Source organism: Streptomyces sp. NPDC005799 (genome assembly GCF_040630525.1).
Lineage (GTDB): Bacteria > Actinomycetota > Actinomycetes > Streptomycetales > Streptomycetaceae > Streptomyces > Streptomyces griseorubiginosus_B.
Map to the genome: position 1 here is coordinate 1 of NZ_JBEXXQ010000050.1, position 55,140 is coordinate 55,140.

Genomic DNA, 55,140 nt, shown 5'->3' on the forward strand with positions numbered 1-55,140 from the left:
TGTCGCCCGCCGCCCCGAGCTTCCTCGACGAGCGCAACGCCATCCTGCAGGCCGATTCCGGAAGGACCGGGCCCCACTGCGTGCGTCGCGCTCAGCGCGTGCGCAACGCCGTGAGAGCGGCGTCGAGGTCGCTCGCCCGCGGGCGGTTGTGGGGCAGCTTGGCGAGCAGGGCCGCCAAGCCGCACGTGTTCGTCAGGGCGGAGACGACCAGACCGGCCGCGACAGCGGCGGCGAGCAACCGCAGGGCCGGGTGCACCAGCAGGCCGAGGAGGAGGCCGAGCAGGACCACGGTGCCCGCGGTGAAGCGGACCTGACGCTCCATGGTCCAGCCCGCCCGTGCGGCGGGACGGTGCAGTTCATGGCCGTCGGCGGCCCAGGCGGCCGTGCCGCCGGCGAGGGTGGCGGTGGCGACACCGTGCTCGGCCAGGAACCGGCGGGCGGTGTCCGAGCGGGTGCCGGACGCGCAGACCACGAGGACGCCGCCCCGGTCGGCGGCCCCGCGTATCTCCGGCAGCGCGCGACGGACGTGGTCCAGCGGGATGTTGAGCGCGCCCGGGAGATGACCGGAGGCGTATTCGCCGGGGGTGCGGACGTCGATGACGGCGAGGTCGGGCAGCCGGGTGCGGGCCTGGCCGGGGTCGAGGGCGAGGGGCGTGCTCATGGCAGGTGTGATCCTTGTGATCCGGTGATGGTCGACGCCGTCCCGAACCGGGACGTACAGTACCCCTAGGGGTATTGGTCGAGGAGTGATGGTGGAACTGGAACTCGAGGGCGCGGACCTGAAGTCCGTGCTGAACCGGCTGCGGCGCGCACAGGGTCAGATCTCCGGGGTGATCCGGATGATCGAGGAGGGACGCGACTGCGAGGACGTCGTCACGCAGCTCGCCGCCGCCTCGCGCGCCCTCGACCGGGCCGGTTTCGCGATCATCGCCACCGGTCTGCAGCAGTGCCTGACCGATGTCGAGTCCGGCCGCAGGAACGGTGAGGACACCGAGCAGATGCGGGCCCGGCTGGAGAAGCTGTTCCTGTCGCTGGCGTGAGACGGGCGGCCGTTGCGGTCACAGCAGCGCGTCCAGCAGCATGAAGGCCGCCACGACGAGCAGGACGACGGCGAAGATCCGCTGGAGCGCGGTGCCGGACACCTTGGCCGCCAGCCGCTTGCCGTCCCAGGCGCCCAGGATCGCGGCTCCGACGAAGGGACCGACGACGGCCCAGTCCAGGCTCTGCGCCGTACCGCCCCGCATCGCCAGTGCCGCCAGCGAGTTGACGGTGATGACGAGCAGGCTGGTGCCCACGGCCGCCCGCATCCGCAGGCCGAGCACGCCCACCAGGGCGGGCACGGCGAGGAAGCCGCCGCCGACACCGAGGACACCGGTGACCGCGCCGAGACCGGCACCGGCCGCCGCCGCGCGGCCCGGACGCCCCGCCACGGCGCCCTGTACGGCGGGCCGCGAGCCCAGCATCCGTACCGCCGCCGCTCCCGCCACCACCGCGAAGGCCGCCGTCAGCACTGTCTGGGGCACGCTCCCGGCGAGCGCGCCGCCCAGCATCGCCGGGCCGGTTCCGGCGGCCGCGAACAGCAGTCCCGTACGCCAGCGCACCTGGCCGTCGCGGGCGTGCGCGGACAGGGCGGTGGCCGAGGTGAGGGTGACGATGACCAGGCTCGCGGTGGTGGCCGCGACCGGGGTGAAGCCGAGCAGGTAGATCAGAGCGGGCACGGCCAGGACGCTGCCGCCGCCCCCGAGCGCGCCGAGCGCCAGCCCTATGGCGCCGCCGGCGACCAGGGCGAGGACGACCGCGGTCACGCGACGGTGCCGTTGCGGCCTCGGGCGTCCACCACCGGCAGTCCGGCGGCCGACCAGTCCCGCATTCCGCCGATGACGTCCACGGCGTCCGCTCCCCGCGCGGCGAGCAGTTCGGCGGCCTGCCGGGACCGGTTGCCGGAGCGGCAGATCACGACCAGCGGCCGCGCCTGCGCCCGGGCGGGAAGCCCGGCTCCGGCGGCCAGCGCCGCAAGGGACAGATGCACGGCCCCGGGCACGTGCCCGGCCTGCCATTCGTGGGGTTCACGGACGTCCAGCAGCACGGCGTCGCCGCCGTCGCCGGTCCGGGCGGCGGCCTCCTGGACGCTCACCCGGCCCGGACCGCCCCGGCCCCGCCGGAAGAGACTCATCATGCTGTTCACTTCGTTCCCTGCTCCCTGCTCCCTGCTCCCTGCTCCCTGCTCCCTGCTCCCTGCTTGGTGGCTCAGCCGTTGCGGACGACGAGCCCGGCCTGCTCGGCCGCGTCGAAGCCGTCGTCCACGGCGACGACGTCACGGCCCGCGGCGTCCAGCAGGGAGGCGGCGACGGCGGCACGCATGCCGCCCGCGCAGTGCACCCAGACCTGGCCGGCCGGGACCTCGTCGAGGCGGCGCTGCAGGGTGTGGACGGGAAGGTGCACCGAGCCCTCGACATGTCCGCCCGCGCGTTCGGAGTCACGGCGGACGTCGAGGGCGACGACGCCGTCGCGGGGATGCGCGGCGAGGTCGGCGAACGTGGCGCGCCGGAAGGAGGCGGGCCGTTCGCCGGGGCGGAGCCAGTCGGCCGGAGCGCCGGTCGCCGCGGCGGCCGGACGGTCGATGCCGACCCGGGCCAACTCGCGCTGCGCGGCGGCCAGTTGCTCGGCCGACTCCGCGAGCAGGGTGACCGGCTTGCCCCAGGGGATCAGCCAGGCCAGGTAGGTGGCGAGCTGCCCCTGTGCCTCGAAGTTGAACGAGCCCGCGACATGCCCCTCGGCGAAGGCGACCCGGTGGCGCAGATCGACCACCCACTCCCCCGCCTCCAGCCGGCCCGCGATGGCTTCGGGGTCGGCCTGGGCGGGCGGGGTCAGGTCGACGGGCGCGGGGCCGGCGGCATTGGCCGGTCCCATGTGCGTGTAGTAGGCGGGGATGTCGTCCAGGCCGGCCAGCAGGCCGGCGACGAAGGCGTCCACGTCCCGGGTGAGGGCGTCGTTGGACGCCTTCTCCTTGCCGATGGTCGTGTCACCGCCTGCCATCTGGGCGGACGAGCAGAAACTGCCGAACCCGTGGGTGGGCAACACGGCCGTGTCGTCGGGCAGTTCGGCGGCCAGGCGCCGCGCGGAGGCGTGCTGGGCCCGGGCGAGGCGTTCGGTCAGCCGCGGCTCGACCAGGTCCGGCCGGCCGACGGTGCCGATCAGCAGCGAGCCGCCGGTGAAGACCGCCACGGCCGTGCCGTCGTCCTCCAGGACGTAGGAGATGTGGTGCGGGGTGTGGCCGGGGGTGGCCAGCGCGCGCAGGGCGAGCCCGGCGTCGACGGCCACGCTGTCGCCGTCGTGCACCGGGGTGCGCTCGAAGGAGACGTGGGCCGCGGCGGGGACCAGGTAGGCGGCGCCGGTGACGCGGGCCAGTTCCAGGCCGCCGCTGACGTAGTCGTTGTGCACGTGCGTCTCCACGACGTGGGATATCCGCACCCCGCGCCGCGCGGCGACGGTGATCACCCGGTCGATGTCGCGCGGCGGATCGACCACCACGCCGGTCCGCTCACCGCCCGCCAGGTAGCCACGGTTGCCGAGGCCCGGCACCTCGATGACGTCGATGAAGAACACGACCTGCTCCCTTCCATTCGATCATCCGAGAAATCGAGAATTCAAGGATTACCCCCCGGGGTATATGGACGACGGTAGCACAAATACCCATGGGGGTATTTTCTCGAGAGTCCGGTGTCCGCTCAGGCGGTGCGGTTCAGGCGTTCGACCCGCGCCGCGGCCGTTTTCGCGCGTCGGCCGGCCTCCCGTACGCGGCGCTCGGCGGCCCGAGCCTCTTCGCGCGCCTCGCGGACGGCGGTACCGGCCTGTCGCTGCTCCTCCTCGATCCGGCGCAGCTCCTCGCTCAGCTCGCCGACGCGCCGCCGCAGGGCATCCGCCCGCTCCTCGGCCTCCCGGGTCCGCCGGTCGGCCTCGGCCGCCTCGTCCTGTCCGGCCCTGAGCTCCGCCTCGGCCTGCTCGGCCTCCCGCAGGGCCTTCTCCAGACGGCGGCGGCGCTCGTCGGCGGCCTTGTCCGCGCGCCGGGGCGCGGAAGGAGGCGGCGCCGGCCGACGGCCGGGCGGGGTGCGGCGGGCAGTGGCGCCGGCGGAGGCGGCGGGGAAGCCGACGGTCGGGCCGAAGGGCTTGACCAGTCGTCCGGTGGCCCATTCCCGTCCGGCTTCGGGGTCGGCGAGGACGGTCTGCAGCATCGCCTCGATCTCGCGCTGGACGTCGTCGCCGATCGGGTGCCCGGCCTGGTCGGCCAGATGGCGTGCCTGCCGGGACAGGGCGTTGATCAGGACGTGCTGCCGACGGCTGAGATCGCGCAGCTGCGCCCCGTCCAGGTCGTGGTGGGCCTGGCGCAGCGCCTCACCGAGCCGCAGCAACGGTTCGACGTCCTCGGGCTGCCGCCGTACCAGGAGGTTGCTGGCCCAGGCCGCCAGGCTCGGGCGGCGCAGCCTGCCGATCCGCTCGGCGAGGGCCCGGTCACCGCCCTTGCGGGCGGCGGCCGCACGGGCCTGACGGGCGGCGGTGAAATCTTCCGGCCGCAGCCCGTACAGCTCGTCGGCGACAGTGTCCAGGTCCACCAGCGTCCTCTCCGGTCACCTCCCGGGTTTCACACCTGCCGCCGCTCATGCGGTGCCGCCGAGGCATCCGTCAACCGTCACTGGTCCGGACACGGCCAGGGAGGACCACGGGCGCGAACGGCCGTCCCGCCGCCCGAAGCTGGAGCGGCCGACGGCTGAGGAGGACGGGACATGGAATGCCTGGTCACGATGACGCCCCGGGTACCGGCAGGAACATCGGAGCGGGACGTGGAGGACGGACGGACCCGGACCCGGGAGGCGGTGCACACGCGTGAGCCGCCCGCGCGGGGGCGGATGCCGCGGTTGTGGCGGCCGCCGCCCAAGCCCGGCGAGTGGCGTACGTCCGGGCTCTTCACCGCCGACGGGTCCCAGGACCCGGGACGTCTCATCCGGCTCTGGAGGCTCGAAGAGGGCCGCGATGTCGGGCTGTGGCGGGCCACCGGCGCCGTGCGGACGCGGGAGTTCCCGCGCTCCCTCCCCATGACCGACTGGCTGCGCATCGAGACCGTGCCACTGACCCGGCACCCCGGCGACCCGGGCTCGCGGGACTCGACGCCCGTGACGACCCCGGCGGCAGGACGGAGGAGGAGTCGACAGTGAGTGATCTCTCAGGGAGCACCGTCGTCGTCATCGGCGGCACCTCCGGCATCGGTCTGGAGACGGCCCGCCAGGCGCACGCGGCCGACGCCCGGCTCGTGGTCACCGGCCGGGACCAGGGGCGGCTGGACGCCGTACACGAGGAGCTCAAGGCGTCGACCGCGACCCTCGATCTGGGCGACCCCGCCGGGCTGCGCGCGTTCTTCGCCGGTGTGCCCGCGCCGATCGACCATGTCCTGGTCAGCGGTGGTGGGCCGATCTACGCGACGATCGCCGAGATGGACTTCGACCAGGCGCGTGCCGTCCTCGACGAGCATCTGCTGGGGTCGCTGCGCATCGCCCGCGAGTGCGCCGCACGCGTGCGGCCCGGCGGTTCGCTGACGTACGTCACCGGCACCGGCGCGCGCCGGCCTGGTGTGGGGCTGAGCATCGCGGCGATCGCCACCGCGGCGACCCCCGCCGTGACGGCCGTCGCCGCCCTGGAGCTCGCCCCGGTCCGGGTCAACGCGGTCGCCGCCGGTTTCGTCGACACCCCGCTGTCGGCGCGCCTGCTCGGTGACGACATCGAGCGGCGGCGGGAACAGCTGCGGGCCACGCTGCCGATCCGCCGCGTGGTCGGTCCGGCCGACGTGGCCGCACTGGTCCTGCACCTGATGACCAACACGGCCCTGACCGGGGCGACGTACGACGTCGACGGCGGCCAGCAGCTCATCTCCTGAGCCGCTCCTGGCGCCCGAAGCCGGACTCGCCGCGGGCCAGGACGTCCCGGAGCTGCCGACGGGAGGTGATCGACAGCTTGGTGAAGATCTTCCGCAGATGCCACTCGACCGTGCGGGGGCTGAGGAAGAGCCGGGCGGCGACCTCCGGATTGGACAGGCCGTCGCGGACGAAGAGGGCGATCTGGTGCTCCTGGGGCGTGAGCTCCTCATTGGACGCCGTGGACTCGACCTTGCGCTTGCGGACGGTTTCGCCGGTGGCGAGCAGTTCCCGTCGCGCTCGCTCGGTGAAGGCCTCCATCCCCATCGACACGAACAACTCGTGCGCGGACCGCAGTTGGTCCCGCGCCTCCGTGCGCCTGCGCTCCCGGCGCAGCCACTCGCCGTACAGCAGATGGGCGCGGGCGAGTTCGGGCCGCAGCCGGGTCCGGCCGAGCCGCTCGATCGCCTCCCGGTACGGACCGTCCGCCGCGGCTGCCTCGCCGAGCAGCGCCCGGCAGCGGGCCAGGACGCCCTGGGCCCAGTCGGTGTCGCAGGGTCCGGCAGCCTCCGCCAGGGCGTCGAGCGCGTCCCGGGCGACCGGGTCGTCCCCGGCGCGCACCGCCGCCTCGACGAGTTCGGGCAGCACCCACACGGAGACCCACGGCTCGGCGATCCCGGTACTGGCCTGGGCCGCCGTCATCGCCTCCTCGTAGCGGCCGAGACCGTTGCACAGGACCGCGGCCGCCCAGTGCGCGACCGTGACGTCCATCAGCCGACCGCCCGCGCCGGCCTCCTCGATCGTCGCGGCGATGAGCGCCTCCGCCTCCTCCTTGCGGCCCCGCAGCGCGCTGAGCCGGAGCCTGACCTTCGGTGCGAGGGGAACACCGGTCGCCTCGGCCAGGAGGTCCGCCTGGGCGACGACGGCCGCCGAGGCGGCGAAGTCCCCGGTCCAGGTGGTCGCCATCCCGAGGGAGGCGAGGCAGAAGGGCAGCTCGGCCAGGGCGCCCGCGGTGCGGGTCACCTCGACGGCCCGGCTGTGGAGCGTGTGCATGGCCCGGTCGTCCCAGACGGCCGAACCGACGCCGTTGGCCACCCAGCCCCACTTCAGGACGTCGCGCGCGGGAAGCTCGGCCAGCATGGCCAGGGCCCGCCGCAGCACGGGTACGGCGGCGGCCCGGCCGTCGGTGACGAGCAGGGCGTACCCCTCGATCACCAGGTCCAGGGCGCGAGGCGTCCCCGTGGGTGCCGGCAGGGCCCTCATCGCCTCGGAGATCGCCAGCAGGCTGTCGGCGTCCGCGGCGATCAGGGCCGAGGTGCCCCAGGCGACCAGGTACGTCTCACGCGCGAGGTCGCTGTCGAAGGGCTGGAGGCGCCGGGCGTCCGCGAGCAGCAGCGGCGGTGCCCGGCCGTCGAGGCCCGCCGCGAAGGCGATCCGGCTGTGGGCGAGCCGGGCGCGTGCGTGCTGGAACTCGGTGCGGGCGTCCCGGCCCGCGATGTCGGCGAGCCGGCGGGCGGCCTCGGGGTCGCCGGCCTGGAGGGTGGCGTCCGCGGCCGCGAGAGCGCGGTCGGCGCGCCGCGAGATGTCGACGGTCAGGGCCACGGAGCGCTGCAGGAACGCGGCCGCGGCGGCCAGGCCGCCGCGTGACTGTGCTCGGCCGGCGGACCGTTCGAGCTCGACGGCCACGGACTCGTCGGGTCCGGCCGCGGCCGACGCCAGGTGCCAGGCGCGGCGGTCGGGGTCGAGGCGGGCGTCGGTGACCTCCGCCAGGGCCAGGTGCGCCGACCGGCGCTCCTCCTTCGTCGCCGACCGGTACACGGCGGACCGCGCGAGCGGGTGCCGGAAGGTGACGCGGGCGTCGAAGGACAGCAGGCCGTCCGCGCCGCCCGCGAGCGCCGTTCGCGGCCTGGCACCGAGCCGGTCGGCGGCCCGCCACACCAGGGCGGGGTCGCCGACCGGTTCGGCGGCGGCGACCAGGAGGAACCGCCGGGTCCGTTCGGGGAGGGCCTCGATCCGGCTCACGAAGCCCTGCTCGATCCGGCCGGGCAGTGCGTCGGTGTGCAACAGGCCGAAGCCGCCCGCCATCTGACTGATCGTCAGGCAGCGAGGCAGTTCGAGCAGGGCCAGCGGGTTGCCCCGGGTCTCCGCGACGATCCGGTCGCGCACCTGCGCGTCGAGCGCGGAGTAGGTGACGGAGTCCAGCAGGGCCCGGGCATCGGCGTCGTGCAGCCCCGTGACCTCCAACTCCGGTAGTCCCAGCAGGTCCTGGGCCCGCTCGCGGGCGCCGAAGACGAGCGCCACGGACTCCGCCAGCAGCCGGCGGGCGACGAAGCCCAGCACCTGCGCCGAGACCCGGTCCATCCAGTGCGCGTCGTCGACCACGCAGAGCAGTGGTTGCCCCTCGGAGGCGTCCGAGAGCAGTCCGAGGACCGCGAGGCCGACCAGGAAGCGTTCCGGCGGGGTTCCGGTGCGCAACCCGAACACCGTCTCCAGCGCGGCGCGTTGGGGTTCGGGCAGGTTCGGCAGCCGGTCCAGCAGCGGCACGCACAACTGGTGCAGGGTGGCGAACGCGAGCTCCCGCTCGGACTCGATGCCGATGGCGTGCAGCACCCGCAGTCCGGCGGCCGAGTTCGTCGCGTACTCCAGCAGCGCCGACTTTCCGACGCCGGGAGCCCCGTGGACCACGAGCGCGCGGCTCTCTCCGGTGCGGACCGCACCGATCATCCGGTCGAGTACGGCGCACTCGAGCCGTCGCCCCAGCAGGCCCGTTTTCGCCCCGTGCCCTGGTTCGTGCCCCGGATGTACCACCGTTGGCCGCCTTTGCCGCGGTTGTCCCGCAGGTCACTCAGCACGCTACAACGGCGTCGGCGCGACCCGCATCCGCACCGGGCAAAGCTTTCCTCACAACGGTCCCGGAGCATCGACCCCGCGTTCGGGGTCGGTGTACCCGACGATCAGGCGGGCAGTTCCGTGCCGGCCTGTTCGGCGACCATGTACCGGGCGTACCAGTCCGGCCAGTCGGGGTCTTCCGCGCCGGTGCGCGCCTCGTGCTCGCCGTGCGCCGCCGCGGCCCGGCGCAGGGCGCTCGCCAGGTGATCGGCCGAGGCGAAGTCCGTGCTCGCGGAGTCCAGCCGGCCCGGGAGCCGGGTGGTGATCTCCTGCAGGAGGTAGCCGTTTCCGTCCGGGTCGCTGAACGACAGGAACGAGCCGTAGCTGCTGCGCCGCGGGTCCGGCCCGGGCACCCGGGCGTCGCTCCCGGCGTGGTGGAAGACCCCGCCGGCGTCGTGGAAGACCTCGCTGGGCTCGGCGCCGCGCCGCTTCAGCTCGTCGTGGGCGGCGTAGATGTCGTCCACGATCAGGTGCAGCCCCCGTGCCGAACCGGGCGCCTGGTCCGTGACGCACGTACCGAAGATGACCGACGCGGGGGAGCCGGGCGGGGTGACCTGGACGACCCGGAAGTCCTCGCCGGTGGCCACGTCCGCGTCGAGCCGCCAGCCGAGCCCCGTGTAGAACCCCTTGGCCCGGTCGACGTCGGACACCGGCACCACCACGACCTCGAGTTTCATGTCCATGACTTCCACCTTCCGTGCGGGGGACGACATGCGCGGGTACGAGACTCGGGCGGCCGGCCACCCGTTCGCGCCAGGGGGTCCCACTGGTGATGGAAGCCGGAGAAGCTTGTTCCAGTTGACGCTGAGGCTCTGGACGTCCAGCATCAAAACGTTACCCTCGCGGTCAAAAACGCCCATCCTTTGACAGGTGGAAGGCGGTGGCCCCATGGCAGACGGGACCTCGAGAAAGGTACTCCTCGGCGAACTGGCCGCTGAGTTCCTCGGCACCATGGTTCTGATCCTCTTCGGTGTCGGTGTGGTCGCCCAGGTGGTGGCCGGCGGCCTCGGAGATCACGACAGCATCACGTGGGCGTGGGGCTTCGGCGTCACCTTCGGCGTGTACATCGCCGCCCGGCTCAGCGGCGCCCATCTCAATCCCGCGGTGACCGTGGCCCTGGCCTGCTTCAAGGGCTTCCACTGGGCCAAGGTCCCGTTCTACATCGTGGCGCAGACGCTGGGCGCGTTCGTCGCCGCGCTGCTGGTGCGCTGGAACTACACGGAGGTCCTGGCGAAGTTCGACCCAGGTCACACGATCAAGAGCCAGTTCGTGTTCTCCACGCTGCCCGGCAACGGCGCCCTCCCGATCAGTGAGCTGGGCGCACTGCGCGACCAGATCATCGGCACCGCGATCCTGCTGCTGCTGATCTTCGCCGTGACCGACCTGCTGAACACCCCGCCCGGCGCCAACCTGGCCCCCGTGGTCATCGGTTTCCTCGTGGTGGCGATCGGCATGGCCTGGGGGACCGACGCCGGGTACGCGATCAACCCGGCCCGTGACTTCGGACCCCGACTGGCCAGCTACCTCACCGGATACGGCACGGCGTGGCGAGATCAGTACGGCAATCTGTACTGGTGGGTGCCGATCGTCGGGCCGTTCATCGGCGGCGTGGTCGGCGCCGCGGTGTACCGGTTCGTCATCAGTCCGTTCCTGCCCACGGCGGAACAGGAACCGGGTCGCGTGCCCGCGCCCGAAGGCGAGTGACACGGCGGCACTCCTACGACACCGGGGCGGCGGCGACCGTGCGACGGTCACCGCCGCCGCGGCCACTTCTTGTGGGAAGCGAGCAACAAACACAGGGCAGTTGAGTGGAAACCCACCCGCCCGCCACCCGGAGTTCCCCACCTAGTCTGAACAGTCAGTTTTCAACTGTTCACTGAAGGGGACCTCATGCCGCAGCCCGCACCAAGGTCCAAAAAAGCCCGCCGTGCCGCGAAGAAGGCGGGCAAGGTGGCTCTGGCGGCAGCCCTCGGCGCCTTCGTCCGCTGGGCCGTCACCTGGCTCCTCGGCCGCGTCGGCTGACGCCGGGGTCTCCGCATCACCCCTCCCCCACCACTCCCGTGGACCCCCGCACCTCCAGAAACGGCGCCGCCAGCTCCACCTCACCCGGTCGCCCCGGGTTCTCGATCCGGTCCAGAAGGCGTTGCGCGGCCCGGCGGCCCACGTCATGACTGGCGTTGTCGACGGTGGTCAGCCACAGGTGCCGCAGCCGCGACAGGTAGGTGTTGTCGTAACCGACGAGGGAGAGGTCGCGGGGCACCCTGAGGCCGCTCTCCTCGGCGGCCGAGAGTGCGCCGACGCACGACATGTCGTTGACCGCGAAGACGGCGGTGGGCCGCCGCGGCCGGCTCAGCAGCCGTACCGTGGCCCGGTAGCCGCCCTCCTCGGTCAGGTCGCCCTGTTCCACGACGGCCGCGGCCGCCAGACCGTGCTCGCGCATCGTGGCCTCGAAGCTGCGCCGGCGCAGCTCACCGACCGCGCCGTGGCCGGCGATGTGCGCGATGTGCCGGTGGCCGAGGCCGATGAGGTGCTCGGTGGCCAGTCGGGCGCCGTGCTCGTCATCGTTGGCGACGATGTCCACCCCGGGCAGCACGGGCTCGCGGGTGCCGACGACGACCGTGGGGATCTGTCCTGCGGCGGTGCGCAGCGCCTGCGGGTCCTGCAGGGTGCCGACGGCCACCAGGCCGTCGACGCGCAGTTCGGTGAAGGTGCGGGTGAGGTCCTCGCCCAGGCGCCGGTTGAGGTGACCGTCGGCCAGCAGGGTGTGCAGTCCGCTGTCGTACAGGCGGGAGTTCAGGCCGTCGAGGAGTTCCACGAACCAGGGGTTGCGCAGGTCGTTGAGGAGGACGCCGACGGTGCGGGTGCGGCGTTCGCTGAGGCTGCGGGCGGCGGCGTTGGGCCGGTAGCCGAGTTCCTGGATCGCGGTCATGACGGCCGCGCGTTTCTCGGGACGCACGCCCTCGGCGCCGCGCAGCACCAGCGACACCAGGGACTTGGACACGCCGGCCCTGGCGGCGACGTCACGGATGGTCGGGGTCCTCATGAGTTGGACCGTTCCATATGCTCATCGTGCTGTAAAGGCCCTTCCTGGACCCCTCTTGACACCTACCGGAGGGACGACTCATGGTGGGCCGGATGTTTGGATCGGTCCAAAGAAGGGCTGTCATGGTGAAGACGCTGGGTATCGCCGTCGTGGGCTTCGGCTGGATGGGGCGGGTGCACACACAGGCGTACGCCCGTCTGCCGCACCACTTCCCGCAGCTGCCCCTGCGGCCCGAGCTGGTCGCCGTCGCGGACGAGGTACCCGGCCGGGCCGAGGAGGCGGCGGGGCAGTACGGTTTCGCGACATCCGTCCGCGACTGGCGGGAGCTGGCGGCCGATCCCCGCGTGCGGGCGGTGAGCGTCACCGCCCCGAACTTCCTGCACCGTGAGATCGGCGTCGCGCTGGCCGAGGCGGGCAAGCACATCTGGATCGAGAAGCCCGTGGGCCTCACGGCCGGGGACGCCCGGGCGGTCGCCGACGCCGTCGGCAAGGCGGGTGTGCAGGGCACCGTCGGCTTCAACTACCGCAACGCGCCCGCCGTCGAGGCCGCCCGGGAGCTGGTGGCCTCCGGTGAGATCGGCACGGTCACCCATGTCCGCATCCGTCTGTTCAGCGACTACGCAGCCCACCCCGAAGGCGCCCTGACCTGGCGCTACGAGCGCGCTCGCGGCGGCAGCGGAGTGCTCGGCGACCTCGCCTCGCACGGTGTGGACCTGGCCCGTTTCCTGCTCGGCGACATCGAGTCCCTCAGCGCCGACACCGCGGTCTTCGTCCCGGAGCGGGCCCGCCCGACCGGCGCCACCGCCGGCCACACCCGCGCCACGGGCGGCGAGCTCGGCCGGGTCGAGAACGAGGACTACGTCAACTGTCTGCTGCGTTTCGCCTCCGGTGCCCGGGGTGTCCTGGAGGCCTGCCGGGTCTCGGTCGGCGAGCAGAACAACTACGGCTTCGAGATCCACGGCACCAGGGGCGCCGTCTACTGGGACTACCGCCGCATGGGCGAGCTGGGCGTCAGCCGGGGCGGCTCCTACCAGGACCAGCCGGTGAGCACGGTCTTCGTCGGCCCGGGCGCCGGTGAGTACGCGGCCTTCCAGCCGGGCTCGGCCAACGCCATGGGCTACGACGACCTGAAGGTCATCGAGGCGTCCCACTTCGTGCGCTCCGTCGCCGAGGGCGCGCCGCACGGCGCGACACTGCAGGACGCCGTGGCGAGCGCGGCGGCACTGGACGCCATGGTGCGCTCGGCCGAGCGGCGGGCGTGGGTGAGCCTGGGATGAGCGCCGTACGCATCGGGGTGATCGGCGCGGGCAACATGGGCGCCGATCACGTGAGCACGCTGCACCGGTTCGTCTCCGGTGCCGAGGTGGCGATGGTCGCCGACGTCGACGAGGAGCGGGCCGCCTCGGTCGCGGCCGCCGTACCCGGGGCCCGGTCCACCGGCGACGCCCTGGCGCTGATCGCCGACCCGGACGTCGAGGCCGTGGTCATCGCCGCGCACGACAGCACGCACGCCGACCTGGCGATCGCCGCCGTACGGGCCGCCAAGCCCGTGCTCTGCGAGAAGCCGCTCGCCCCCACCACGGCGGCGTGCGTGCGCGTGGTGCGCGCGGAGCGGCAGGCGGGCGGCGGACTGATCTCGCTCGGCTTCATGCGCCGCTTCGACCCCGCCCACGTCGAGCTGAAGGCGGCCGTGGCCTCCGGCGCCTGCGGAACGCCGTTGCTGCTGCACTGCGTCAGCCGGGGCGTGTCCTCCGCCCCGGGCTGCACCGACGAGTTCAGCGTGACCGGCTCCGCGATCCACGAGTTCGACACCGTGCCCTGGCTGCTCAACTCGCCTGTCACCGAGGTCAGTTGGCACGCAGCCCGCCCTACGTCGACGGTGCGCGGGCTGCGTGATCCGCAACTGATGCTGCTGCGCACCGCCGACGGCGCCCTGACCACCGTCGAGACGTTCCTCAACGCCCGTTACGGCTACGACATCCGCTGCGAGGTCGCCGGCGAGCGCGGCACGCTGGCCCTCGCCGGTCCCGCCCGGCTCGTGGAGAACGCCGACCGGGCCCGGTCCACCGCCCACCCCGCCGACTGGCGCCCGCGCTTCGCCGACGCCTACCGCCTCGAACTGCAGGCGTGGACCGACGCCGTCGCCCGGAAGCTGCCCGCACCGCTGGCCACCGCGCTGGACGGGCTGACGGCCACTGCGGTGGCGGAGGCGGTCATCGCGTCCATGAAGGACGGCGGGCGTACCGTCGCCGTCCAGGTCCCGGAGGTCTGAGCGACATGCCCGCCTTCCCCGCCACCCTGCCCACCGCCCGCACGCCGGACCCGATGGCCGCCCCGGCCCTGCGCTGGGGCGTGCTCGGCACCGGCTGGATCGCGGAGCGCTTCGTCGACTCCGTCCGGCGTCACACCCGGCAGCGCTTCACCGCGGTCGCCTCCCGTGACCCTGCCCGCGCCCAGACCTTCGCCGACCGCCACACGATCACCGCCTCCCACGGCTCGTACGAGGATCTGGTCGCCGCCGACGACGTCGACGTGGTGTACGTCGCCACCGAGCACACCGCGCATCTCGCCTGCGCCCGCCTGGCGCTGGAGGCCGGCAAGCACGTGCTGGTCGAGAAGCCGCTCGCGCTCGACGCGGCGCAGGCCACCGAGATCGCCGAACTCGCCGCCCGGCGCGGCCTGTTCTGCGCGGAGGCCCTGTGGACCTTCTACCTGCCCAAGTTCGACGTCGTACGGCAGATCCTCGACTCGGGTGTACTCGGCGAGGTCCGCACGGTGCTGGCGGACCACGGTGAGCACTTCACCGCCGGCCACCGCATCCTGCGCGCCGACCTGGCGGGCGGCCCGCTCCTCGACCTGGGCACCTATCCGCTGTCCCTCGCCACCTGGGTCCTCGGCGCTCCGGCCGGGATCACGGCGCAGGGGCAGCCCCACCCAGCCGGGGTCAACGGCCAGGTGTCGGCCGTCCTGCGGGACTCCGACGGCAACCAGGCCGTCATCCACACCACGCTCTTCAGCGACACACCCACCAGCGCCACGATCGCCGGCACGCACGCCACCCTGACCCTGCCCGGCCCCTTCTACCAGCCCGGCGACCTGCTGCTGACCCCCTCGGGCGGGGGCGCCCCGCTCACCTTCACAGAGCCGCGCACGGCCCACGGCGCCCTGTACTTCGAGGCCGCGGAGACGGCCTGGCGCATCAGCTCAGGCGACCGCGAGACGCCTCTGCGCCCACCGGCCGACTCCGTCACCACGCTCCGTGCGATGGACGAGATCCGCGCCCTATGCGGGATCACGTTCCCAGGGGAGGACGGCGCCGGAGCGTAGGTGTTAGGAGCCGACCGCCGTCCCCGCCTCGGCCCAGTTGGCGTGCAGCCGGTCGAGGTACGCCCGGGCGTCGGTGCCGGGGGTCGCGCCGCGGGCGAAGGCCAGCATGGTGCCGGGACCGGCGTCGTAGCCGAGCGCCATCAGTTCGTCCTTGGTGTAGGGCGCGGACCACTGTGCGGGCAACCGGGCCGCCAGGTCGTGCAGGTACCAGGCCTCGGCCTCGATGGCGAGGTCCCGGTCGTCCGGCAGCTGGGTCCAGTCGCGGTCGGCGAAGTCGCGGCCCTTCTTGACCTCGTCGAAGGTGGCGCGATGCATGTCGGCGATGCCGAACGCGGCACCCGGCTTGATCTTCTGCCAGGCCCGCTCCAGCGCCGGATCGTGCGGTTTGTACGCCTCGTTGTAGAGGATCGCCATCACCAGCCGGGCCCTGACACCGGCCTCCCGGGCCCGGGTGCGGACCTGGGGGGCGTAGTCGGCGGGATCGTACGAGGACGGGGCCGACGAGCGGGAGGCGCTGGGCGAGCCGGCCGACGGGGTCGGGGCGGGGACGGTCTTCCCGGCCGGTGGCGGGGTGTGGCCCTGTGGGGTGTTCGCGGCCCGCACGAGGACGTAGACGGCCAGGGCGAACACCACCATGAGCGCCAGCCGCCGGTACCGCACCGCCCGGAAATCGGACATGTCTCGCCCTTCTCCCGCCCCCTCGGCCGGCAATCTTCTACCGCAAGGCGATTAAGGCCCGCGTGAGCCGACGCTGTATGTGATCACAGGGTCCGGTCGGGTTCCTGTCACGCCACGTCCGAACTGTCACCCCGAATACGGCTCCCGTTCACCGCGGGCCTCCCGGACGGCACCGGCACCGCTGCCTATCGTGACCGGCACGGACGTGATCGGGGTGGTGAAGAGCTGTGGGCGGGCATGACCTGGACGGCGCTCTGCGGGTGGCCGTGGAGCTGGCCGAGTGGGCGTCGGAGAAGATCCGGGGCACGGACGCGGGCGCCGGAGGGCCGGCACGGCAGAAGGCGAGCCCCGCGGACATCGTCACGGACACGGACGAGGCCGTGGAGCGGCACGTACGGGCGGTGCTGCGGCGGGAGTTCCCCGGCTGGGGCATCGACGGCGAGGAGTACGGCGTCGAGGAGGGCTCCTCGCATGCTCCGCACTGGGTGATCGACCCGGTGGACGGAACCACCAACTACGCCCATGGCCTGGGCTGGTGCTCGTTCTCGCTGGGCCTCGCGGAACCGGACGGCAGCCCACTGCTGGGCGTGGTGGCGGACCCCTGGCGGCGCGAGATCTTCACGGCCGCCTCGGGCAGGGGCGCGCACCTCGACGGAACTCCGATCCGGGCGGCGGATCACACCACCCTCACCGGGCACGTGTTCATGACCGAGTGGGCCGCCCACGCCCACTGGCCCGGTCTGGACGCCCTGTTGGGCGAGCTGGCGGCCCGCCACTGCACGGTCCGGGTGATGGGCTCCACCGCGCTGTCCCTGGTCCAGGTCGCGGCCGGCCGCGCCACCGCGGCGGCGATCGGCGAGTTCCACCCGGTGGACGGCCTGCCCGCACTTCTCATCGCGACGGAGGCCGGCGCGCTGGCGATGCCACAACTCCCCGCCTACGACGAGCCGTTGCTGCTGGCCGCACCGGGCGCGGCAGCCGAGGCACGGGAGTTGTGGCGTACCACGGTCAGCTCCCGCACGTGAGCCGGGCGTCGGCCCAGTCCGCGTGGTCGTGGGCGTTGCCGTCCCCGCCGTCCTGGACCACGAGGTGCAGCTCCTGCACGCCGCTGACGTCGACGTCCAGGGGCGTGGCCGCCGAAGCGCCGGTCAGGACGGGCGTGGTGGTCAGGGTGCGGCCGTCGGCGACGACACCGAAGGTGACCGAGCCGTACGGGGCCACCTCGTCGTCGATGCCGACGGTGGCGGTGAGACGGGTGCAGTTGCCGCCGAGGTAGAAGGCCACATCGCCGGCGGCGTGCACGCCGAGTCCCTTGGCGTGTGCGCTGCCCCTGATGGTGATCGGCTGCCCGTCGCCCGCCGCCTGCTCCCCGTTGGAGCTGTCGCGTTCCACCGGCCCCCAGCCGTTGCTGCTGGAGACGAACGACAGGTCGCTCAGGTACGGGCTTGCGGTGGGCGGCGGGATCGGCACCCGGGTGCTCGCCGCGCCGTACGTCCAGTGCCGTACGCCGTCCCGTGTGTACGTGGCCAGCGGAGAGAAGGTGTTGGTGACGGGGGTGTCGGCGGCCGTGGGGGCGGTGACCGTCCAGTGTGCCGTGACCGAGTGTCCGGGGGCGACCTTGGAGAAGGTGACGGGGGTGGTCGCGGCGGCCTTCCAGCCCGCCGGGGTGCCGGGGGTGAGGGTCAGGTCGGTGGCCGCTCCGCCCTTGGCCGGGAGCGTGAAGGTGGTCGTGAAGGTCGCCGACTCGCCCCGCTGGACGGTCTCGGGCAGGGCGGCCTTCAGCGCGGCCGGCGGTGCGGCCGCGTGGCGTACGGGGGTGATGCCGAGGTTGTCGAACTCGTCGGTCTGGTAGCCGACCACACCGAGGCCGACCTGTCCGGCCCGGTACGCGGAGTCGTCCACCGCGCCGATCCGCCGGCCGTCGACGCTCGCGGTGATGGTGGTGCCGCTGAAGCCGAGGGCCAGGGTGTGCCAACGACGGGTGCCCAGGGCGCGGGTGGTGCCGTCGGCCAGGGTGGTCAGCCGTCCGCCGGTGTCGCTCTTGACCACGGACCACGTGCCGGTGTCGGAGACCCGCAGGAAGTAGCCGGCCTGGTGGGACTGGGGCCGCTGCTGTTCGCCCGCCCGGCCGATGAGCTCGACGGTGCCGGGCTGTTCGAGGTAGACGTCCGAACTGACCGTGTAGTCCTTCCAGTCGGTGTCGCCGAGGAGGGCGAAGGCGTCGCTGTCGTCCTGCCATTCGATGGGCTTCTCGGCGGCCATCTGCCGCACGCACCGCCCCTTGCGTCCCCGGCAGGGCACGGTCTCGAAGGCGCCCTGCATGTCGGAGAGGTACTTCGCCTCCCGCCCGGGCGTGTGCTGCTCGAAGGAGTCGCGGTACGGCAGCGCCAGGTGGCCCTGGGGCGGACTGACGGCCGTGCCGTGGCCCTGGCCGGTGGTGGTGGTCAGGGAGTAGACGTGGCCGGGCCGGAGCGTGACCGAGAAGTGCCCGTCCTTCGGGGTGACGTCACCGGTGTGCACGAAGCCGCGTCCGCCGGGGGCGAGGTCGGTGGCCCAGATGTGGACCGTGCCGGTGGGCAGTCCGCCGCCGACGGTGAAGTCGGCCGTCTGGGCGCTGCCGGCGGTGGAGGTCTCCACGATGGTGCTGTAGGCGGAGTTGTCGGCCGGTTTCAGCGTGACGTAACTGCCGTTGGTGCGGTCGCCGCCGAGGTAGCCACTGGCCTGGTCGACGAACGTCCAGCCGGGGCGGGTGACTTGGGTGACCTGGGCGGTGGTCCACAGACTGGTGCCGAGGTCGTAGGCCCCGGACCAGGGCTGGTTGGCGACGGCGAGGCCGACGGTGTCGTAGGGCAGGTTGGGGTAGACGGCCGCCAGCAGGGGCCAGTTGAGGTAGGCGGTGAACCTGCCGTCGAGGTAGCCGCGGGTGATGGAGCGGATCAGCGCGCCGGCGCCGGAGTTCTCGTCCAGGGAGCCGTTCTCGCTGGCCCACAGGGGTTTGCCGGTGGCCCGGGCGTTGTCGGAGCTGTAACAGGTGTTCGCGGTGCCGCCGTCGCCGCCCTCGCAGGGGTAGTGGACGCCGACGACGTCGACGGAGTCGGCGAACTGCTGGTCCTTGACGATGTCGTCGGCGACGTCCAGGCCCGAGTCGGCGGCCACGATCCGCACGGGCAGATGGCGGGCGGCGAGGGCGGTGTGCAGTTTCTCGTACCAGGCCGTGTCGTAGCCGCGTTCGTTCCAGCCGCCCAGATAGTCGATGTCCAGGCCGTGTTGGCGGGCGCAGCCGAGCCAGGCGGTCAGGTAGTCGATCGTGTCCTGGGACCAGAAGCTCCCCCCGCCAGGGGTGTTGCCGGTGTTGCCGATCCAGCCGGGGGCGCCCCAGGCGAGTCCGTAGAGCTTGATGTGCGGGTTGCGTTTCCTGGCCTGTTCCATCAGCCACCACTCGTAGCCGCTGTCGCAGTGCACGGTGCCCCGGGTGTGCTCGATGCTGGGTTCGGAGCCGTCGGTGGAGTTGGTGTCGCCGCCGATCTCCACCTTGAGCAGGTGCAGGGAGGCGCCGTAGCCGGGCTTGAAGAGGTAGTCGAGGATCTGGCCGCGTTGTGGTTCGGGGTAGTTGATGAGGAGGCGTGAGTTGCCTCCGCCACCGCTGATGGCGCCGATGCCCTCGAAGGTGCGGCCGGTGCCGGAGCCGTTCACGGTGATGTCGGTGGTGCCCGGCGTGGGTGCCTCGCCGACGAAGTCGATCCGGTCGACCGTGACGGCCGTGCCGCTGGAGGCCGCGTTCCTGCGGCCGGTCCAGGCCAGGGTGAAGGTGTGGGGTCCGTCCGTGAGGGTGGGGCTGGTCCACACGGTGGCGTCACCGGTGCGGGTGGCGCTGTAGAAGTCGACGTCGGCCGGGGTGCCGCCGTCGACCGAGACGGTGCCGATGCCGTGCCCGGGGTCGGTCACCGCGTGCAGGGTGAGCCGGGTGCCGGTGAAGGCGAAGTCGACGGAGTCGCCGGTGTGGTCGGTCCAACTGTTGGTGCCCTGGTAGGGGTTGGCGGGCGCGCCCTCCCCGCCGGCGTGTCCCCACCCGGAGCCGTGGTAGGCGAACTGGTCTCGGCCGCTTCCCTGGACGGAGTCGTCCACCGTGACGGTCGTGGCAACGTTGTCGGCGGCTGCCGGCACCGGCGTCAGGCCGGACAGACACAGCACCAGGGCACTCACTGTCGCGCCGCCCCAGGACAGGGCGCGGCGCCGGACGGACTGGAGCATGTGCTCTCCCGGCCTCGGATCCGACGGAGGCGAACACCTCCGCGCACATGGCTACAGGAACGCACGCTTCCAAGGAAGAGTCCGGTCAGAATCCAACACAGGAATTTGGTATGCGGGTTGAGGGAGCTGGCCCTCCCGCCCGGAGCGGGGACACCCTCCCCGTGTCACCGCAGGGCGCTGCCCGACTGCCAGGTCGCCCAGTCGACGTTCCAGTCGCCGTAACCGTTGTTGGCGGCGACCGTGTCCTTGGAGTTGACCACCGTGACCGGGTCGCCGGTGTGGACGTGGCCGTAGAACCACTTGGCGTCGTCGGTGCTCATGCCGATGCAGCCGTGGCTGCCGTTGATCCGGCCGAACTTGCCCTCGTTCCAGGGGGCGGCGTGCACGAAGGTGCCCGAGGGGGTGAGCCGGACGTCCCACTTGACCGAGCCGAGGTTGTAGGCCTCGGGCCCGAAGATGCTCACCGTGCGGGAGTTCATGCGGATGGTGGGCGTCTTCTCCAGGACGACCATGGTGCCGTTCCAGGTCTCGAAGCCCTTCTTGCCCGCGGAGACCGGCAGGGTGCGCAGCTTCCTGCCGTTCTCGGAGACCGTCATCGTCTTGGCCGCGGTGTCGACGGTCGTGGTCACCGCGTCACCGATACGGAAGTTCACCACCCGGTTCTGGACGCCGTACAGTCCGCCGGCCCGCACGCCGTCGAGGGACATCCGCAGGGTGACGTCAGTGCCGGGCTTCCAGTACTTCTCGGGCCGGAAGTCGACGCGGTCCCTGCCGTCGCGGTCGGTCATCCAGTGCCAGGCGCCCTGCACGGAGGGGCTGGAGGTGACCTGGAGGTGGCGTTCGACGGCCGCCCGGTCGTGGATCGGCTTGTCGAAGACGATGGAGACGGGCATGGCCACGCCGACGGTGGTGCCCTTGTCCGGGTGGTACTCGCCCACGAACGTCTTCGACCTGGGCGTTTCGGCGGTGGTGAAGGTGGCGTTCCTGGTGAGCTGCTTTCCGTCGGATGCGGTGGCACGGGCGCGCACCGTGTAGGTGACGCCGGGTGCGAGCTGCGCGTTGGACGTCCAGGTGCCCTTGTCGCCGGAGAAGGTCCCCCTCAGATCGCCGGGGCCCTGCGCGGTTACCTCGACGGAGGTGATCCTGCCGTCACCGGCGCGTACGGTCACCTTCCGGTTCACGGCGACGGACGTGCTGTCGGACGCGGGCGAGACGGTGAGCCGGTCGTGCTTCGCGCCGTCCCCCGTGGAGCCCCCCGAACCGCTGCAGGCCGTCACGACCAGGAGCGCCGCGGCGGCCGACGCGGCAACGGGCAGGCCCGGGCGGCTTCGTGGGGCGTTCCCAGCGGTGCTCGACGGTGCGTGCGGCATGCTTGCTTCAACCGCCTTCCCTGCGTCCCGGCGAGCGCCTGGCGCGCTCGCTCTCCGAGCGGGTAACCCGCCGGAGGCCGGGCATAACCCGCGATCGGGTCAGGAGGGGGTGAGAGGCAGATCGTCGGTGTAGGCGTTGACCGGCGGGGCGATGCGCCGCGTCCCGCCGACGTCGAGAGCGGCCTCCGCCGACCCGGTGCCCAGGCTGCCCTTCGGGTGCCAGGTCCCGGTCACCGCCAGCCAGGTGTTGGCGGGCGGCACGGCTCCCCCGTACATCCGGACCTTGACGGTCTGGGAGTCCGCGGCGCAGCAGGTGAAGATGATCCGGGTCAGGTACCAGCCGCCGCCGTGCGCGGCCGGGGTGACGAAGCCGGTCATCAGCACGGTGCGGTGCCGGATGGCGAGGCCGTGGTCCTGCTGCACCCGGGTGGTGAAGTCGGTGAGCGTCATGGGCAGCGGGGAGGTCGCGGGCAGCGGGTCGAAGCCCTTGCGCACCGTGACCGCCTTGCCGTTGGTCCGCGCCGCGGTGTACGCGCCGAGGGCCGGTGGGACGTAGAGGAGCAGGCTGAGCGCGGGGAGGAAGAGCAGCCAGGCGACGCGGGGTGCCCGGGAGTGGTCGTGCCCGTGCGCGTGGCCCTCGTCGTGGGTGTGGCCCCGGTCCAGGACCGCGCTCGCGAGGCCGAGCAGGAGCAGGATGACGCCGGAGACGATCAGGACGGGTCGGAGGCCCTCCTTGACGTAGCGCAGGTAGAGGTCGGTGAGGAGGGAGACGTGCAGCAGTCCGGCTCCGGTCAGGACCAGCAGCAGTGTCTGGGCGTGGCGTTTCACAGCAGGGCGCCTCCGGTCAGCGCGCTCGCGGCGACCGCCACGACGACCGTGGCGGTGGAGAAGCGCCAGGCGAACGCCCGCCCGAAGGTGCCCGCCTGAAGGGAGATCAGCTTCAGGTCGACCATCGGGCCCACCACCAGGAACGCGAGCCGGGCGACGGGCGAGAACCCGGTGAGCGAGGCGGCGACGAAGGCGTCGGCCTCCGAGCACACCGCGAGGACGACGGCCAGCCCGGTCAGGAAGAGCACCGACAGCCAGGGCGAGCCCGAGAAGGTGTCCAGCACCGCTCGCGGCACCGCGACGTTGAAGGTGGCGGCGGCCATCGCGCCGAGCACGAGGAAGCCCCCCGCGTGCAGGAAGTCGTACTGGAAACCGCGACGGAACTCCCGCCAGCGGCTGTGCCCGGCGTGATGGCCGCCGTGCCGTACGGCGGGCCGCAGCCAGTCTTCCCGGCCCAGCCAGAGCCACAGCCAGCCCATCACGGCGGCGGTGGCGAGCGAGGCCAGCAGCCTGGCGGCGACCATCGCGGGATTGCCGGGGAAGGCGACGGCGGTGGCGGTCAGCACGACGGGGTTGATCGCGGGCGCGGAGAGCAGGAACGCGAAGGCGGCGGCCGGGGTGACACCCCGTCGGATGAGGCTGTTCGCGACGGGTACCGAGGCGCACTCGCAGCCCGGCAGGACCGCGCCCGCCGCGCCGGCCACCGGAACGGCGAGCGCGGGGCGCCGGGGCAGCACCCGGGTGAACAGGTCGGCCGGTACGAAGGCGTTGATCGCGCCGGACAGGACCGTGCCGAGGATGAGGAAGGGCAGCGCCTGGACGGTGATGGCGAGGTACACGGTGCGCCAGGCGGCGAAGGCGGGCCCGCTCAGCCAGCGGGTCTGCGTCAGGGTCAGCACCACGGCGACCAGCGCGGCCGCCGTCGCCGCCCCGATCACGACCGACTGCGGCGGCAGGCGGCGAGCGGGGGGAGCGGCCGTCGCGACCACGCCGTCGACCAGTTCATCCGTTCTCACCATGGTCACTCCGGATGTCGGTGTCCTGGCGAAGATAAGCGACGATCACGAAGGGGCCGGGCGCACACACCTCCGCATTCGGGTGACGGGGACACTGGGACCATGACGACCCCGCTCGCCTCCCACCTCGCGTCCTGGACGCCGGCCCCGGTCACGGACGAGGACGCCCTCTCCCCGGCTCCGGCGGCCGCCCTGTCCGCGCTGCTGGACCTGCCGGAGACGGCCGCGGAGTCCGGCGACGCGCTGCCGCCGCTGTGGCAGTGGCTGTACTTCCGGCACTGGCCCGCCCAGCGCGACCTCGGCGCCGACGGCCATCTGCGGGACGCCCGCTTCCTGCCGCCGATCCCCGACCGGCAGCGCATGTTCGCCGGCGGGCGCTGCGAGATCACCGAGCCGCTGCGCCTGGGCGAACCGGCCGAGCGGGTCAGTGGCCTCGGTGCGGTGACGCCCAAGCGGGGCCGCTCCGGAGAGCTGCTGTTCGTGACCGAACGCCAGGAGTTCCGCCAGCAGGGCCGCCTCTGTCTGGTGGAGGAGCAGGACATCGTCTACCGGTCGGGCCGCGGCGCCGCAGCGCACCCGGCCACGCTGGACGAGCAGGCCGTCCCCGAGGCCGAAGGTCCCTGGCGGCTGCGCCTGCACCCGGGCCCGTCATTCCTGTTCCGGTTCAGCGCCCTGACCGCGAACGCGCACCGCATCCATTACGACGCCCCGTACTGCCGTGCGGTGGAGGGGTATCCGTCTCTCGTGGTGCACGGCCCGCTGCTGGCCCTGCTGATGCTCGAACTCGTCCGCGTCAACGCACCCGCCCGCCGGGTGCGGTCCCTGTCCTACCGGCTGCACCGCCCCGCGTTCGCCGGCGAGCACCTCCTGGCCGACGGCTCCCCCACGGACGGCGGGGCCGGTCTGCGCGTCGCCGGTCCCCGGGAGGCCCGGCACGCCACCGCCGAGGTGACCTTCGCACCGGGGTCGGTCGTCAGCCCCGCACACCGCCCGTCATGAGACCGCCGACGATGAAGCGCTGGAAGAGGGCGAAGAGGCAGACCACCGGGACGCTGATGAGCGTGGCGGTGGCCATCAGGGCGCCCCAGGACGTGCCGTGCTGTCCCACGAAGGAGTTGAGCAGCACGGTGACCGGCCGGACGTCCGGGCCCCCGGCGAGGGTGAGGCCGAAGCGGAACTCCCCCCAGGCGATCAGGAAGGACAGTCCGGCCACCGCGACCACGCCGGGCACCGTCAACGGCAGGACGACCCGCAGCAGCACGCCCGGCAGTCCGCACCCGTCGATCTGCGCGGCCTCCTCCAACTCCGGCGGCACACCGCGCAGTACGTTCGATGACCCAGGCGCGGTGCCGGTCGGGTGCGGAGGCGGGCTCAGGGACGACGCGCTCGTACCGCATCGGCCTGTCCGGCGGCGGCCGCGTCGAGGTGCCAGGAGCCGGAGGCCGTGCTGTGGGCGGAGAGGCCGACCGACGCCTGGTCGAACGCCCACTCCACCATCCTCCGGTCCCGTTCCGAGAACGCGGACGAGGTGCCGACGGTCACCACGAACCCCTGCGGCCTGCCGTCGCGGTCCAGCGACGGATGGGCGTGCAGGGTCACGTCGACGCGGTGACCGTCCCGGTGCCGCAGCGCCGCCGTACCGCTCCACTCCTCGGAGCCCAGGAGCGCGAGACCGCTCGCCTCGGGAGCCTCCCGGCCGAGGAGCAGTTCGGCGGCGGCGCGTCCTACGACCTCGGGTGCGCGGTGGCCGAGCAGCCGCCGCGCACCCTCGCTATTCACGCGCTGAGGTTCTCAAAGACCCAGCGTGCGCGTCCGACACGAATCGGACAAGTCAGAGCGCGGGGGTGTGCTCGATGCGGACGGCGTCCAGGGAGCGCGGGTCCAGACCGAGCAGACGCAGGATCGTCGGGGCGATCTGCGTGGTGCGCACCGGACGGTTGACGCGGACGCCGTGCGGCGTTGCGGCCCCGGAGACGACCAGGGGGACGTCGAGGTCGTCGGCGTGGGCGCCCCCGTGCTCTGCGATCTTGCCCTTGCCGCCGGTGTAGACGACGCCGTACTGGCTGATGCCGAACAGGTCGGGCACCCGGGAGTCGCCCGGCTCGACGCGGAAGTAGCGGGCGGCGGCCGCTCCCGCGTACACGCTCTTCAGACCGCCGGCCGTGAAGGGCTTGGCCTTGCCGTCGATGCCGTTGCCGGTGCCCGACTGGGCGAGCAGGTAGGCCTTGGCGAAGTCGGTGGCGGCCTGGGAGCGGTCGGTGAGCCACAGGAGCATGGCGTCGTCGTCGACGGCGTGGGCGACGAGGTCTCCCGCGCCCGGGTGGGCGCTCTTCCAGGCGGCGTCGAGGCCGTCGAGGAGGGGGCCGTCGTCGATGCGGGTGAGCGCCGAGGGGTCGGTGGGCGACTGTCCGTGCTTGGAGGACAGGATCACGGTCGTGCTGGAGGCCAGGTGGCGCTTGCGGAGCTCGCCGAGGAAGGCGCCGATCTGCCGGTCGACGTAGGCGAGGTTCTTCGCCAGCAGCGGGCCGGGCACGCCCTTGCTCGTGTAGCCGCCGGTCAGGCCGTCGGAGGCGGGCAGTTTCTGGGCGGTCGAGACGGACTGGAAGTTCATGCCGAATACAGCGGGGGTGCCGACCTTGTCGGTGCGGCCGTGGTCGTAGCCGTCGATCTCGTTAAGGACGGCCTTCACCTTGTAGCCGTCGTACTGCTCGGTGGCCGCGTTGTCCTTGGTCCAGTCCTCGCCTGCCGGGTAGCCGATGGCGGTGCTGTTGATCTCTGGGGCGAACAGGTCCTGGATGCCGTTGCCGGAGGGGCCGCCGAGGATCTCGTAGGCGACGTGCTTGTCGGACCAGGCGGTCCGCAGACCGGCCTTGCGGGCCACGTCGAAGACCGTGTTCACCTTCAGGTACGCGTGCGGGTAGACCGGCTTGCAGGTCTTGGGGTCGACCGGCAGCTTCGACGGGTCGATGAGGCTCGCGGCCTTCCCGGTCATCTTCAGGATGCTGCCGGGCAGACCGCCGAGGCCCTGGCCCGCGTCGATGGAGTCCTTGTTCTTGTCGAGGTCCTCGGTGAGGTCGACCTCGACGCCGGGCTTGACGCCCGCGCAGCTGGTGGTGCCGGCCGGCAGCAGGGCGTTGCTGTAGGTGTCGTCGTAGTAGACGCCGGTGACACCGGGGTCGCCGCCGGTGACCTGCCCGACCATGCCGGGGAAGGAGTCGGAGGGGACGGTCGTTCTGGCGTGGGTGTACTCCACTCCCCCGGCGGCGAGTCGGGCCAGCGCGGAGTCGGGGTGCTGGGCGACGTACCAGGCGAGGTCGGACTGGTGCAGGCCGTCGACGGACAGGAGCAGGACGTGCCGCGCCGTGGCGGGGTGGGCCGAGGCCGGTGCGGCGGCGGTGACGGTGAGCGCGCCGACGGCGGTGAGCGCGGCGGCCGCCGCGGTGACGGCGCGGGCGGGACGGATGGGACCTCGTGGCATGGTGCCTCTCCTCAAAGCCGTGCGGGCGCAGGAAGGTCTGCGGACCGTGCACCGACATGGCAGTGGCCGAAAATGTACGGCGCCCGACGCCCGCACCCGCTCCTGCCAAAGAAAGGGCTCAGCGGGAGCAAAGGAACGGCCCGCCGGGACACGCCACCGATCGGCCTATCCGCCCGGTCCGTAAATAAGTTGGGCATAACGTGCCGAATATGAAGAAACTCCATATCGCCTATCTGGCGTGCAGCGCCGCGATCGTCGGGACGGGCCTCGGTGCCGCCCCGTCGGCCGCCGGCCACATGATCCAAACGGTCCGTCCGGGAGAGTCCATCCAGAAGGCGGTGGACGCCGCCCGGCCCGGCGACACCGTCCTGGTGCTGCCCGGCGTCTACCACGAGAGCGTCAAGGTGACGACGGCCCATATCACCCTGCGCGGCGTGGGCCGGCGGACGGTGATCGAGCCGGGCACCAAGAAGGCCGGCGACCGCTGCTCCGAGAAGGGCAACGGCATCTGCGTCGTGGGCGCCAAGGATCGCAGCCTGAAGGGCGTCACCGTCGCCTCCCTGACGGTCAGCGGCTTCAGCGGCAGCGGCGTCTTCGCCATGGGCACCGACGGTCTGACGGTGCGTAACGTGTCCGCGCTGAACAACGGGGTCTGGGGCATCGCCCAGGAGCGTTCGGTCCGCAGCGTGCTGTGGGGCAACACCGTCAGCGGCAGCGGAGACGCGGGCATCTTCCTCGCCAACACGATCACGGCCGAGAAGGGCGCCACGGACACCGAGGGCACCCGGGTGGTGCGCAACCGGCTGCAGGGCAACCGCGTCGGCGTGACCGTGCGCCGGCTGCGCGACCTGCAGGTCGACCGCAACTACCTCACCGGCAACTGCGTGGGCGTGTTCGTCGTCGGCGACGAGAACAAGCCCAAGGCCGGGGACCTCGCCGTGCGTCAGAACCGCATCGTCGCCAACAACAAGTCCTGCCCGAAGACCGCCCGGCTGCCCGCCCTGCAGGGCTCCGGCATCGTCCTGACCGGCGCCGAGAAGACCCTGGTCGCGAACAACGAGATCCGCGACAACGCCGGCACCTCCCCGCTGTCGGGCGGCATCGTGCTGTTCAAGAGCTTCGTCGGCACCACCAGCGACGACAATCGGATCACCGGCAACCGCCTGTCCGGCAACGCGCCCGCCGATCTGGTCAACTCCGACCTCGGCAAGGGCAACACCTTCGAGAGCAACACCTGCCGGGCGTCCAAGCCCGCGGGCCTGTGCTGAGCGGCCCCCGCTCCCCCGTCGCATCCCCCATCACACCAAGGAAGGCAGGCGGCGCATGACGACCGCACAGACCGCCCCACCGCCGCCGATGCGGCTGAGGGAACTCGTGTTCGGGGCGGCGTGTGCCGCCGCCCTCCGCGCGTCCGCCCGGCTGGGCGTCCCCGACGCGCTCGGTGACGACCCCATGTCCGTGGAGGACCTGGCGGCCGCGGTGAAGACCGAACCCCGCCCGCTGCGACGGCTGTTGCGGGCCCTGTCCTGCTACGGCGTCTTCGCCGAACGGCCGGACGGCTCCTTCGCGCACACCGAGATGTCCCGGCTGCTGCGCGAGGACGACCCGAACAGCCTGCGCTACATCGCCCTGTGGTGCACCGAACCGTGGACCTGGGACGCCTGGCCCAAGCTGGACGAGGCGGTGCGCACCGGGAAGAACGTCGTACAGGAGCTGTACGGCAAGGAGTTCTTCCCGTACCTCAACGAGGACGCCCCGGAGTCCGCGGACGTCTTCAACCGGGCGATGACCACCTCCAGCGAGCAGTCGGCGCGGGACGTGGCGGCGCTGCTGGACCTGTCCGGCAGCGCGTCGATGGCGGACATCGGCGGCGGGCAGGGCCATGTGGTGGCGAGCCTGCTCGACAAGTACCCGTCGATGCAGGGCAGTCTGCTGGATCTGCCCCGGGTGGTGGAGAACGCGGTGGCGCGGCTGCGGCCGGGCGGCGATCTCGCCGGCCGGGTGCGGATCGTTCCCGGTGACGTCCGGGAGGCCGTGCCGGTGCGGGCCGACGTCTACATCATCAAGAACATCCTGGAGTGGGACGACGACAGCACCGCCCGCACCCTGCGCAACGTCATCGAGGCCGGTGGGCCGGGTACGCGGGTCGTGGTGATCGAGAACCTCGTCGACGACACCCCGTCGATGCGGTTCAGCACCGCGATGGACCTGTTGCTGCTGCTCAACGTCGGCGGGGCGAAGCACACCACCGACAGCATGGTCGGACGGCTGACCGCCGCCGGGCTGGTCGTCGACGGCATCAGTCCGGTCAACCCCTATCTGCACGCGTTCGACTGCCACGTGCCGGGGTGAACGGCCCGCACAAACGTCCGCTGCCACCGGTCGCCGGGTCCTTCGGCCGGTGGCAGCGGACGGTCTCAGGCGGTGGCGTCCCGCTCCCAGAGGTAGAAGCGGTTCGCCATCGCGTCCTTCGGCGAGCGCCAGGTCTCGGGGTCGTACGCGCTGACGTACGCCGCCAGCCGCTCGCTGACGTCACGGAACTCGGGGTGTCCGGTCACCTTGGCGATGGCCGGCCCGGGGTCCCGCTCGGACTCGATGAGATGCAGGTACACGTCACCGAACTGGAAGAGGCTGCGCCGGGTGACCCCGACCAGGTGCGGCAGCTCCCCCCGGTCGGACTCGGCGAACACCTTGGCGATGTCCGGGGCGGAGCCCGGTGCCATACGGGCCACGATCAGGGCCTGGTGCATCGGTCTGTCCTTCCTGCCATGCGGCGGATCAGTCGGTCAGGCCCGTGGTGTGGCCCTGCTCGGCGGCCGCCTTCTCGATGCGGTCGCGGATGAGGGCCATCTGGACCTTGGAGTTGCGGTTGATGTTGTCCGTCATCCAGTCGTCGTCGACCGGGGCGTCGGGCTTCATCGCGAAGTCCTGCGTCCACACCATCCGCACACCCTGGGGCACCTGCTCGTAGGTCCACAGGATGTTCATGTGGGCGAAGGGCCCGGTCTCCACGCGGCGGGCGCGCACGGTGAGGCCCGCTCGGTCGGTCTCCCGTTCCGAGACCCAGCTCCAGACCTTGCCGTTGTCGTCCGGGTGCATGGTGAGACGGAACGTGGTCTTGTTCCCCTCCACGGAGAGGATCTCCGCCGAGGCGTACTCGGTGAACAGGTTCGGCCAGTCCGCCACGTCGTTGGTCATGTCCCAGACCAGGTCCAGCGGCGCGGCGACGGTGATCTCGTTCTGGGTGTGTCCGGGCATGTCAGGCTCCTGCCACCAGGCTGCTGTTGACGAGGTCGAGGAACTCGCGGGGGCTCTTGCAGCGCTCCGCGTCGGGGGGCAGCGGAGCGCCGTAGCGGTTCTCCAGCTCTCCGACCACGCCGAGCAGTCCGAGCGAGTCGATACCGAAGGTGTCGAACCCGGAGTCGCGGCGCTGCTGCAGCTCCTCGGGGGCGACGGTGACACCGGCGGCCTTCTTCATCAGCTCGGCCAGTTCGTCCACGGTGATGCGGTCACTCATGCGGTTCCTCTCTTCCTTCGCTGGGTGGCGCCTCGTCAGGAGGCGTCGACGGCGCCGCGCCGCAGCACGAGCGCCGAATTCGACCCCATGAGCCCCCGGCTGAGGACCAGCACCGTGCGCAGTTCGACGGCGCGGGCGCGGGTGGTCACGAGGTCGAGGTCGTGGCAGACGTCGTAGACGTTGGGGGTGGGCGGGAGGATGCCGTGCTCCAGGGCGAGCACGGCCGCGGCGCTGTCCAGGACGGGCGCCGCGCAGTAGCCGCGGCCGATGCCCGTCTTGGGCGCGGTGACCGGCACGCGCCGGCCGTGGGCGCCGAGCGCGTCGGTGATCGCGAGCGCCTCCGCGCGGTCGGCCTCCGGAATGCCGAGGGCGTCGGCGAAGACGGCGTCGATCTCCTCGGGGGCGCAGCCGGCCTCGTCCAGGGCGCCGGCGACGGCGTGCGCGAGCCCGTGCCGGGACTCCTCCCAGCGGGAGGCGCCGGTGAAGGTCGCCGCGTGTCCCGCGACCAGGGCACGTACCCGTGCGCCCCGCTCCCGGGCCGTGCGCTCGTCCTCCACGACCAGCATCGCGCCCCCCTCGGCGGGCACGAAGCCGCAGGCCTGGGCGGTGAAGGGCCGGTAGGCGCGGTCCGGGTCGGCCTCGGTGCTCAGCTCCTGGTAGCCGAGCTGGCAGACCCCCGAGTAGGGGGCCAGCGGGGCCTCGGTCGCGCCGGCCACGATCGTGTCGGTGCCGCGCCGCACCGCCCGGGCCGCGTGCGCGAGCGCGTCGAGGCCGCCGGCCTCGTCGGCGGCCACCACCGAGCAGGGGCCCTTGAAGCCCCGGCGGATGGAGATCTGTCCGGTGCTGGCGGCGTAGAACCAGGCGATGGACTGGTACGGGCCGACGAACCGGCTGCCCTTGCCCCACAGTTGCTGCAGCTCCCGTTGGCCGAACTCGCCGCCGCCGGATCCGGCCGCGGTGACCACGCCCACGGAGAACGGACTCCCGCCCTGGTCGGCGGGACCGAACTCGGCGTCGTCCAGGGCGCGGTCGGCCGCCGCCATGGCGAAGTGGGTGAAACGGTCGGTCTGGACGAGGAAGCGTTCCTCGACCGCCGCCGGCGCGTCGAAGTCGCGGACCTCGCCGGCCACCCGCATCGGCAGGTGCCCGCAGCCCTCGCGGGTGACCCGGTCGAGGACGCTGATGCCTTCCCGGGTGGACTTCCAGAAGGACTCGGCGCTGGTTCCGTTGGGCGCCACCACACCGATGCCGGTGACAGCCGCGCGCCGTGGATACGGTTCGCTCATCGTGTCCTCTCCCTCGGCCGGGTCAGCACCACCGCGGACTGGAAGCCGCCGAACCCGCTGCCCACGGACAGCACGCTCGTCAGCTTCCGTTCGCGTGCGACGCGCGGCACGTAGTCCAGGTCGCACTCGGGGTCCGGCGTCTCGTAGTTGGCGGTGGGCGGGACGACCTGATGGGCCAGGGCCAGCACACAGGCGACGACCTCGATCGCGCCGATCGCGCCGAGGGAGTGGCCCACCATGGACTTGATGGAGCTCATCGGCGTGGCGTAGGCGTGCCGGCCCAGGGCCCGTTTGACCGCCGCGGTCTCGTGACGGTCGTTCTGCTGGGTGCCGGACCCGTGGGCGTTGACGTAGTCGATCGCCGTGGGGTCGAGGCGGGCGTGGATCAGGGCGGTGTCGATCGCCCGGGCCATCTCCAGGCCCTCCTTGGTCAGCCCCGTCATGTGGTAGGCGTTGCCGAAGGTGGCGTAGCCGGCCAGCTCGCAGTACACGTGGGCGCCCCGCGCCCGGGCGTGTTCGAGCTCCTCCAGGACCAGTACGGCGCCGCCCTCGCCCATGACGAAGCCGTCGCGGTGGGCGTCGAAGGGCCGGGAGGCGTGGGCCGGGTCCTCGTTGTTCTGCGACGTGGCCTTGATGGCGTCGAAGCAGGCCATGGTGATCGGGGAGATCGGCGAGTCCGACGCGCCCGCGATGCACACGTCGGCCCGGCCCTCCTCGATGGTGTGGAGGGCGTAGCCGACCGCGTCCAGGCCCGAGGTGCAGCCCGTGGAGACGGTCTGCACCGGGCCGCGCGCCATGAACCGTTCGGCCACCGCCGAGGCCAGCGTGCTGGGTGAGAAGGCCCGGTGCAGATGCGGTTCGGCCTCGCGGGGGTCGACGTCCCAGCGCTCGCCGTGGTGGCTGACGAGCACGTAGTCGTGCTCCAGACGGGTGGTCCCGCCCACCGCGGTGCCCAGGGAGACCCCGACCCGCCAGGGGTTCTCCCGGTCCAGGTCGAGACCGGCGTCGCGCACCGCCTCGTCCCCGGCGACCAGGGCGAACTGGATGTAGCGGTCGTTGCGCGCGGTCTCCTCGGCGTCCAGTCCGTGGGCGGCCGGGTCGAAGTCGCACTCGGCGGCGATCCGGGAGCGCAGCCCCGCCGGGTCGAAGAAGGTGATGCCGCGTGTCGCGGTGCGCCCGGCCGCCAGCAGGTCCCAGAACGCCGGCACCCCGATGCCGCCGGGTGCGACGATGCCTATGCCGGTGACCGCCACCCGCCGGCTCATGAATGGACCTGCTGTCGGTCGTCGACCCCGACGGCGGCGGGGGTCTCCTCGGTGTCGACGTGGCCGAGCGGCGGCGTCGGCGCGAGCGGCCCGAGGTGGAAGACGATCCGGGCCTCCACCTTGCCGACGTTGCGGAAGCGGTGGCGCATGTTGATGGGGATCATCAGCCCCTGCTCGGGCCGCAGCGGGTGCGGTTCGCCGTCGAGGTCGACTTCCAGCTGACCGCAGACGACGTACACGAACTCCTCGGAGTAGGGGTGGTAGTGCTCACCGATGCGGTCGCCGGGCTGCACGATGGCCACGCCCATGAAACCGCTGGTGGAGCCGACCGTGTTGGGGGTGAGCATGGCGCGCAGATCGCCGCCGCGCCGAGTGTTGGGCTCGACGTCGCTGAGATCCACGATGGTGGGACGGGTTTGGGTCACGGCGTTGCTCCGATCGTGTGCTGGGGCGACGAGGCGGATCAGACTTCGGGCGAACGGCGGTCGGTGACGAGGTCCGCGCGGGCCTGACCCAGGACGTGCTTGAGGTCGCCCTCCTTCGACAGCGTTGTCAGCTCGGCCAGCCGGGCGGGGTCGGCGATGCCGAGGACCAGCGCCGGGTCGGCGGCGTCGAGGTCGCCGCGTACGTCGATCAGCCGGACCACGACCTCGTCGCGCTGGAAGATCGTGCTGCGCACGACGGGGCTGCGCGGGTCGTCCGCCGCCTTCTCGTCCTGCCGGGCCAGCAGCTCGGCCAGTTCCATGCCGCGCCCGGGACGGGCCGGGTAGTACAGGGCGTGGCGCTGCGCACCGGGGTCCTCCTGCTCGGCCGTCACATGATGGACGGCGGGCAGCGCGGCCCGGGTGAAGAACACGCGGGCGGACTCGGGGTCGTCCAGGTCGCGGTCCTGCTCCAGGTAGGGGTTGATGGCCTCCTCCACGGCGCGGACCTCGGGCTGGCGGGCGACATGGCGCAGGGCCGCGAGCAGGTCGCCGCGCACCTCGATGGCCCGCACCACCCGGTTGCCGTGCATGAACAGCGAGGTGCGGCACAGCCGGGTGTTCTGGTCGACCTCCGGCTTCGGCGAGGCGTAGTCGGAGAGGATCTCGGCGACCTTCTCCTCGCTGCCCGGCTTGACGGTGAAGGTGAGCGCGTGGCGGATCACCCCGTCGCCGATGCGGGGCGCGGCCTGCAGCCGCCGCGCGGAGTCGGCCGGGGCCGGGCCGCCGGTCTCGCGGACGATGTGGAAGCGCAGCGAGCGGGTGTCGCGGACGCAGCTGTGCAGGGGCTCGACCATGCGGACGTGCTCCTCGCTGTTGACCCAGGCGAGGAACGGCGGCGCGCTCTCCCACTCGCTGGTGATCAGCCACTGGGAGGGGTTCTCGATCGACTGGCACAGCTGGTCGCTGACGTGCCCGGGCACGGAGGCGACCTGGTTGCACAGCTGCTCGTAGGCCTCCAGGAACTGCTGCTGGGCGCCCTCGTAGACGTCCACCAGCAGGACGACACGGAGCCGGGAGCCGTCGAAGACGGACTGCGAGACCCGGGGCGACACCTGTCGCGCTAGCGGTTGTGAGGCGGATGCGGACAGGGTGGTCATGGAGCACATCTCCTTCGCGGGACAGCGGTGGACGTGGGCCGCTCGAGGGCCACGTCGGCGTTCCTTGATCCTGTGCCCGGGCTGTGAAGGGCGCGACTCGGATGAACTACGTGGGTGACCCGCGCCGCCTTCGCCAGGGGTCACACGAGGTGGGCGAAGACCACAAGGTTGTCCTTGTAGTCACGGGCCGTGCGGTCGTAGTCGCCCGCACAGGTGATCAGCCGGACCTCGGCCCGGGAGGTGTCGGCGTACACGCGATCGCTGGGGAACGCGTCCTTCGCGAAGGTCTCGGCGCTGTCGACGACGAAGGTCGCCTTGCGGCCGTCGGCCCGCACGACGTGGAAGAGGTCGCCTTTGCGCAGTTCGCCGAGGCCGGCGAAGACGGCCGCGGACGTCGTGGTGTCGACGTGCCCGGCGATGATCGCGGTACCGGTCTCACCGGGTGAGGCGCCGTCGGCGTACCAGCCGACGAGGTTGGTGTCGTGCGCGGGCGGCGGCTCGAGCTGCCCGGTGGCACCGATGGCGAGGTCGGTGAAGGGGGCGTCGACGGAGATCTTCGGGATGAGCAGGCGCACCGGCCGGGACCGCGGAAGGTGCGGGGCGGCGGCGGTCGCCCGGGCATCCGGCGAGGCGGGCGCCGCGGGTGCGGCGGCCTGCGGGGCCGCGGCGGGGGTACGGGACCGGTCGGCGGAGGCGTCCCGGCCGCCGGCCAGGCTCACCGCGACGATCACCAGGGCGGCGGCGCACACCATCATCAGGTTCGCGCCGGACCTGGAGCCGTTCGGGGCCTGCTCGTCGTCGGAAGAGGGGGAATCGGGGGCTGCCATCGAGGACCACCTCACTTGGCTGCGGCAGCGGGGTGAACGGGCGAGGAGGGCCGGCCGGGCCGCCACCGGGGGCGCGGGTGGCGGCCACGGCGGCTATCGCGTCAGGCATGGATCAGGCCAGGCCCGCGGCGCTCTTCCTGCGCCGCGCCATGTAGATTCCGGCTCCGGCGACGCCGAGGACGGCCACGCCGCCCGCGGTCACCCCGGGGTTGGCGAGAGCGCCGCCTCCGGTGTGCATACCGCCGTGCGGCTTCTCGTGGCCGCCGCCCCAGGAGTCCGAGTCGCCGTGGGAGTTCGAGCCGCCCCAGGAGTCGTTGTCCTTGCCCTTGTCCTTGTCCTTGTAGGTGTCGGGGTCGAACCGCGGGTCGCGGGCGCCGCCGTCCTGCTTGACGGCGGTCAGCGCACCGCCACCCGTGTGCATTCCGCCGTGCGGCCGGCCGTGGCCGCCGTCCTGGTCGTGGTCCTTGGTGTACGAAGAGCTGTCGTGGCCGGAGGAGCCGTCGTGGCTCCAGGACGAGCCCGACTGGTCCCCGTCGCCGCCGTAGGCGTGGGCGGCGGGGGCGCCGAGGGCGAGAACGGCCGAGACCGCTCCGGTGGCCAGAAGCATGCGAGCAGAACGCATATGACGTTCCTTCCGTCGCGACCGGGCAGCTGGCGCTTCGTCAGCTGAGGTGACCCGGACCCGATGTGAACCACCGTCAACCAGTCGCCCGCACCTCACCACTTGAGCGGCTCACCCGGGTGACGCGGGGGCGTCCCGGACACCGCCCGTCCGGAGCAACGGGCATCGCATCCGTGCAGGACACACGCATGATGAGCCGCCTTCCACCCGTTCGGGGACGGGTGGAAGGCGGCTCACTCGGTTGCTCCGTGGTCAGCTGCGTGCGAGAACCGCCGTCAGGACCTCGCGCAGGGCCGACTCGGGGTCCTCGACCGGGCCTTCACAGCGCCAGGCGACGAATCCGTCGGGCCGGACGAGGACGGCGCCCTCACGAGTCGTGCCGTGGGCCGCGGCCCAGTCCGTCCCCTCCTCCGGCACCAGTTCCTCACCCATCCGGTAGGCGACGAGCGGCAGGGACAGCTGCTCGGCGAGGCGGAGGGCGGCCTGGTGCCAGCCGTTCGGCGTGGTGCCGTCGCTGAGCAGGACCAGGGAGCGTTCGTACAGGTCGAGGGTGGAGACCCGCTCGCCCTGGTGACGGACCCACAGATGGGGCGCACGGCTGCCCGGTTCACCGGTGAGGGCGAGTTTCTCCGGGACGACCGGCATCGCCGGATCGGCTCCGGCGACCGCGCCGCGCGGGTAGCGGTAGCCGAGGGCGACGTTGAGGATGCCGCGCTGCGGGCCGCTGCCGGCGCCGGGCGGCGCGGCGAAGCCGGGGTGGCTGTGCTCGGCGGACCGTACGGCGGCGCGGGCGCTGGTGGCCTCGGCGACCGGCCGGCGTTCGGCGTCGTAGCTCTCCAGCAGGCCCTGACCGGCCCAGCCGCCGAGCACGGCGGCCAGTTTCCAGGCGAGGTTGTGCGCGTCCTGGATGCCGGTGTTGGAGCCGAAGGCGCCGGTGGGTGACATCTCGTGGGCCGAGTCGCCGGCCAGGAAGACGCGTCCGGAGCTGTAGCTGCGTGCGACACGCTGGGCCGCGTGCCAGGGGGCCCGGCCGGTGATCTCGATGTCCAGGCCCGGGTCGCCGACCGCGCGGCGGATGTGGTCGGCGCAGCGTTCGTCGGTGAACTCCTCGAGGGTTTCCCCGTGTTCGGGGTGCCAGGGGGCGTGGAAGACCCAGTGCTCGCGGTTGTCGACCGGCAGCAGGGCGCCGTCGGCCTCGGGGCTGGTGAGGTAGCAGACGATGAACCGGCGCTCGCCCACGACGTCGGCGAGCCGGCGGGAGCGGAAGGTGATGCTGACGTTGTGGAACAGGTCGCCGGGGCCGCTCTGGCCGATGCCGAGCTGCTCCCGCACGGGGCTGCGGGGGCCGTCCGCGGCGACCAGGTAGTCGGCGCGGATGGTGGTGTGCTCTCCCGTCTCCCTGCTCTTGACGAACGCGGTGACGCCGGTGGAGTCGGCGTCGAAGGACATCATTTCGGTGGAGTAGCGCAGGTCGCCGCCGAGCCGCGCGGCGTGGTCGAGCAGGACCGGTTCCAGGTCGTTCTGGCTGCACAGGCACCAGGCGGTCGGGCTGAAGCGGGCCAGTCCGCCGCCCGGGTCGATCTCCTTGAACAGCCACTCGCCCGCGTCGCCAACCAGGGTGGGGGTCTGCAGGATCCCGTGGTTGTCGGCGAGGGTGGACGCGGCCTGATGGATCGCCGGCTCGGTGCCGGACACCCGGAACAGCTCCATCGTCCGGACGTTGTTGCCCCGGCCGCGGGGGTGGATGGAGGTGCCGGCATGGCGCTCCACGAGGGTGTGCCGCACCCCCAGTCGGCCGAGGAAGAGCGAGGTGGACAGACCGACCAGTGAACCGCCGACGATCAGGACCGGCACCTTGTGGACCGTTCCGCCTGTCTGCTCGGTTCTTGCATTCATCACGCGCCTCCAGCGTGTCGCCTCCGCCGACTCGTCCGGATACGGCCGGGATCTTCATGCATGCCCCGCTCGGCGTTCGGCGGCCCAGGCTTCACCCGCTTACGTGACGTCCGCTCAGAGGGCGACGGTGGCGGGCCCCGCGACGCCGACCAGGTGGACGACGGTGAGGATCACGCCGAGCGTGGTGAGGCAGATGTCGGTGTCGTGCGCAGCCGGGAGGACCGGCCTGCCGGAGATCAGGGCGGCGGGGAGGAACAGCACGGGCAGGAAGGTGTTGCCGCCGAAGATGTCGCCGACGGCGAGCTGGGGGTCGCCCGGACGGGTGGAGGGCAGGCCGGTGCCGATCTCGGGCAGGGAGGTGGCGGTGGCCGGCACGGTCGCGCCGAACAGCACACCGCTCAGCCCCTGCCGGGCGAAGAACTCCTCGCCGGTGCGCTCGATGGTCACGCCGGCGACCAGCCTCGCCAGGGCCGCCGCAGCGAAGTTCAGCGCCGCGCGACCGGAGCCGACGCCCTGGTCGGTGGCGTCCTTCTCCTTCTCGCCGCGGGAGTGGCCGCGCGGCGAGGGCCGGCTGTCGGGGGCGTCACCGCCCTCCCACCACGGCAGCCCGCGGCCGGCCCGGTCGAGCAGGATCGACCCGGCTCGCCGCCGGCCTCCAGCTCGTCCTCGAAGCCGCCCTCGTGGTCGTGATCCTCGCCGTGGTTGTCATGGGCACCCAGCTCCCGCCCGACCTGCACGCCGGCGGACTGGCGCCCGCCTCCGCCGCGATCGCCGTGCTGTGGCCCGCTCGGACTGGTCTGGTTGGCGATGCCGCCGAGGATGTTGCCGAGGGCGACCCCGAGTTGCCCCGCCAGGGCCGCGCTGACGGTGACGGCGATCTCCGGCAGGTTGGTGGCGATCGCGAGCAGGACGAGCCCGCCGAGCGCACTGCCCAGATGGAGACGTTCGGCGAGCACGTCGGTGGTGTCCGCCAGTTTGATGCCCGCCTACCAGATGACGCCAGCACCGACCAGGAACAACAGCAGCAGTACCGGTGAGCCCGGAGATCCCGTGGCGCGGCAGGTACCCGATGTCGGCAGCCTGCCGCCCTCCGGATGCGTGGGCCGCCGTCCCGGGGTTACCCGCCGGGTATGGCGAGACTGCATCTTCCGGGTCGGAAGAACCACCAGGACACGGACCAGGCACCCGAGCCACCCGAGCCGCAGGAGGTCGGGCCGGGGCCCGAGGTCGAGCGGCGGGCGCCGGACGCCCCCACGAAGCTGCCCAAACGGGCCTGGGGCGCGGTGTTCAAAGGGGCGCTGCGCGAGTTCACGGACGACGAGCTGGCCGACCGCGCGGCGGCGCTGACGTACTACGGGGTGCTGTCGCTGTTCCCGGCGCTTTTGGTGCTGGTGTCGCTGCTCGGCATCACCGGCAAGTCGGCCACCGACTCGGTGCTGAAGAACCTCCGGCAGCTCACCCCCGGTTCCGCCCGGGACATCATCACCCGGGCCGTGGAGCAGTTGCAGAACCACTCCGGCACCGGCTCGGTCATGGCGATCGTCGGCATCGCGCTCGCGGTGTGGTCGGCGTCCGGGTATGTCGCCGCGTTCATCCGCTCGGCCAACAAGGTCTACGACATGCCCGAGGGCCGGCCGGCGTGGAAGATCCTCCCCGTGCGCCTCGGGCTGACGGTCGTGCTGATGGTGCTGGCCGTGATCAGCGCCCTGATCGTGGTCTTCACCGGTGCCCTGGCCCGGCAGGCGGGAACCGCGCTCGGCATCGGGGACACGGCGCTGACCGTGTGGTCGATCGCCAAGTGGCCCGTGCTGGTCATCCTGGTCACGGTCATGATCGCGATCCTGTACTGGGCCAGCCCGAACGCGAAGGTCAAGGGGTTCCGCTGGGTCACCCCCGGCAGCTTCCTCGCCCTGGTGATCTGGATGATCGCCTCCGCCGGCTTCGCGATCTACGTCGCGAACTTCGCGTCGTACAACAAGACCTACGGCACCATGGCCGGCGTCATCGTCTTCCTGGTCTGGCTGTGGATCAGCAACCTCGCGATCCTGCTCGGCCTGGAGTTCGACGCGGAGACGGTACGGCAGCGGGCGATCGCCGGAGGCCTGCCGCCGGACCAGGAGCCCTACACCGAGCCGCGCGACACACGGAAGTGGGACGAGGCGGACCTGCGCCGGCTGAACGAGTCATGACCCGTCCCCGTCCGGGCGGCGCAGCACCGGGCGCAGGGTCTCGATGACGTTCGGGTCGTCCACCGTGGAGGGGATGGGCTCGTCGAGGCCGTCGGCGATGCCGCGCATGGTCTTGCGCAGGATCTTTCCCGAGCGGGTCTTGGGCAGGGCCGGTACGACGGCGACGTTCTTGAGCGAGGCGACGGCGCCGATGCGTTCGCGGACGAGCCGGACGAGTTCGGCCTCGACCTCGGCGGGGTCGCGGGCGGTGCCCGCCTTCAGCACGACCAGGCCGCGCGGCACCTGTCCCTTGAGGGCGTCGGCGACGCCGATCACGGCGCACTCGGCGACGTCGGGGTGGGTGGCCAGGACCTCTTCCATGCTGCCGGTGGACAGCCGGTGTCCGGCGACGTTGATGACGTCGTCGGTGCGGCCCATGACGTACACATAGCCGTCCTCGTCGATGTGCCCGCTGTCGCCGGTGAGGTAGTAGCCGTCGTAGGCCGAGAGGTAGGAGGCGACGAAGCGGGCGTCGTCGTTCCAGAGGGTGGGCAGCGCACCCGGCGGCAGCGGAAGCCGTACGACGATCGCGCCGTCGACCCCGGGCGGCACAGGCTGCCCGGAGGGGTCGAGGACGCGGACGTGCCAGCCGGGCAGCGGCCGGGTGGGCGAGCCGGGTTTGACGGGTGCGGCCTCGATGCCGACCGGGTTGGCGACGATGGGCCAGCCGGTCTCGGTCTGCCACCAGTGGTCGATCACCGGGATGTCCAGCAAGGCGCTCGCCCAGTGGTAGGTCTCGGGGTCGAGTCGTTCTCCGGCGAGGAAGAGGTAGCGCAGGCGGGAGAGGTCGTACCCGGCGGCGAGGGTGCCTTTCGGGTCCTCCTTCCGGATGGCGCGGAAGGCGGTGGGCGCGGTGAACATGGTCTTGACGCCGTACTCGGCGGCGACGCGCCAGAACTGGCCCGCGTCCGGCGTGCCGACCGGCTTGCCCTCGTACAGCACGGTCGTGGCACCGGCCAGGAGCGGTCCGTAGACGATGTACGAGTGCCCGACGACCCAGCCCACGTCCGAGCCGGTGAACATGGTCTCGCCCGGGCCGATGTCGTAGACGGCTCCCATCGACCACAGCAGGGCCACCGCGTAGCCGCCGCAGTCGCGGACGACTCCCTTGGGTTTCCCGGTCGTTCCGGACGTGTAGAGGATGTAGAGCGGGTCCGTCGCGGCCACCGGCACACAGGGGGACGCCGGCGCGGTGGCGACCAGGTCGGCCCAGTCCAGGTCGTCCGGCCCCAACTCGGCCGGCTCCTGGGGCCGTTGCACGATCACCCGCTTCTCCGGCCGGTGCCCGGCGAGTTCGATCGCCTGGTCCAGCAGCGGCTTGTAGGGGATGACACGCCTGCCCTCGATGCCGCAGGAGGCGGAGACGACCACCTTCGGGGCCGCGTCGTCGATGCGGACGGCGAGTTCGGGCGGGGCGAAGCCGCCGAAGACGACCGAGTGGATCGCGCCGATGCGGGCGCAGGCCAGCATCGCGACGGCCGCCTCGGGGATCATCGGCATGTAGATGACCACCCGGTCGCCGTGGCCCACGCCGAGCCCGGTGAGCGCGCCGGCGAACGCGGCCACCTCGTCCCGGAGTCGGGCATAGGTGTACGTGCGCCGGGTCCCCGTCACCGGGGAGTCGTACACGAGCGCGGGCTGCTCGCCGCGGCCGGCCTCGACGTGCCGGTCGACGGCGTTGAAGCAGACGTTGAGCCGCCCGTCCGGATACCACCGGTGGAAGGGAGCACGCGAGGGGTCCAGGGCGCGGGTGGGTGCCGTCTCCCAGTCGACGGCCTGAGCCGCCCGCAGCCAGAAGGTCTCCGGGTCCTCGGCGGCGGCGCGGAAGACATCCTCGTAACGTCCCATCGGCGCTCTCCTTCACCGGTCGTGCGGTGGCGGGGTCGCCACCGTCTCACAGGTTGATCATGTGTCCCGCCAGACCGTGGACGGCCTCCTTGACGGCCTCGCCCAGGGTGGGGTGCGCGTGGACGTTGCGGGCGACCTCGTGGACGGTCAGGTCCCACTGCTGGGCCAGGGTCAGCTCGGGCAGCAACTCGGTGACGTCGGGGCCGATGAGGTGGCCGCCGAGGAGTTCGCCGTACTTGGCGTCGCTGATCAGCTTCACGAAGCCGGTGGCGTCGCCCAGGCCGTGCGACTTGCCGTTGGCGGTGAAGGGGAACTTCGCCACCTTCACGTCGTGGCCGAGCTCACGGGCCTGGGCCTCGGTGTAGCCGAAGCTGGCGATCTGGGGCTGGCAGTAGGTGGCGCGCGGGATCATGACGTAGTCCAGCTCCATCGTCTCCGCGTCGGCGATGGTCTCGGCGGCGATGATGCCCATCGCCTCGGCGGCGTGCGCGAGCATCAGCTTGGCCGTCACGTCGCCGATGGCGTACAGGTGGGGCACGGAGGTACGACAGCGGCCGTCGACGTCGATCGCGCCGCGCTCGGTGACCTTCACGCCGGTGTTCTCCAGGCCGTAGCCCTCGATGTTCGGCTGGAAACCGATCGCCTGGAGCACCTTGTCGGCCTCCAGCACCTGCTGGGAGCCGTCCTTGGCGGTGACGGTGACGCGGACCTGTGGCCCGGACTCGTCGATGGCGTCGACACGGGTGGAGGTGAGGACGTCGATGCCCAGCCGGCGGTACTGCTTGGCGAGTTCGGCGGAGACCTCGGCGTCCTCCAGGGGCGTCATGCGGTCCAGGAACTCGACGATGGTCACCTTCACGCCGTAGTTGTGCAGCACGTAGGCGAACTCGACGCCGATCGCGCCGGCGCCCGCGATGACGATGGACTGCGGGAGGTCCTCGGCGAGGATCTGCTCCTCGAACGTCACCACGCGAGCGCTGCGCTTGGTGCCGGGCAGCAGCTTCGGGGTGGCGCCGGTGGCGATGACGCAGTGGTCGAAGCGGACGGTGCGCCTCTCGCCGTCGTAACCGGCCACCTGCAGCGTGTGCGGGTCCAGGAAGGTGCCGCGGCCGTCGAACTCGGTGATCTTGTTCTTCTTCATCAGGTAGTGGACGCCCTTGACCCGGCCGTCGGCGACCTTGCGGCTGCGGCGGAACGCCTCGCCGTAGTCGAAGCTGACCTGGCCGTCCACCTTGATGCCGAAGGTCTTCGCCTCGCGGGTGAAGATGTGCGCCAGCTCCGCGTTGCGCAGCAGGGCCTTGCTCGGGATGCAGCCCACGTTCAGACAGACGCCGCCCCAGTACTTCTCCTCCACGACCGCCACGCGCATGCCCAGTTGGGCGGCGCGGACGGCGGTGACGTAACCGCCGGGGCCGGCTCCGAGGACCACGACGTCGAAGTGCTCGCCCTGCTCGTCCATGACGTTCCTCTCTCGCGGCTGCCGGCCTGGTCCCCGGTACAGCTTCCCCGTGACTCACCTGGGCCGCACCTTAGGCCGCGCCCTCATCTGGGGCGAACGTTTTCGGCGTCCCCGGCATGCCCGTGCGCCGCGTCGTCCTGGTCACTCCAGCAGGGCCAGAAGGGGGCGCGCGGGCAGCGGGTGACGGGTGTCGCCGTACGGGCCCGTGGTCGTGGTGGCCGTCAGCAGCGCGTTGAGGACGGACTCCTCGACGGCGTCGAGGGCGGCGGTGAACAGCGCGTCGAGCGTGTCGTCGGGCACGACGGCGGGTCCGGCGGGCGTGCCCAGGGGACCGGTGCCGAAAGCCAGGCCGTAGTCGCCGCTGCCGTGTCCGTACGCGGCCCCGGCCCGGGCCAGCGCGTAGACGCAGCGACGGGCCAGCCGGGTCAGCTGACGGGCGTCCAGGGGCGCGTCGGTGGCGGCCACGACCATGCACGAACCGGCCCGCGGATCGGGCCCCTCTGCGGGCAGCCCCACGTCGGCGGGCGTGACCGTGCGCCCCCGCACCCGCAGCGTGCCGCCGAAGTTGGCCTGCACGAGGACGCCGAGCGTGATCACGGGGCCGGCGAGTGGCAGGCGCCGGGACGAGGTGCCGATGCCGGCCTTGAAGCCGAGGGCGGTCAGCCCGGTGCCCCCGCCGACGCAGCCCTCGGCCACCGGCCCGTACGACGCCGTGTCGAGCGCGGCGCGCACGTGCTCCTCGCGCACCGGGCGCGAGCGGATGTCCGACAGCAGACCGTCGTTGCACTCCCCCACCACCGGGTTCAGGCTCCGTGCGTCCGCTCCCTCAGGCCGCTGCAGGACCCAGCCCACCAGGGCGTCCGCCGCCCGGAAGGCGGAGAGGGTCGAGGTGAGCAGGACAGGCGTCTCGAGCGTGCCGAGCTCGGCGATCTGGGTGGCGCCGATCAGCTTGCCGTAGCCGTTGCCCGCGAACACCCCGGCCGACAGCGGACTGCCGGGTCCCACTCCGTCCGGCACGATCGCGGTGACCCCGCTGTGCACCCGTGGCGGACGGATCAGCGTGGTGTGCCCGACGCGGACACCGGGCACGTCCGTGAGCGCGTTGTACCGGCCGGTGGGCAGCTCACCGACGGTGATGCCCAGGTCGCGGGACCTGGGGCGGCTGATGGGTGGCGGGAGCATGGACGGCACGGTATCCGCATCCGCGGCCTGTCCGGTGCGGTTCTCCAGCCCGCCACGGCTCAGGGTCCCAGGGCCGACAGCGGGTCGTCGAACAGCGCGATCCGGGCGGTGATGCGCTTTCCCACGGGCTCCCTTCTCGCCTCGAAGCCCTGCACCACCGCGAGCACGATCTCCAGACCGTGCTGCCCGACCCGTCCGGCGTCGGCGGCCCGGGCCACCGGAAGCACCGGATCGGTGTCCCACACGGCGATCTCCAGCGCGCTGTCCACGATGCCCAACTGCAGCAGAACCGGCCCCGGCGCGTACTTCAGCGCATTGGTGACCAGCTCGCTGACCACCAGCTGCGCGAGGTCCAGCGTGCGGGCCGACACCGGCAGCCCGTGCTCGGACTGAGCACGGGTCAGGAAGCGCGACGCCTCGTTCCTGGCGCTGGCAATACAGCCTTCGGCCCCGTCCAAGGCCACGGTCACGTCGGCAGGTGCATCCGGCATCCGGGAACACTCCTCGGGCGGGACAGGCTCCTTGCCGACATAAGCAAGTACCCCGTTCATGGTCGCGCGACTACCCCGTGATGCGGGGACTACTCCTGTGTCGCGCGGACTACTCCTGTGTCGGGAGCAACTCGTGCGCCGAAGCGTGCATCGAGGCGGCGATCCCGGGGCAACGTGGCAACAGAGACGTGGCTCAGCCCCACCGAGTGCGCTAAGGACGCAAGTGGCAGACAACAACGAAACAGCGGGTCACGGCCAGCTGTCCGTGGTCCGCGACGATGTCGACGGCATCGCCGTCCTCGGCCTCCGCGGCGAGGTCGACTACCAGAGCGTGGGCGCCCTGAGCGAGGCCGTGCCCGAGCCGAGCGGTGACGGCCTGCGGATCGTCGTCGATCTGAGCTTGGTCACGTTCATGGACTCGAGCGGCGTCAACGCCCTGATCGCCGCCCACCAGACCACTCAGGCCGCGCGGGGATGGCTGCGGCTCGCGGGGGCCCACGGCGCGGTGCTGCGCACCGTGCAGCTCGTCGGCCTGGACAGCCTCGTGTCCTGTCACCCGTCCGTCGAGGACGCCCTGGCGGCGTGAGGGCCGGGCGGTGGGCGGGCCGGGCGCTGCTGAGCCGTGCCCGTCGCCCTGTCACGGCGTGCGCGGGTCGCGGGCCGCGTGATGTCCTTCTTGTGGTGCCTTTCTCAGTGGACCCCTCCGCGGTGTGATGCGTGGCCGTCGTGATCCGTCCCGACGGTGATTCGTCCCGGTGGTGATTCGTCCCCGTGGCGTTTCTCCGCGAGCGGGCATACGGGAAGGACATGCGGAACAGGACGCCTGCCGCAGCCGGGCGAACGGCGGCCGGCGGTGGCTCGATCGGCGGGAGGCAGGACGTGGCGGAGCCGGTGAACAGGCAGAACCGGCGGCAGCGGGCCGTACCCGCCCCCTCCGCCGGGCTGGCCGGGGCGCTGGAAGCCATCGGGACCGGCGCCTACGTGGTGGACGAGGAAGGCTGCATCATCGCCGTCAACGCCCGCGCCGAGCGGCTGCTGGCGCGGTCCGCCGACGATCTCCTCGGCCACGACGCGCACGACCTGCTGCATCGCGGGCCGCAGGGCCAGCTCCTGCCGAGGACGCAGTGCACCATGCGGCGGGCGTTCCACGCCAGGCGCGCGGCCCAGGCCGACCAGGACCACTTCGCCCGGGGGGACGGCTCGCTGCTGCCCATCTCCTGGACTCTCGCCCCGTACGACGTCGACGGGGACGGCGGCGACAGTGCCACGCTCGTCGTCTTCCACCCCGTCGAGCCCCCGCTGGAGACCCTCCCCGAGCCGGAGCCGGCGGCCGAGCCGATGCCGGAACTCGAACGGCTGGCCCTGCTGGCCGAGACCACGACCCGGCTCACCTCCACGCTCGACGCCGAGGAGACCCTGCGCCGACTGGTCGAGCTGGTCGTACCGCGGCTGGGCGACTGGGCGGTCGTCGACCTGATCAGCGAGCATGACGAGGTGTGGCGCACCGTGGTGGCCCACGCCGAGGAGGGCTCGCTGAGCCAGCGCGAGGACCTGCAGGGGCCGATGCCGCCGGTGCCGGAGTCGTCCCCCATGCCGCTGTCCCGGGCGCTGCGCGGTGTCGCCTCGACCCTGGCGGACCAGCAGACGTACCAGCAGCCCCCGGACGCGGGCATCGCGGTCGAGCAGCGCCGCCTGTTCGACGCCACCGGAATGCACTCCGCGGCCATCGCCCCCATCCGCAGCACGCGCGACGTGCTGGGCGCCCTGACCGTCGGCCGGTCCGAGAACCCGGTGCCGTTCACCTCCACCGATCTGACGCTGATCGAGGACATCGCCCGGCGTGCCGGACTCGCGCTGGACAACGCCCGTCTCTACCAGCGCCAGCGCAAGATCGCCGAGACCATGCAGAACCATCTGCTGCCCCAGATGCCCAGCGTCACGGACCTGGAGATGACGGTCCGCTATCTGCCCGCGCCCCACGCCTCGCAGGTCGGCGGCGACTGGTACGACGCCTTCTCGCTCTCCGACGGCTCCACGGCCCTCGCCGTCGGAGACGTCGTCGGACACGACCTGGAGGCCGCGGCCGGCATGGCGCAGGTGCGCAACATGCTCCGCGCCTACGCCTGGTCCCAGCAGGAACCGCCCAGCCGGATCGTCGAACGGCTCGACGAGGCGATCCAGCACATCACCGACGTCTCCATGGCCACCGTGATCCTCGCCCGGATAGAGGCCGAGGAGCACGGCCACTGGCGGCTGTCCTGGACCAACGCGGGCCATCCCCCACCGTTGCTGATCAGCCGCGACGGACTGACCGAGTACCTCACCGCGGCCCACGGCATCCTGCTGGGGACGGGGGCCCGCACCCCCCGCCCCGACGCCGACCTCTCCCTGCCGCCCGGCTCCACCCTGGTGCTCTACACCGACGGTCTCATCGAGGACCGCGGCCACACCCTGGACACCGGCCTGAACAGGCTGCGCCAGCACGCCGCCGCCCTCGCCCACCGCCCGCTCGGGGCCTTCACGGACCAGCTGCTGCGTCGCGTCCGCCCCGCCGAAAACGACGACGACGTGGCGCTGCTGGCCCTGCGCACCCCGAACCGCTGACCGCCGACCGCCGGGAGCCGTGGCCGCTCGCCGTTGTCGGGGTACCCGGGTGGCGCCCGGTGTTCTTCCAGCGGAAGGCAGAGGGAGGTGTTCGGCGTGGCGGACCGCGCCGCGGCAGCGCTGGTACGGCTGACGCGGGACAGCCATACCGCCGACCTCCGCGAGGCGGTGCTGCGTCAGCTCACCGGCGCGGGGCCACCGGTGGTGGGTGGCCGTCACCGACGAGGTGGAGCGGCTGGGCGTGCTGAGGGCCGACACGGAAGCCGACGACGCCGACATCCGCCAGGCTCTGCGAACGCCTCGTGCACTGCCGTCATGGGCAGCGCGCGGATCACCGCGGCTCCGGGCGTCGCCCCGGAGGTGTGGTGACCGGGTTCAGTCCCGTGACCGGGGTCAGTCCCGCGCCACCACTCGCAGCGTCTTCACCGAGGGGTCGGCGGCGTCCGGGATCAGGACGCCGTGCTCGACGCCGCTGCGCAGGTAGTCCAGGACCGCGTCGGTGATGACCTCGCCGGGGGCGACGGCCGGCACGCCCGGTGGGTAGGGGCTGATCATCTCGGCGGCGATACGGCCGGCGGCGCTCTCCGCGGGCACGTGCTCGGCTTCGGCGAAGAACGCCTCCCGGGGCAGCATGGCCTGCTCCAGTTCCAGAGCCGAGGGCGCGGGCAGCCGCACCGGGGGCCGCCGCTCGATGGTGTCGGCGCCGTCGACCAGGGCGCGCAGGGCGTCCAGCAGTACCTTCTCGGTCTTGTCGTCATCGGCGTGGGTGATGGAGGCACTGAGGCGGCAGGTGTCGGAGCCGCCGACGTCCACATGCCGTTCGGCCCGCAGCCACTCGGCGGCCTGCATGCCGCTGATGCCGAGTTCCCGTACGTCGATCACGATCTTCAAGGGGTCGAAGTCCGCGGCCAGCCCCTCCTCCACGATCTCCTGGCCCATGGGCCCGAGGCCCGGCAGATCACCCGCGGCCGTACGGATGCGTTCGGCGCGGCGCAGGGCGGCGTCCAGGAGTTCGTGCCCGTGCTCGACCATCTGGCGCCGCCAGCCGTCGAGGGTGGCATACACCAGCGTGGAGGCGCTGGTGGTGCCGAGCAGGTCCTCCCGCTGCTTGAGCGCCTCCGGCGACACGCGGTCGTACTGGAGGTGGAAGACGGAGCTCTGCTCGATCGCGCCGCCCATCTTGTGCACGCTGGTGAGCACCAGGTCCGCCTCGGCGTCCATGCCCCAGGCGGGCAGCTCGGGGTGGAAGGGCAGATGGGCGCCCCAGGCCTCGTCGACGATGAGCGGGACATCGAACTCGTGGCAGACCCGGGCCACGCCCCTGATGTCGGCGCAGGTCCCCCAGTCGGTGGGCGTGATCAGCAGCATGCCCTTCGCGTCGGGGTGTTCCTGGAGGCGGCGGCGTACGTCGTCCGGCTCCGGGGGGTGGGCGATGTGCCGCTCTTCGTCGAACTTGGGGTGGACCCAGATCGGCTCGACCCCGTTGACGACGACGGCGGAGATCACCGACTTGTGCGCGTTGCGGGAGATCAGCAGCTTCTCGCCGGGACCGGCGACGGCCAGCATGGCGGTCTTGACCGACAGGGAGCTGCCGCACGTGGAGAAGAACGCCTGCTCCGCGCCGACCGCGTCCGCCATCAGCTCCTGGGCCTGGTTCAGCACGCCCGGGGACTGGCGGCGGTCGTCGAGCCCGTTGAGGGACAGGACGTCCGAGCGGAACACGTCGAGGCCGACGATCTCGGCCACGCGCGGGTCGGCGCCGCGGCCCTGCTTGTGGCCGGGCGGCCCGAAGACGACGTCTCCGCGGCGCCGGAACTCCTCCAGCGCCTCCAGCACGGGCACCCGTGAGTGATCCATGGTTCCTCCCACGTCCATCCCCGAGTCCGGGCGTCGTGCCGGACGGACGCGCGGTCTTCGCGCTCTGGGCTCCGTGTTGACCACGTGGGCGTACTCAAACGCCGCGCAGCTCCCGCGGCCGACCGGGACGGGAGGCCGCCGCACCGGTGACCGGGGGCGCTGCCGTCTCCCGCCCGGCCGGTCCCGGTCCCGGCCCGCGGCGCTCGCCGCGGGTTTCGTCGATCAGCATGTCCACACAGGCCGGCAGCCCCTCCGCCTGGGCCGTACGGCGTATCCGCCGGGCGGCGCTGCCCTCGGCCAGGGCCGCCTCGGTCAGCTCCCCGACGGTCTGCCAGTCGCCGTGGGCCTCCAGCGCGGGACGCAGCCGGGTGAGCAGCTTGCGGACGACCTGCGCGGCGGGGGCGTCCCGATGGGTCTCGGGGTCCACCAGGCTGCCTTCCAGGCCGGATCGAGCGGCCCGCCACGACGCGCCGCGCAACCACTCGTGGCGGCCTTCGCAGGGCGTCGCACCGGCCCCGCGGTGTTCCAGGACGTCGGTCACCAGGGCGCGGAACAGGCCGGCGACCAGGACGACGTTCTCGACCCGCGGGCAGGCGTCGCAGATGCGCAGTTCCAGCGTCCGCAGGTGCGCGGAGGGCCGTACGTCGTAATAGATCATCCCCGGGTCGCTGATGATCCCGGACCGTACGAGGTCGTCCACCGCCGCGTCGTACGCGGCCGCGCTGGAGAAGCAGCCCGCCGGGCCCGCGGTCGGCCAGCGCTGCCACAGCAGGGTGCGCCAGCTCGCGTAGCCGGTGTCGGTCCCCTGCCAGTAGGGCGAGCTGGCGGACAGCGCCAGCAGCACGGCCAGCCAGGGCGAGAGCGCGCACATGACCGTCACGGCGGTGTCGCGGTCGGGTACGTCCACATGGATCTGGGCGCTGCAGATGAGCTGCTCGTCGGCGACCCGGCGGTACTCCTCGACCATGTGCCGGTAGCGCGCGTCGTCGGTGGGGTGCCCGGAGGCGGCGGGGGCCAGGGGGGCCGTGCCCGCTGCCAGCACCGCGAGCCCGAGCGAGGACGCGGCGGCGTCCAGCCGCCGTCTGGTCTGTGCCAGGTCGGCGTACAGCTCGTCGAGGGTGGCGTGCACTCCGGTGTTCGTCTCCACGATGGACTGGTGCAGTTCCGCGGTGAAGGTCCCCCGGGGCAGCCGTCGCAGCAGCTGGTCGGCGCGCGGCACGACCAGCCGGCTCTCCGCCTCCAGGAGGTGGAACTCCTCCTCCGCTCCGATGCGTATGTTCACGGCACTCCTCGAGGTACTCCGGCGCTGCCCCCCAGATGCCCGACGCGCTGATCGATAAGCCCGAAATGTACGTTTGACGGGCCCGTTTCAGGCGGCTCGCTGGGAGGCCGCGGCGTCCGGGCGCAGGTCGTCCAGGGTCAGCAGGTGGGCCGGGGGGTCGGGCAGGACGAGGTGAAGGGTGGTGTGCAGGTCGGGGCCGACGTGGAGGAGCTCGCCGGGCCGCAGGGCCCGCCAGTGGGGGTTGTCGTCCATGCGTTCGCTGGCGACGACGACCGCGGGATGGCCGGCCAGGTGCTCGGAGTGGACGCGCATGCGGCCGTGCGAGCCGCTGTGGTCCAGGTGCCGGTCGCCGTGCAGACCACCGGCCGGGCGCTCGAGGACGAACAGCTCGTGGGTGTCCGGGTAGCGCAGGGCCCAGAGTTCGTCGCGGGTGACGAGGACCAGGTTGAGGGCGTAGACGGGGAGTTTGCGGGAGATCCAGCGCGCGGCGTGCTCGATGCCGGCGGTGATGTCACCGTCGCGGTCGCGTGTCTCCCGGGTGATCAGGGCGAAGAACCGCTCGGAGTCGGTGTCGCCCGCGACCAGTGACCGGTCGTCGCCCAGGTGCGCGTCGAGGTCGTCGAGGCCCTCGATGACCCCGTTGTGCGCGAACAGGCGCCCGTCCTGCTGGAAGGGATGCGTGTTGCGGGCCTCCAGGTTGCCGGTGGAGGCGTAGCGCACATGGGCGAGGAAGGTGGCGGACCGCACCTGCCGGGCGTCCTGGGCGAAGGCGCGGTCCTGGTAGGCGGCGATGGGGGCCTTGTCGACGTGCGGGGCGCCGTCGGCGTCGAAGTAGCCCAGGCCGGTGCCGTCGGGGTCGTGATGGCTCTGCCGGCTGAGACTGTCGGGGGCGTCGAGAAGCCAGAAGGTGGCGTGGGCGCGCTCCGGGGCGCTGCTGAGACCGAACAGACGACACACGGGATGCCTCCTTGGTCGGCGGTCGGTGGTCGGCGGCATTGGGTGCTGTCCCGTACGGACAGGATGCGCCACCGATCCCGAGCGGGCAGGTCGAGGGCGCCCCGTAAGGCGCCTGATCGTGCCCTGGCGGGTACCCGTTGGCCATCGGCCTCGGCCACGACGGCCCCAAGTGGCTGCCCTCCCGTACGAGGCTGTTCTCGGCCATGGAGGAAGCGGCCGTGACCGCACGACCTGCTGCACGCGCACAGGATGCCGACCGGCGTTCTGTTCGCCTCCACCGTGTGCCGGCCGGATCTCGTGCGCCGTCGCTGGAGTCCGGTCGTGCGGGGTTCCGCTCCGGCGGCGGCCGGCGCGGCGCACGCGGTGCTCGTCAAGTCGCTGTACGCGTCGGCGCCGCCGGCACCCGTCACGGCCACCGATCTACACAGCGGTGCGCAGTGGACGTACTAGGGCGGCGACCTGGTGGAAACCGCGCCGGCCCTCTCTCTGGGAGTGGGCTGGTACACGGCCGGCGGACGCGCCCGGAAGCGCCGTGCGCGACGAATCGGGCGGTTGACCGCGCCATCGGGGGCACTCGCCGATCGTCAAGAGGTTGCCGAAGGTGGAGGAAGACCATGACCACTGACGCGCGAAGCCTGGGCGAGGGGCCCGGGCGGCAGAGAATCCTCGGGATCTATCTCAACGACCATCTGGCGGGTGCCACAGCCGGCGCTGAGCTGGTCCGCCGCATGGTCCAGGAGCACGGGGACACCCCCTACGGCGAGGAGCTGCGGAGCCTGGAGGTGGAGATCTCCCAGGACCGGCGGGCCCTGTTGCGGCTGATGACGGAGCTGCACGCCCCCGCGCGGCGCTACAAGGTGTACGGGGCGTGGGTGGGCGAGAAGCTCGCACGGGTGAAACCCAACGGCCGGCTGTTGCGCCGATCCGGCCTCACGGTGCTCGTCGAACTCGAAGCGCTGCGCACGGGCATCACCGGCAAGGCGAGGCTCTGGCACGCCCTGCTCTCCGCCGCCCCGGCGGAGCCGCGCCTGGACTCCGACCTGCTGGAGGGGTTGCTGCGCCGGGCCGAACGGCAGATCACGAGGGTCGACGCGCTGCACGACCGGGCCGCCTCAGCGCTGTTGTCCCCGGCCGGGTCACCCCGGACGGCCCCCAGGGCCGCAGCGGACAGCACGTCCGGCGGGAACCCGGTCTAGCCGGTTCCGGCCGGTCGCCCCGCCCGTCGCCCCGCGCTGTCATCAGGGAGCGCGGACGGGGCACCCGACAGGGCGCACTGACACATCTTGAGTGAGGTGATCCTGTGTCCGGTCCCACCCCGTACGGCAACTATCCGCCCCAGGGCCCCGTCGACCACCAGGACGGGCGTCTCCAGCGACCTCCGTCGGACGTGGCGGCGGGACGGCTGTGGGCCACCGGTGCCGCCACGGCGGCGGTGGCGGCGCTCGCCGCCGTCGTGGCCACGCTGCTGATGCGCGGGGTGCTGGACGTGGCGGTGTTCGCACCACACCGGGCGGGTGTGTGGGGCGACGCCACCACGGGTTATCTCGCGGCGTGGGCCGCGGTCGCCGCCCTGGCGGCCACCGGGCTGCTGCATCTGCTACTGGTCACGGTCGCCCGGCCGCAGGCCTTCTTCACGTGGATCGCCTCGCTGGTCACGGCGGCGATGATGCTGCTGCCCTTCACCACCGGCCTGAGCACGAGCTCCCAACTGGCCAGCGCCGTCGTCTTCCTGGTCGTCGGCGCCACCATCACGGCTCTGCTGTCCGCCGCCGTACCCGGTGTCGCGCCCGACCGTGCCTACGACGGCTGACGACCCGGCGAGGTGACGTCCGCGCCTTGCTCAGGCGCCGAGTTGGGCCACCATGGTGTTCAACGTGCCGGCCAGCACGTCCAGTTCGCGGTCCGAGGGGGAATCCGTGCCGATCCGGCGGGCGAGTTCCTCGCCGGACATGACATCGACGGCGCCCGCGTACCAGTCCGTGCTCCGTTCCGCGGCGGCGATCACCCTGGCCCGGCCCTCCAGCAGCACCAAGGTGGCGGAGTCCTGGCGTACGGCGAGCAGTTCGCGTACGTGCTCGCGGGTGACCGGACCGGACGACGCCCCGGACCGGCCGGGGCCGTCGGACGGTTCTTGATCCTCTTCGGCCCCGTCCTCGCGGTCCCCCTCCGCCTGGGAGGGGGTGGTCCGGGGCGGGTCGGCGCGGGTCTGTCCGGACTCGTCCGGCATGTCGTCGTCCCGTTCGCCTTCGGCCTGGGACGGTGTGTACTCGGTCATCAGAGGCCCTCTGCAGGATCGTCCGGTGTGTCGGAGGGCTGACCCGCCGCCGGGCACGGGCGCTCAGTGACCGGCGCCCGACCGCGATGCGCGGTGACGTGCGGATCCTCCCGTGGGCGTGCCGGGTGCCCGACGCGCCGCGCGCGAAACGGACCGGCCGCCGAACCTGTCGCGCACGAGCCCCGGCCGCTGCGCGACGGGACCCTGCACGCGCTGGAGAGACGGTGACAGGCGCGGCCTGCCTTCCCGCGCCCCGTACCGAACCTCTGGTGCACTTCTCGGGCGGCGTCCGGCAGGTGCGCAGGGGAGTGTCACGGCCGGTCCCCCCGGCCACCGACCGATCGGAGGATCGATTGAACCCGCCGCACCGCCCGGTCACCGGGCCGACGTACGGTGGCCCGGTGAGGGCGGGTACCGGGCGCGAGCGGCTGCGGTTCGAGGGACGGATCGCCGGGGTCGGGACCACCTCCGGAACCCGCTGGTGCTCGGGCACTGGGCGCGGTCGCCGTTCGGGGCCTTCAGCGACGTGATGCTCGAACGCCCCGACGGACATCGGCTGTTGCTGGCTCCCTCGCGTCGGACGGCCGACTTCATCGCCGGCACGTACGGCTTCGACGAGGTGCGGGTGGTGCCGGTCGACGTGTCCGTCGCGGACGGCACCTGGACGGTCCACGCGGGGCCTGTGGAACTGCGCTTCACCACGGGCCGCCGAAGTGTCGTGGGCCTTCTGCTCCGTGCCGTGCCCCGTCCCCTGTCGGCCCGGCCGGTCTGGGCCACGGCCGTCGGGCTGCCCGCTCTGCTGCTGGGCGTCCGCACCCACGGGAGCGCGGGGGCCGGGCGGCGCGAGTGGTACGGCGCCCACGACCTGCATCTGATCGCGTCTGCCACCGCCACGTACGCGGGTGAACCGCTCGGCCGCCTCGCCCGGGTCGATCCACCGGTCAGGTTCGGCTTCGGTTCCACCCCGCGCACCCCCTGTCTGGTACGGGTCACCACGACGGTGGAGGTCGAGCGCGGGGCCGGTGACCGGTTCACCGGGGAGGCGAACTGAGGCGCAGGAGTACGGCGGTGCCGGGGCGCGGCAAGGTCACGGTGAACTCCCCGTCGGGCGCGTACCAGGTCGCGGTGGAGTCGGCGGTGGCGGAGTAGCGCACCGCGGGGCGGACGTCGGCGCTGGAT

General features: G+C 72.4%; 54 protein-coding genes and 1 pseudogene. 19 read left to right on the forward strand and 36 right to left on the reverse strand.

What is annotated here, in order from left to right:
* Positions 1-91 precede the first annotated feature (91 nt).
* The gene (locus tag ABZ453_RS37315) at positions 92-661 is read right to left on the reverse strand and encodes a rhodanese-like domain-containing protein (RefSeq protein ID WP_359022249.1); all 570 of its coding nucleotides are present in this window, start codon (positions 659-661) and stop codon (positions 92-94) included.
* A 91-nt stretch (positions 662-752) separates the two neighbouring features.
* Between ABZ453_RS37315 and ABZ453_RS37320 the strand changes: the two genes are divergently transcribed.
* On the forward strand, positions 753-1,040 hold the full coding sequence (locus tag ABZ453_RS37320) for a metal-sensitive transcriptional regulator (RefSeq protein WP_133049167.1): 288 nt from the start codon (positions 753-755) through the stop codon (positions 1,038-1,040).
* A gap of 18 nt (positions 1,041-1,058) precedes the next feature.
* Here ABZ453_RS37320 and ABZ453_RS37325 read toward each other — a convergent pair whose 3' ends face one another.
* The 4 genes from ABZ453_RS37325 to ABZ453_RS37340 form a co-directional block, all read right to left on the reverse strand.
* Positions 1,059-1,805, reverse strand: a complete 747-nt coding sequence (locus ABZ453_RS37325; protein ID WP_359022251.1) for a sulfite exporter TauE/SafE family protein — start codon at positions 1,803-1,805, stop codon at positions 1,059-1,061.
* Entirely contained in the window at positions 1,802-2,173 is a 372-nt protein-coding gene (locus tag ABZ453_RS37330; protein ID WP_359022380.1) for a rhodanese-like domain-containing protein, read from the reverse strand. The genes ABZ453_RS37325 and ABZ453_RS37330 overlap by 4 nt, the downstream gene beginning before the upstream one ends.
* 74 nt (positions 2,174-2,247) lie before the next feature.
* Positions 2,248-3,606: an MBL fold metallo-hydrolase gene (locus ABZ453_RS37335; protein WP_359022253.1), complete on the reverse strand. Its 1,359-nt coding sequence runs from the start codon at positions 3,604-3,606 to the stop codon at positions 2,248-2,250.
* A 122-nt stretch (positions 3,607-3,728) separates the two neighbouring features.
* Positions 3,729-4,610: a hypothetical protein gene (locus ABZ453_RS37340; protein ID WP_359022255.1), complete on the reverse strand. Its 882-nt coding sequence runs from the start codon at positions 4,608-4,610 to the stop codon at positions 3,729-3,731.
* Between the two features lie 171 nt (positions 4,611-4,781).
* Between ABZ453_RS37340 and ABZ453_RS37345 the strand changes: the two genes are divergently transcribed.
* Positions 4,782-5,210 (forward strand): muconolactone Delta-isomerase family protein, encoded by a 429-nt coding sequence (locus tag ABZ453_RS37345; RefSeq protein ID WP_359022257.1) that lies wholly within the window; start codon positions 4,782-4,784, stop codon positions 5,208-5,210.
* Entirely contained in the window at positions 5,207-5,926 is a 720-nt protein-coding gene (locus ABZ453_RS37350) for an SDR family oxidoreductase (protein ID WP_359022259.1), read from the forward strand. The genes ABZ453_RS37345 and ABZ453_RS37350 overlap by 4 nt, the downstream gene beginning before the upstream one ends.
* Here ABZ453_RS37350 and ABZ453_RS37355 read toward each other — a convergent pair.
* On the reverse strand, positions 5,916-8,711 hold the full coding sequence (locus tag ABZ453_RS37355) for an AAA family ATPase (RefSeq protein ID WP_359022261.1): 2,796 nt from the start codon (positions 8,709-8,711) through the stop codon (positions 5,916-5,918). The two genes, ABZ453_RS37350 and ABZ453_RS37355, sit on opposite strands and share 11 nt — an antisense overlap.
* A gap of 146 nt (positions 8,712-8,857) precedes the next feature.
* Positions 8,858-9,475, reverse strand: coding sequence for a VOC family protein (locus ABZ453_RS37360; RefSeq protein ID WP_359022263.1), 618 nt, complete (start codon positions 9,473-9,475; stop codon positions 8,858-8,860).
* A gap of 205 nt (positions 9,476-9,680) precedes the next feature.
* On the opposite strand from ABZ453_RS37360, the gene ABZ453_RS37365 reads away from it, so the two are divergent.
* Positions 9,681-10,496 carry an MIP/aquaporin family protein gene (locus tag ABZ453_RS37365; protein ID WP_359022265.1) on the forward strand — a complete coding sequence of 272 codons (816 nt, stop codon included), beginning with the start codon at positions 9,681-9,683 and terminating at the stop codon, positions 10,494-10,496.
* Positions 10,497-10,682: 186 nt separating this feature from the next.
* Positions 10,683-10,814: a hypothetical protein gene (locus tag ABZ453_RS37370; RefSeq protein ID WP_359022267.1), complete on the forward strand. Its 132-nt coding sequence runs from the start codon at positions 10,683-10,685 to the stop codon at positions 10,812-10,814.
* 16 nt (positions 10,815-10,830) lie between these two features.
* Here ABZ453_RS37370 and ABZ453_RS37375 read toward each other — a convergent pair whose 3' ends face one another.
* Complete coding sequence (locus ABZ453_RS37375; RefSeq protein WP_359022269.1) at positions 10,831-11,835, reverse strand: LacI family DNA-binding transcriptional regulator; 1,005 nt, start codon at positions 11,833-11,835, stop codon at positions 10,831-10,833.
* Positions 11,836-11,957: 122 nt separating this feature from the next.
* On the opposite strand from ABZ453_RS37375, the gene ABZ453_RS37380 reads away from it, so the two are divergent.
* From ABZ453_RS37380 to ABZ453_RS37390, 3 genes are read left to right on the forward strand one after another with little or no spacing between them, the layout of a single operon-like run.
* Positions 11,958-13,112: a Gfo/Idh/MocA family oxidoreductase gene (locus ABZ453_RS37380; protein ID WP_359022271.1), complete on the forward strand. Its 1,155-nt coding sequence runs from the start codon at positions 11,958-11,960 to the stop codon at positions 13,110-13,112.
* Entirely contained in the window at positions 13,109-14,107 is a 999-nt protein-coding gene (locus tag ABZ453_RS37385) for a Gfo/Idh/MocA family oxidoreductase (RefSeq protein WP_359022273.1), read from the forward strand. Before ABZ453_RS37380 ends, ABZ453_RS37385 begins: the two co-directional genes overlap by 4 nt.
* Positions 14,108-14,112: 5 nt before the next feature.
* Positions 14,113-15,162, forward strand: a complete 1,050-nt coding sequence (locus ABZ453_RS37390; RefSeq protein ID WP_359022274.1) for a Gfo/Idh/MocA family oxidoreductase — start codon at positions 14,113-14,115, stop codon at positions 15,160-15,162.
* A 3-nt stretch (positions 15,163-15,165) separates the two neighbouring features.
* On the opposite strand, the gene ABZ453_RS37395 is transcribed toward ABZ453_RS37390, so the two are convergent.
* Positions 15,166-15,840, reverse strand: a complete 675-nt coding sequence (locus ABZ453_RS37395) for a lytic transglycosylase domain-containing protein (RefSeq protein ID WP_359022276.1) — start codon at positions 15,838-15,840, stop codon at positions 15,166-15,168.
* 227 nt (positions 15,841-16,067) lie between these two features.
* Between ABZ453_RS37395 and ABZ453_RS37400 the strand changes: the two genes are divergently transcribed.
* A complete protein-coding gene (locus ABZ453_RS37400) occupies positions 16,068-16,865 on the forward strand; it encodes an inositol monophosphatase family protein (protein WP_359022278.1) in 798 nt (265 codons plus the stop codon).
* Here the strand turns inward: ABZ453_RS37400 and ABZ453_RS37405 are convergent.
* The 4 genes from ABZ453_RS37405 to ABZ453_RS37420 all read right to left on the reverse strand — a co-directional run bounded on the left by ABZ453_RS37405 (position 16,849) and on the right by ABZ453_RS37420 (position 23,308).
* Positions 16,849-20,091 (reverse strand): NPCBM/NEW2 domain-containing protein, encoded by a 3,243-nt coding sequence (locus tag ABZ453_RS37405; RefSeq protein ID WP_359022280.1) that lies wholly within the window; start codon positions 20,089-20,091, stop codon positions 16,849-16,851. The genes ABZ453_RS37400 and ABZ453_RS37405 overlap by 17 nt on opposite strands.
* A 164-nt stretch (positions 20,092-20,255) precedes the next feature.
* The gene (locus tag ABZ453_RS37410) at positions 20,256-21,368 is read right to left on the reverse strand and encodes an Ig-like domain-containing protein (protein WP_359022282.1); all 1,113 of its coding nucleotides are present in this window, start codon (positions 21,366-21,368) and stop codon (positions 20,256-20,258) included.
* Positions 21,369-21,560: 192 nt separating this feature from the next.
* The gene (locus ABZ453_RS37415; protein WP_359022284.1) at positions 21,561-22,289 is read right to left on the reverse strand and encodes a TIGR03943 family protein; all 729 of its coding nucleotides are present in this window, start codon (positions 22,287-22,289) and stop codon (positions 21,561-21,563) included.
* A complete protein-coding gene (locus ABZ453_RS37420; RefSeq protein WP_359022286.1) occupies positions 22,286-23,308 on the reverse strand; it encodes a permease in 1,023 nt (340 codons plus the stop codon). The genes ABZ453_RS37415 and ABZ453_RS37420 overlap by 4 nt, the downstream gene beginning before the upstream one ends.
* A gap of 99 nt (positions 23,309-23,407) precedes the next feature.
* Here ABZ453_RS37420 and ABZ453_RS37425 point away from each other — a divergent pair, with 99 nt between their 5' ends.
* Positions 23,408-24,304, forward strand: a complete 897-nt coding sequence (locus ABZ453_RS37425; protein ID WP_359022288.1) for a hypothetical protein — start codon at positions 23,408-23,410, stop codon at positions 24,302-24,304.
* On the opposite strand, the gene ABZ453_RS37430 is transcribed toward ABZ453_RS37425, so the two are convergent.
* From ABZ453_RS37430 to ABZ453_RS37440, 3 genes are read right to left on the reverse strand one after another with little or no spacing between them, the layout of a single operon-like run.
* Positions 24,279-24,794, reverse strand: coding sequence for a carbohydrate ABC transporter permease (locus ABZ453_RS37430; RefSeq protein WP_359022290.1), 516 nt, complete (start codon positions 24,792-24,794; stop codon positions 24,279-24,281). The two genes, ABZ453_RS37425 and ABZ453_RS37430, sit on opposite strands and share 26 nt — an antisense overlap.
* On the reverse strand, positions 24,677-25,084 hold the full coding sequence (locus ABZ453_RS37435) for a PAS domain-containing protein (RefSeq protein WP_359022292.1): 408 nt from the start codon (positions 25,082-25,084) through the stop codon (positions 24,677-24,679). Before ABZ453_RS37435 ends, ABZ453_RS37430 begins: the two co-directional genes overlap by 118 nt.
* A gap of 52 nt (positions 25,085-25,136) precedes the next feature.
* Positions 25,137-26,783, reverse strand: coding sequence for an alkaline phosphatase family protein (locus tag ABZ453_RS37440; protein ID WP_359022294.1), 1,647 nt, complete (start codon positions 26,781-26,783; stop codon positions 25,137-25,139).
* 209 nt (positions 26,784-26,992) lie between these two features.
* Between ABZ453_RS37440 and ABZ453_RS37445 the strand changes: the two genes are divergently transcribed.
* Positions 26,993-28,051 carry a right-handed parallel beta-helix repeat-containing protein gene (locus ABZ453_RS37445; RefSeq protein WP_359022296.1) on the forward strand — a complete coding sequence of 353 codons (1,059 nt, stop codon included), beginning with the start codon at positions 26,993-26,995 and terminating at the stop codon, positions 28,049-28,051.
* A 55-nt stretch (positions 28,052-28,106) separates the two neighbouring features.
* Positions 28,107-29,135, forward strand: a complete 1,029-nt coding sequence (locus tag ABZ453_RS37450) for a methyltransferase (RefSeq protein ID WP_359022298.1) — start codon at positions 28,107-28,109, stop codon at positions 29,133-29,135.
* Positions 29,136-29,200: 65 nt separating this feature from the next.
* Here ABZ453_RS37450 and ABZ453_RS37455 read toward each other — a convergent pair whose 3' ends face one another.
* The 12 genes from ABZ453_RS37455 to ABZ453_RS37510 all read right to left on the reverse strand — a co-directional run bounded on the left by ABZ453_RS37455 (position 29,201) and on the right by ABZ453_RS37510 (position 38,758).
* Positions 29,201-29,533, reverse strand: coding sequence for a TcmI family type II polyketide cyclase (locus tag ABZ453_RS37455; RefSeq protein WP_356765907.1), 333 nt, complete (start codon positions 29,531-29,533; stop codon positions 29,201-29,203).
* Positions 29,534-29,561: 28 nt separating this feature from the next.
* Positions 29,562-30,041, reverse strand: coding sequence for an SRPBCC family protein (locus ABZ453_RS37460; RefSeq protein WP_359022300.1), 480 nt, complete (start codon positions 30,039-30,041; stop codon positions 29,562-29,564).
* A 1-nt stretch (position 30,042) separates the two neighbouring features.
* The gene (locus ABZ453_RS37465) at positions 30,043-30,300 is read right to left on the reverse strand and encodes an acyl carrier protein (RefSeq protein WP_133049348.1); all 258 of its coding nucleotides are present in this window, start codon (positions 30,298-30,300) and stop codon (positions 30,043-30,045) included.
* Positions 30,301-30,335: 35 nt separating this feature from the next.
* Positions 30,336-31,586 carry a ketosynthase chain-length factor gene (locus ABZ453_RS37470; RefSeq protein ID WP_359022303.1) on the reverse strand — a complete coding sequence of 417 codons (1,251 nt, stop codon included), beginning with the start codon at positions 31,584-31,586 and terminating at the stop codon, positions 30,336-30,338.
* Complete coding sequence (locus tag ABZ453_RS37475) at positions 31,583-32,851, reverse strand: beta-ketoacyl-[acyl-carrier-protein] synthase family protein (protein WP_359022305.1); 1,269 nt, start codon at positions 32,849-32,851, stop codon at positions 31,583-31,585. Before ABZ453_RS37475 ends, ABZ453_RS37470 begins: the two co-directional genes overlap by 4 nt.
* Positions 32,848-33,276, reverse strand: coding sequence for a cupin domain-containing protein (locus ABZ453_RS37480; RefSeq protein ID WP_359022308.1), 429 nt, complete (start codon positions 33,274-33,276; stop codon positions 32,848-32,850). The genes ABZ453_RS37475 and ABZ453_RS37480 overlap by 4 nt, the downstream gene beginning before the upstream one ends.
* 38 nt (positions 33,277-33,314) lie before the next feature.
* Positions 33,315-34,433: a SchA/CurD-like domain-containing protein gene (locus ABZ453_RS37485; protein WP_359022310.1), complete on the reverse strand. Its 1,119-nt coding sequence runs from the start codon at positions 34,431-34,433 to the stop codon at positions 33,315-33,317.
* 140 nt (positions 34,434-34,573) lie between these two features.
* On the reverse strand, positions 34,574-35,185 hold the full coding sequence (locus tag ABZ453_RS37490) for a class F sortase (RefSeq protein ID WP_359022382.1): 612 nt from the start codon (positions 35,183-35,185) through the stop codon (positions 34,574-34,576).
* 187 nt (positions 35,186-35,372) lie between these two features.
* Positions 35,373-35,882 (reverse strand): hypothetical protein, encoded by a 510-nt coding sequence (locus tag ABZ453_RS37495; RefSeq protein WP_359022312.1) that lies wholly within the window; start codon positions 35,880-35,882, stop codon positions 35,373-35,375.
* A 252-nt stretch (positions 35,883-36,134) separates the two neighbouring features.
* Complete coding sequence (locus ABZ453_RS37500; RefSeq protein ID WP_359022314.1) at positions 36,135-37,778, reverse strand: FAD-dependent monooxygenase; 1,644 nt, start codon at positions 37,776-37,778, stop codon at positions 36,135-36,137.
* 114 nt (positions 37,779-37,892) lie between these two features.
* The gene (locus tag ABZ453_RS37505) at positions 37,893-38,225 is read right to left on the reverse strand and encodes a hypothetical protein (protein ID WP_359022316.1); all 333 of its coding nucleotides are present in this window, start codon (positions 38,223-38,225) and stop codon (positions 37,893-37,895) included.
* A 38-nt stretch (positions 38,226-38,263) separates the two neighbouring features.
* Positions 38,264-38,758: a hypothetical protein gene (locus ABZ453_RS37510; protein ID WP_359022384.1), complete on the reverse strand. Its 495-nt coding sequence runs from the start codon at positions 38,756-38,758 to the stop codon at positions 38,264-38,266.
* A 150-nt stretch (positions 38,759-38,908) separates the two neighbouring features.
* Here ABZ453_RS37510 and ABZ453_RS37515 point away from each other — a divergent pair, with 150 nt between their 5' ends.
* Positions 38,909-39,967: a YihY/virulence factor BrkB family protein gene (locus ABZ453_RS37515; RefSeq protein ID WP_359022318.1), complete on the forward strand. Its 1,059-nt coding sequence runs from the start codon at positions 38,909-38,911 to the stop codon at positions 39,965-39,967.
* Here the strand turns inward: ABZ453_RS37515 and ABZ453_RS37520 are convergent.
* The 4 genes from ABZ453_RS37520 to ABZ453_RS37535 form a co-directional block, all read right to left on the reverse strand.
* The gene (locus ABZ453_RS37520; RefSeq protein ID WP_359022320.1) at positions 39,962-41,854 is read right to left on the reverse strand and encodes a propionyl-CoA synthetase; all 1,893 of its coding nucleotides are present in this window, start codon (positions 41,852-41,854) and stop codon (positions 39,962-39,964) included. The two genes, ABZ453_RS37515 and ABZ453_RS37520, sit on opposite strands and share 6 nt — an antisense overlap.
* A gap of 46 nt (positions 41,855-41,900) precedes the next feature.
* Positions 41,901-43,313, reverse strand: a complete 1,413-nt coding sequence (gene lpdA / locus ABZ453_RS37525) for a dihydrolipoyl dehydrogenase (RefSeq protein ID WP_359022322.1) — start codon at positions 43,311-43,313, stop codon at positions 41,901-41,903.
* 141 nt (positions 43,314-43,454) lie between these two features.
* Positions 43,455-44,495 (reverse strand): P1 family peptidase, encoded by a 1,041-nt coding sequence (locus tag ABZ453_RS37530; RefSeq protein WP_359022324.1) that lies wholly within the window; start codon positions 44,493-44,495, stop codon positions 43,455-43,457.
* Between the two features lie 59 nt (positions 44,496-44,554).
* Positions 44,555-44,986, reverse strand: a complete 432-nt coding sequence (locus ABZ453_RS37535; protein ID WP_359022326.1) for an ATP-binding protein — start codon at positions 44,984-44,986, stop codon at positions 44,555-44,557.
* A 223-nt stretch (positions 44,987-45,209) separates the two neighbouring features.
* Here ABZ453_RS37535 and ABZ453_RS37540 point away from each other — a divergent pair, with 223 nt between their 5' ends.
* Together ABZ453_RS37540 and ABZ453_RS37545 are read left to right on the forward strand one after the other, a co-directional pair.
* Positions 45,210-45,572, forward strand: coding sequence for an STAS domain-containing protein (locus ABZ453_RS37540; RefSeq protein WP_359022328.1), 363 nt, complete (start codon positions 45,210-45,212; stop codon positions 45,570-45,572).
* A gap of 293 nt (positions 45,573-45,865) precedes the next feature.
* Positions 45,866-47,590 carry a SpoIIE family protein phosphatase gene (locus ABZ453_RS37545; RefSeq protein WP_359022331.1) on the forward strand — a complete coding sequence of 575 codons (1,725 nt, stop codon included), beginning with the start codon at positions 45,866-45,868 and terminating at the stop codon, positions 47,588-47,590.
* A 393-nt stretch (positions 47,591-47,983) separates the two neighbouring features.
* Here the strand turns inward: ABZ453_RS37545 and ABZ453_RS37550 are convergent, their stop codons facing one another.
* The 3 genes from ABZ453_RS37550 to ABZ453_RS37560 all read right to left on the reverse strand — a co-directional run bounded on the left by ABZ453_RS37550 (position 47,984) and on the right by ABZ453_RS37560 (position 51,686).
* Entirely contained in the window at positions 47,984-49,447 is a 1,464-nt protein-coding gene (locus tag ABZ453_RS37550; RefSeq protein WP_359022332.1) for an ornithine decarboxylase, read from the reverse strand.
* Positions 49,448-49,541: 94 nt separating this feature from the next.
* Positions 49,542-50,729: a glutamate--cysteine ligase gene (locus ABZ453_RS37555; protein WP_359022334.1), complete on the reverse strand. Its 1,188-nt coding sequence runs from the start codon at positions 50,727-50,729 to the stop codon at positions 49,542-49,544.
* Positions 50,730-50,816: 87 nt separating this feature from the next.
* Complete coding sequence (locus tag ABZ453_RS37560) at positions 50,817-51,686, reverse strand: class II glutamine amidotransferase (protein WP_359022336.1); 870 nt, start codon at positions 51,684-51,686, stop codon at positions 50,817-50,819.
* Positions 51,687-51,920: 234 nt separating this feature from the next.
* On the opposite strand from ABZ453_RS37560, the gene ABZ453_RS37565 reads away from it, so the two are divergent.
* The 3 genes from ABZ453_RS37565 (at position 51,921) to ABZ453_RS37575 (ending at position 53,496) form a co-directional block, all read left to right on the forward strand.
* Positions 51,921-52,136: a hypothetical protein gene (locus ABZ453_RS37565; RefSeq protein ID WP_359022386.1), complete on the forward strand. Its 216-nt coding sequence runs from the start codon at positions 51,921-51,923 to the stop codon at positions 52,134-52,136.
* Positions 52,137-52,300: 164 nt separating this feature from the next.
* Positions 52,301-52,882 carry a hypothetical protein gene (locus ABZ453_RS37570; RefSeq protein WP_359022338.1) on the forward strand — a complete coding sequence of 194 codons (582 nt, stop codon included), beginning with the start codon at positions 52,301-52,303 and terminating at the stop codon, positions 52,880-52,882.
* A 104-nt stretch (positions 52,883-52,986) separates the two neighbouring features.
* Entirely contained in the window at positions 52,987-53,496 is a 510-nt protein-coding gene (locus ABZ453_RS37575; RefSeq protein WP_359022340.1) for a DUF6069 family protein, read from the forward strand.
* A gap of 30 nt (positions 53,497-53,526) precedes the next feature.
* On the opposite strand, the gene ABZ453_RS37580 is transcribed toward ABZ453_RS37575, so the two are convergent.
* The gene (locus ABZ453_RS37580) at positions 53,527-53,961 is read right to left on the reverse strand and encodes a hypothetical protein (RefSeq protein WP_359022342.1); all 435 of its coding nucleotides are present in this window, start codon (positions 53,959-53,961) and stop codon (positions 53,527-53,529) included.
* 401 nt (positions 53,962-54,362) lie between these two features.
* On the opposite strand from ABZ453_RS37580, the pseudogene ABZ453_RS37585 reads away from it, so the two are divergent.
* Positions 54,363-55,012, forward strand: a pseudogene (locus ABZ453_RS37585) (hypothetical protein).
* The last annotated feature ends 128 nt before the right edge of the window (positions 55,013-55,140 follow it).

Excerpts from the sequence above, each read along its gene's own strand:
- ABZ453_RS37580 (WP_359022342.1), bottom strand. The coding sequence starts at position 53,961 with ATGACCGAGTACACACCGTCCCAGGCCGAAGGCGAACGGGACGACGAC.
- ABZ453_RS37490 (WP_359022382.1), bottom strand. The coding sequence starts at position 35,185 with ATGGTGTGCGCCGCCGCCCTGGTGATCGTCGCGGTGAGCCTGGCCGGC.
- ABZ453_RS37465 (WP_133049348.1), bottom strand. The coding sequence starts at position 30,300 with ATGAGTGACCGCATCACCGTGGACGAACTGGCCGAGCTGATGAAGAAG.
- ABZ453_RS37375 (WP_359022269.1), bottom strand. The coding sequence starts at position 11,835 with ATGAGGACCCCGACCATCCGTGACGTCGCCGCCAGGGCCGGCGTGTCC.
- ABZ453_RS37535 (WP_359022326.1), bottom strand. The coding sequence starts at position 44,986 with ATGCCGGATGCACCTGCCGACGTGACCGTGGCCTTGGACGGGGCCGAA.
- ABZ453_RS37360 (WP_359022263.1), bottom strand. The coding sequence starts at position 9,475 with ATGGACATGAAACTCGAGGTCGTGGTGGTGCCGGTGTCCGACGTCGAC.
- ABZ453_RS37475 (WP_359022305.1), bottom strand. The coding sequence starts at position 32,851 with ATGAGCCGGCGGGTGGCGGTCACCGGCATAGGCATCGTCGCACCCGGC.
- ABZ453_RS37330 (WP_359022380.1), bottom strand. The coding sequence starts at position 2,173 with ATGAGTCTCTTCCGGCGGGGCCGGGGCGGTCCGGGCCGGGTGAGCGTC.
- ABZ453_RS37365 (WP_359022265.1), top strand. The coding sequence starts at position 9,681 with ATGGCAGACGGGACCTCGAGAAAGGTACTCCTCGGCGAACTGGCCGCT.
- ABZ453_RS37495 (WP_359022312.1), bottom strand. The coding sequence starts at position 35,882 with ATGCGTTCTGCTCGCATGCTTCTGGCCACCGGAGCGGTCTCGGCCGTT.
- ABZ453_RS37370 (WP_359022267.1), top strand. The coding sequence starts at position 10,683 with ATGCCGCAGCCCGCACCAAGGTCCAAAAAAGCCCGCCGTGCCGCGAAG.
- ABZ453_RS37520 (WP_359022320.1), bottom strand. The coding sequence starts at position 41,854 with ATGGGACGTTACGAGGATGTCTTCCGCGCCGCCGCCGAGGACCCGGAG.
- ABZ453_RS37485 (WP_359022310.1), bottom strand. The coding sequence starts at position 34,433 with ATGACCACCCTGTCCGCATCCGCCTCACAACCGCTAGCGCGACAGGTG.
- ABZ453_RS37425 (WP_359022288.1), top strand. The coding sequence starts at position 23,408 with ATGACGACCCCGCTCGCCTCCCACCTCGCGTCCTGGACGCCGGCCCCG.
- ABZ453_RS37550 (WP_359022332.1), bottom strand. The coding sequence starts at position 49,447 with ATGGATCACTCACGGGTGCCCGTGCTGGAGGCGCTGGAGGAGTTCCGG.
- ABZ453_RS37440 (WP_359022294.1), bottom strand. The coding sequence starts at position 26,783 with ATGCCACGAGGTCCCATCCGTCCCGCCCGCGCCGTCACCGCGGCGGCC.
- ABZ453_RS37515 (WP_359022318.1), top strand. The coding sequence starts at position 38,909 with ATGGCGAGACTGCATCTTCCGGGTCGGAAGAACCACCAGGACACGGAC.
- ABZ453_RS37420 (WP_359022286.1), bottom strand. The coding sequence starts at position 23,308 with ATGGTGAGAACGGATGAACTGGTCGACGGCGTGGTCGCGACGGCCGCT.
- ABZ453_RS37405 (WP_359022280.1), bottom strand. The coding sequence starts at position 20,091 with ATGCTCCAGTCCGTCCGGCGCCGCGCCCTGTCCTGGGGCGGCGCGACA.
- ABZ453_RS37445 (WP_359022296.1), top strand. The coding sequence starts at position 26,993 with ATGAAGAAACTCCATATCGCCTATCTGGCGTGCAGCGCCGCGATCGTC.
- ABZ453_RS37390 (WP_359022274.1), top strand. The coding sequence starts at position 14,113 with ATGCCCGCCTTCCCCGCCACCCTGCCCACCGCCCGCACGCCGGACCCG.
- ABZ453_RS37345 (WP_359022257.1), top strand. The coding sequence starts at position 4,782 with ATGGAATGCCTGGTCACGATGACGCCCCGGGTACCGGCAGGAACATCG.
- ABZ453_RS37530 (WP_359022324.1), bottom strand. The coding sequence starts at position 44,495 with ATGCTCCCGCCACCCATCAGCCGCCCCAGGTCCCGCGACCTGGGCATC.
- ABZ453_RS37380 (WP_359022271.1), top strand. The coding sequence starts at position 11,958 with ATGGTGAAGACGCTGGGTATCGCCGTCGTGGGCTTCGGCTGGATGGGG.
- ABZ453_RS37570 (WP_359022338.1), top strand. The coding sequence starts at position 52,301 with ATGACCACTGACGCGCGAAGCCTGGGCGAGGGGCCCGGGCGGCAGAGA.
- ABZ453_RS37385 (WP_359022273.1), top strand. The coding sequence starts at position 13,109 with ATGAGCGCCGTACGCATCGGGGTGATCGGCGCGGGCAACATGGGCGCC.
- lpdA (WP_359022322.1), bottom strand. The coding sequence starts at position 43,313 with ATGGACGAGCAGGGCGAGCACTTCGACGTCGTGGTCCTCGGAGCCGGC.
- ABZ453_RS37395 (WP_359022276.1), bottom strand. The coding sequence starts at position 15,840 with ATGTCCGATTTCCGGGCGGTGCGGTACCGGCGGCTGGCGCTCATGGTG.
- ABZ453_RS37470 (WP_359022303.1), bottom strand. The coding sequence starts at position 31,586 with ATGAGCGAACCGTATCCACGGCGCGCGGCTGTCACCGGCATCGGTGTG.
- ABZ453_RS37315 (WP_359022249.1), bottom strand. The coding sequence starts at position 661 with ATGAGCACGCCCCTCGCCCTCGACCCCGGCCAGGCCCGCACCCGGCTG.
- ABZ453_RS37450 (WP_359022298.1), top strand. The coding sequence starts at position 28,107 with ATGACGACCGCACAGACCGCCCCACCGCCGCCGATGCGGCTGAGGGAA.
- ABZ453_RS37500 (WP_359022314.1), bottom strand. The coding sequence starts at position 37,778 with ATGAATGCAAGAACCGAGCAGACAGGCGGAACGGTCCACAAGGTGCCG.
- ABZ453_RS37460 (WP_359022300.1), bottom strand. The coding sequence starts at position 30,041 with ATGCCCGGACACACCCAGAACGAGATCACCGTCGCCGCGCCGCTGGAC.
- ABZ453_RS37455 (WP_356765907.1), bottom strand. The coding sequence starts at position 29,533 with ATGCACCAGGCCCTGATCGTGGCCCGTATGGCACCGGGCTCCGCCCCG.